This is a genomic window from Streptomyces sp. Root431 (assembly GCF_001426585.1).
GTDB lineage: Bacteria > Actinomycetota > Actinomycetes > Streptomycetales > Streptomycetaceae > Streptomyces > Streptomyces stackebrandtii.
This window is the reverse complement of sequence record NZ_LMEI01000011.1, coordinates 454,832-511,265: the sequence shown is the minus strand read 5'-3', so window position 1 is coordinate 511,265 and position 56,434 is coordinate 454,832. Positions and strand designations below refer to the sequence as shown.

The following is a 56,434-nucleotide window of genomic DNA, read 5'->3' as shown; positions in this document are numbered from 1 at the left end:
TCGCGACCCTCGTCCTGACCGTCTTCTCCGTCGGCTACGTCGCCATGGCCAAGCGCATCACGGCCGCGGGCGCCTTCTACGGCTACATCTCGCACGGCCTCGGCCGGATCGCCGGCATGGCCTCCGGCATGCTCGCGGTCCTCGCGTACATCGTCTTCGAGGCCTCGATCGTCGGCGTCTTCGCGTACTTCGCCGAGACGACCGTCGCCGACCAGCTCGGCGTCGACATCCCCTGGATCCTGTACGCGGCCGTCATGCTGGCGGTGACGGCCGTCCTCTCGTACTTCGACATCAACCTCACCGCCAAGGCGCTCGGCGTGATGCTCATCGCCGAGATCGCGGTCCTCTTCGCGGTCGCCACCGCCGTACTGATCGCCGGCGGCGGACCCGACGGCATCCCGGTCGAGCCGATCAACCCCATGAACGCCTTCACCGGCACCTCCGCGGGCCTCGGCCTCTTCTTCGCCTTCTGGTCCTGGGTCGGCTTCGAGTCCACGGCCATGTACGGCGAGGAGTCCCGCGACCCGAAGCGCGTCATCCCGCGCGCCACGCTGATCTCCGTCATCGGCGTCGGCCTCTTCTACATCTACGTGTCGTGGATGACGATCGCGGGCAACGGCCTCGCCGGATCCGTGAAGCTGTCCGCCTCCGCCAGCCCCCTCGACCTGTTCTTCGCCCCCACCCAGACCTTCATCGGCGCCTGGGCCGTCGACGCCTTCCAGTGGCTGCTGCTGACCGGCTCCTTCGCCTGCGGCATGGCCTTCCACCAATGCGCCTCGCGCTACCTGTACGCCATCGGCCGCGAGGGCTTCCTCCACCCGGCGCTCGGCCGCACCCACGCGCGGCACGGCTCGCCGTACATCGCCTCCTACGTGCAGAGCGCGATCGCCGTCGGCCTCGTCGTCGCCTTCTGGCTCACCGGCCAGGACCCCTACATCCACCTCTACACGCTGCTCGCGATCCTCGGCACGATGGCGATCCTCATCGTCCAGACCCTCTGTTCGTTCGCCGTCATCGGCTACTTCCGCAAGAACCACCCCGAGGACCGGCACTGGTTCAGGACCCTCACCGCCCCGCTCCTCGGCGGCATCGGCATGATCGCCGTCGTCGTCCTGCTGGTCGTCAACATGGAGACCGCGGCCGGTCTCGCCGCCGACTCCCTCTTCTTCAAGGCGATCCCCTGGATCGTCGGCGCGGTCTTCTTCGGCGGCCTCGGCCTCGGCTTCTACCTCAAGGCCAAGCGGCCCGAGCGCTACGAGATCATCGGCCGGATCGTCCTGGAGGACGCGACCGAGCGCCCCGACGCGGACGTCCCCGCCCCCGCCGTCGCGTCCCAGGGCTGATCCCCCGTCGTTCCGTCGTATCCCAGCAGGGCCCCTCTCTCCGTCGTATCCCAGCAGGGCCTATCTCTCCGTCGTACCGCAGAGCCGATTCCCCCTTTCCCCAAGGAGCGCTCCATGGCACGCACCAACCCGATGCACCTCCTGAAGCGCCTCGCCGCCGAGCACGCCGACGCCCGGCGGCTGGACATCCCCGTCGACGAGCTCAGAGGCATGAGAGCCGACGCCCTCGGGCGCCGCTCCCTGCTCAAGTACGCGGCCGCCGCCGGTGTCGCCGTCGGCGCCGCCGGGGCCGCCGGTCTCGGCGGGGCCGCCCCCGCCCGCGCCGCCGTCACCCCGGACCCGCCCGTCAAGAGCACCGCCAGGGTCGCCGTCGTCGGCGCCGGGATATCCGGTCTCACCGCCGCCCTCACCCTCCAGGACGCCGGCCTGAGCCCCGTGCTCTACGAGGCCAACCCCTCGCGGGTCGGCGGCCGCATGTGGACCCAGCGGACCCACTGGGCGTACGGCCAGACCTCCGAGATCGGCGGCGAGCTGATCGACACCAGCCACAAGAAGATCCTGGAGCTCTGCCGCCGCTTCGACCTCGACGTCGAGGACTTCCTCGGCGGCGGGCCCAACGGGGCCGAGGAGGTGCTCTGGTTCGGCGGCGGCTACTACCCGCGCCACCAGGCCGACGAGGACTTCAACGGCGTCTACCAGGCACTGCGCCGCGACCTCTCCGAGGCGGGCGAGGTCTTCTGGAACCAGACCACGCCCACCGGCACCGCCCTCGACAACATGTCCGTGTACGAATGGATCGAGACCCGGGTCCCCGGCGGGCACTCCTCGCCGCTCGGCAAGTTCATCGACGTCGCCTACAACGTGGAGTACGGCGCCGACACCACCGAACAGTCCTCGCTCGCCCTCGTCCTGCTCATGGGCTACCAGACCAATCCGGGCAACTTCAACATCTGGGGCCTGTCCAACGAGCGGTACCACATCGTCGGCGGCAACGATCAGCTCCCGAACGCCATCGCCGGGGCCCTCACCCCCGGCACCCTGCGCCGGGGCTGGTCCCTGACCGCCGTACGGGCCAACGCCGACGGCACCCAGACGCTGACCTTCACCGAGGCCGGCACCACCCGGACCGTCACAGCCGACCACACCGTCCTCTGTCTCCCGCTGCCGATCCTCCAGCAGCTCGACGTCTCCCAGGCCGGCTTCGACCCCCTCATGCGAAACCTGCTCCGGGACGCCCGCATGGGCTACTGCACCAAGCTCAACATGCAGTTCGGCACCCGTCCCTGGCGCGGCACCGGCCCCTGGCCCGGGGTCTCCGCCGGTGACTGCTTCACCGACAGCGAGGTGCAGCAGACCTGGGACACCACCAAGATCCAGGGCGGGACCGGCGGCATCCTCCTCCAGTACGGAGGCGGCAGCCTGGCCAGGAACCTGAACCCGGCCGGGCCGTTCTCCACCGAGTCCGACCCGTACGTGCGCGGCCTCGTCACCCGCTACCTCGCGGGCATCGACGCCTTCTTCCCCGGCACCTCCACGGCGTACACCGGCCGCGCCCAGCTCTCCGCCTGGCACAAGAACCCGTACGCCCTCGGCGCGTACTCCTGCTGGCCCGTGGGCTACCTCCACCGCTACGCGGGATACGAGGGCAAGGCCCAGGGCAACGTCCACATCGGCGGCGAGCACTGCAGCTACGACTTCCAGGGCTTCATGGAGGGCGGCGCCACGGAGGGCGAGCGCGCCGCCAAGGAGGTGATCGACGCGCTGCGCTGAGCCGGCTCAGCCGGCCGGCACGATGTTCTGGTTGAAGCGGAACACGTTGTCGGGGTCGTAGGCGGCCTTCACGGCGGCGAGCCGGCGGTAGTTCTCCTCACCGAAGGAGGAGACGATCCGCTGCTCGCCCTCGGCGCCGACGAAGTTCAGATACGTCGCGTCGATCGCCCACGGCCGCGCGTCCGCCCGCACGTCGTGGACCCACTGCTTCGCCTGCTCGTCGTACGCGGGGTCCTCCCAGGTCGCGAACGGGTGCACCGCCCATGGCGCGGTGCGCCACGGCTGCGGGTACTCGGAGGGCCCCGCGGCCACCGCCCCGCCCATCAGGAACAGCACGTGCTGGGTGGCGGTCGACGCCGGGATCCGGGCGCCGCGGTCGCAGAAGACGTCCACGGCCTCGTCGGGGAACTCCCGCAGGTACTCGGCCGACCAGTAGTTCCGCAGCCCCGGCGGGTCGTCGAGCATCGACTGCAGGTCGACGTACGGGATGTCCGTGACGATCTCGATCACGGGCTTCAGCGCGAACAGCGGCGCCGCGAAATCGCGGAGCTCGGCGACCGGCCCGGTGTAGGTGAACAGGGCCCCGCAGACCAGCTTGCCGACCAGCTCCTCGGGGACGAACGGCTCCGGGGGCGCGGGCAGGTAGATGGCGCCGCCGCCCATCGCGTCGGGCGCGCGGGCGCCGAGATCACGGAAGGTGCGCACCACCTCGGGCGCGTTCTCGGGCAGGAAGAACAGCATCGCGACGCTCATTCTGGGCAGCGGGTGCAGCCGCAGCGTCAGCGAGGTCGCCACCCCGAAGTTGCCGCCGCCGCCGTGCAGCGCCCAGAACAGCTCCGCGTTCTCCTCCGCGTCCGTGTGGACGTGCTTGCCCTCGGCGGTGATCAGGTCGGCGGCGAGCAGGTTGTCGCTGGCGAGGCCGAACTTCCGCTCCAGCCACCCCGAGCCGCCGCCCAGCGTGAATCCGCCGACGCCGGTGGTGGAGACCCGTCCGCCGGTGGTCGCCACGTGGAACGGCTGGCACGCGTGGTCCAGATGGGACATGGTCGCCCCGCCCTCGACCCGTACCGTCATGTCCTCGGGGTCCACGACCACGCCGTGCATCCGGCGGAGATCGATGATCAGCGCGCCGTCGATCATGGAGCTCCCGGCGACGCTGTGTCCGCCGCCGCGCACCGCGATCGGCAGGTCGGCCGCGCGGCCGAACAGGACCGCGTTCGACACGTCGGCCCGGGTGGCGCACTGGGCGATCACCGACGGACGCCGGTCGATCATCCCGTTGTGCAGGGCACGGGCCTCGTCGTAGCCCGGATCGCCGGGGATGATCACCTGTCCGGCCAGGTCCTCGACCAGTCCGGCCAGGGCGCTCTCGGAGATGTGGGGAGCCATCAGAGCCCCCCTTTCGTACGGGGGACAGGACCTTCTCATCGTAGGTCCGGGCACTGTCCCCCGCGCGGGGCCGCGTCAGCCGCCGTACGCCCCGCTGGCCGTCAGACGGAGCGCGGTGTCGATCAGCGGGACGTGGCTGAACGCCTGCGGGAAGTTCCCCACCTGGCGCTGGAGCCGCGGGTCCCACTCCTCGGCGAGCAGCCCGAGGTCGTTGCGGAGCGAGAGCAGCTTCTCGAAGAGCGTGCGGGCCTCGTCGACCCGGCCGATCATCGCCAGGTCGTCCGCGAGCCAGAAGGAGCAGGCGAGGAACGCGCCCTCGTCGCCCTCCAGGCCGTCGACGCCGGCCTCCTCGCCGGCCGTCGGGTAGCGCAGCACGAAGCCGTCCTCCGTGGACAGCTCCCGCTGGATCGCCTCGATCGTGCCGATGACCCGCTTGTCGTCCGGCGGCAGGAAGCCCATCTGCGGGATCAGCAGCAGCGAGGCGTCCAACTCCTTGGAGCCGTACGACTGCGTGAAGGTGTTCCGCTCCGGGTCGTAGCCCTTCTCGCAGACGTCCCGGTGGATCTCGTCGCGCAGGTCGCGCCAGCGCTCCAGCGGGCCGTCGGCGTCCCCGGACTCGATGAGCTTGATCGTGCGGTCGACGGCCACCCAGGCCATCACCTTGGAGTGGGTGAAGTGCCGGCGCGGGCCGCGGACCTCCCAGATGCCCTCGTCGGGCTGGTCCCAGTGGGTCTCCAGGTACCTGATCAGCTTCAGCTGGAGGAGCGAGGCGTAGTCGTTGCGGGAGAGCCCCGTCATGTGCGCGAGGTGGAGGGCCTCGGTGACCTCGCCGTAGACGTCGAGCTGGAGCTGGTTGGCGGCGCCGTTGCCGACCCGGACCGGGCCGGAGTTCTCGTACCCCGGGAGCCAGTCGAGCTCCGCCTCGCCGAGCTCCCGCTCGCCCGCGATGCCGTACATGATCTGGAGGTTCTCCGGGTCGCCCGCGACCGCGCGGAGCAGCCAGTCCCGCCAGGCGCGGGCCTCCTCGCGGTAGCCGGTGCGCAGCATCGAGGAGAGGGTGATCGCCGCGTCCCGCAGCCAGGTGTAGCGGTAGTCCCAGTTCCGGACGCCGCCGATCTCCTCGGGCAGCGAGGTGGTCGGCGCGGCCACGATCCCGCCGGTCGGCGCGTACGTCAGCGCCTTCAGCGTGATCAGGGAACGGACCACGGCCTCCCGGTAGGGGCCGTGGTACGTGCAGTGGTCGACCCACTCGCGCCAGAAGTCGGCGGTCGCCTCCAGGGAGCCCTCCGGGTCCGGCAGCGCGGGCGGCTCCTTGTGGGAGGGCTGCCAGGAGAGCGTGAAGGTGATCCGGTCACCGGGGGAGACGGTGAACTCGGAGTACGTGGTGAGGTCCTCGCCGTGCGTCTCCGCGTCCGTGTCCAGCCACACCGAGTCGGGCCCGGCGACCGCGACCGTGCGGTCGCCGACCTTGTGGACCCAGGGCACGATCCGGCCGTAGCTGAAGCGCATCCGCAGCGCGGAGCTCATCGGCACGCGGCCGGTAACGCCCTCCACGATCCGGATGATCTGCGGGGCGCCGTCGCGCGGGGGCATGAAGTCCGTCACCCGGACCGTGCCGCGCGGGGTGTCCCACTCGGACTCCAGGATCAGGGAGTCGCCCCGGTAGCGGCGCCGGTCGGCCGGGGGCGGTTCGGCGCCCTCGGACACGGCGGGTCCCACCCGCCAGAATCCGTGTTCCTCGGTACCGAGCAGTCCGGCGAAGACCGCGTGCGAGTCGAAGCGGGGGAGACACAGCCAGTCGACGCTGCCGTCCCGGCAGACCAGGGCGGCGGTCTGCATGTCTCCGATGAGTGCGTAATCCTCGATGCGCCCGGCCACGTGCTTCACTCCAGTCGAACGGCCATGTCCGCCCCGCGGGGCGCTTGCTCCAGATGCGCCGGCTGGGTGTCAGCCGGGTCTGCGTGTCTCAGCGGTCAAGGGATCGTCGACGAGCTTCGGTCCGGTGAAGAGGCGGGGTGGTGCCGCTGGCCGGCCGGCTCGGCGGGCTATGTCCGAGCAGGATACGTCGCACCCTAGTGACCCGGTGATCACCCAGGTAACGGCGCTGCTCCGATCGGGTGAACAGGCCCGTGACCCCTTCGATCACCCCACCGGACGGATCCCGCCCCACCCCTTCCGTAGCCGTCCGTGAACACCCGACTGCCGCGTGTGGCCGGAAGCGGTCTCCCGATGTCGCTGATACCCTGGTACCCCGTGGACCGGTGGGAAACGGCGACAGCCGAGGACCCCGAAACCGCAGCGACGGCACCCCCCGATTCTTCCGGAGGGGACGCCGGTACGCACCTCCAGAACGCGACCACGGGAGCCCCCTCTTGGCGATGCCGCCCAACACCACGACGACCAAGCACATCTTCGTCACCGGGGGTGTCGCCTCCAGCCTCGGCAAGGGCCTTACCGCCTCCAGCCTGGGTGCGCTCCTCAAGGCCCGAGGCCTGCGGGTCACGATGCAGAAGCTCGACCCGTACCTGAACGTCGACCCGGGCACGATGAACCCCTTCCAGCACGGTGAGGTGTTCGTCACCAACGACGGCGCCGAGACCGACCTGGACATCGGCCACTACGAGCGCTTCCTCGACGTCGACCTCGACGGCTCGGCCAACGTCACCACCGGCCAGGTCTACTCGCAGGTCATCGCCAAGGAGCGGCGCGGCGAGTACCTCGGTGACACCGTGCAGGTCATCCCGCACATCACGAACGAGATCAAGTCCCGCATCCGCCGCATGGCGACGGACGACGTGGACGTCGTCATCACCGAGGTCGGCGGCACCGTCGGCGACATCGAGTCCCTGCCGTTCCTGGAGACCGTCCGCCAGGTCCGCCACGAGGTCGGCCGCGACAACGTCTTCGTCGTGCACATCTCGCTGCTGCCCTACATCGGCCCCTCCGGCGAGCTGAAGACCAAGCCGACCCAGCACTCGGTCGCCGCCCTGCGCAACATCGGCATCCAGCCGGACGCGATCGTCCTGCGCGCCGACCGCGAGGTCCCGACCGCCATCAAGCGCAAGATCTCGCTGATGTGCGACGTCGACGAGGCCGCGGTCGTCGCCGCGATCGACGCCAAGTCGATCTACGACATCCCGAAGGTCCTGCACACCGAGGGCCTGGACGCCTACGTCGTCCGCAAGCTCGACCTGCCGTTCCGCGACGTGGACTGGTCCACCTGGGACGACCTGCTGGACCGCGTCCACAACCCCGACCACGAGGTCACGGTCGCGCTCGTCGGCAAGTACATCGACCTGCCCGACGCCTACCTCTCGATCACCGAGGCCATGCGCGCCGGCGGCTTCGCCAACAAGGCCCGCGTCAAGGTCAAGTGGGTCACCTCCGACGACTGCAAGACGCCGGCCGGCGCCAAGAAGCAGCTCGGCGACGTCGACGCGATCCTCATCCCCGGCGGCTTCGGCGACCGCGGTGTGAACGGCAAGATCGGCGCGATCCAGTACGCCCGTGAGAACAAGGTGCCGCTGCTCGGCATCTGCCTCGGCCTGCAGTGCATCGTCATCGAGGCCGCGCGGAACCTCGCGGACATCCCGGACGCCAACTCGACCGAGTTCGACCCGGCCACCGCGCACCCCGTCGTCTCCACGATGGAGGAGCAGCTCGCGTACGTCGAGGGCGCCGGCGACCTGGGCGGAACGATGCGCCTGGGCCTGTACCCGGCGAAGCTCGCCGAGGGTTCGATCGTCCGCGAGGTCTACGACGACCAGCCGTACGTGGACGAGCGCCACCGCCACCGCTACGAGGTGAACAACTCCTACCGCGCGGAGCTGGAGAAGAAGGCCGGCCTGGTCTTCTCGGGCACCTCCCCGGACAACAAGCTCGTCGAGTACGTCGAGTACCCGCGCGAGATCCACCCCTACCTGGTCGCCACGCAGGCGCACCCGGAGCTCCGCTCCCGCCCGACCCGCCCGCACCCGCTCTTCGCGGGCCTGGTCAAGGCGGCCGTCGAGCGCAAGACGGGCAAGCCGGTCAAGTAACCGCCGGGCGTTAACGTTGCCGGGGTACGCGTCCTTGACGACGCGTACCCCGGCTTTCGTATGTGGGAGGACAGCACATGGAGTTGCAGGACACCCCGGAGGAGTGGCGGGTCGTCGCCACGACGACCCCCTTCCAGGGCAAGAAGACGAGTGTCCGCACGGACGACGTGGAGATGCCCGACGGCACGGTCGCCCGCCGCGACTACCAGGTCCACCCCGGCTCGGTGGCCGTCCTGGCCCTCGACGAGCACGACCGGGTGCTGCTGCTCAAGCAGTACCGGCACCCGGTGCGGCAGAAGCTCTGGGAGATCCCCGCGGGGCTGCTCGACGTGCCGGGGGAGAACCCGCTGCACGCCGCCCAGCGCGAGCTGTACGAGGAGGCCCACGTCAAGGCCGAGGACTGGCGGGTCCTGACCGACGTCTACACGACCCCGGGCGGCTGCGACGAGGCCGTACGGATCTTCCTCGCCCGGGACATCGCGGAGGCGGAGGGCGAGCGCTACGAGGTCTCCGACGAGGAGGCGGACATGGAGGCGGCGCGGGTGCCGCTCGCGGAGCTCGTGCGCGGGATCCTCGCGGGCGAGCTGCACAACAACTGCCTGGTCGTGGGTGTCCTGGCGCTGGTCGCCGCGCGTGCGGGCGAGGGCGTCGAGGCGCTGCGCCCGGCGGACGCGCCCTGGCCGGCGCGCCCGTTCGAGGCGTAGCCCGGCCCTGGGGGGCTTGGCCCGTCCCTGGGGGGGCTTGGCCCGTCCCTGGGCGGCGAGGCCCGTCCCTGAGGCGTGGCCCGTCCCTGAGCGGTGTGGCCCCCGTCCCTGGGCGGCGTAGAGGCGTAGCCCGGTCGTTCGAGGCGTAGCCCGTCCGTTCGGGGTGTGGCCGGGTCCGGCGGTGTGACCATCGGCTGATCCGATCGGGGGACGTCACCGCCGCGCTCCACCGGGTCCGTGCCGCGCCCTGAACTACGCTCGGGATCGCCCGTGCGGAGACCCCTGCGGGATCGGCTCGTGCGCAGGTGGACGGGAGCGTGGCCCGTGACGGATCAGGCGGTGGCGGCGGCCGTGGGCCGGCGGTTCTTCGGCCGGCAGCGGGAGTTGAAGGCCCTGCGCGCCGACATCGAACGGACCGGCCTCGACACCCTCACGGGCCGCAAGGCACCCCGCGCCCGGGTCCTGCTCGTCGCCGGCAAGCCCGGCTCCGGGCGTACCGCCCTCGCCGAGGAGCTGGCCGGCGGGCTCGCCGACCGCTACCCCGACGGGGTGTTCCGCGCCCGGCTCACCGAGCCCGGCGGCGACCCCGTCCCCACCGCCCGCGTCGCTCAGGAACTCCTGGCCGCGCTCGGCGTGGCGGAGCCGCCCGGCGCCGGCGAGGACGAGCTGACCGAACTGGTCCGGCATGCCCTCGCCGAGCGCCGGGCCGTCCTGATCCTCGACGACGCCGTCGACGCCGAGCAGGCCGACCCGCTGATCCCCGACAACCCCGACAGCCTGGTCGTCGGCGTCTCGCGCGGACCGCTCACCGGCATCCCCGACGTACGGCCCTGCACCCTCGGCGGACTCGACCCCAAATCGGCCATCGAGCTGCTCACGGCCTTCACCGGCTCCGTCCGCATCACCGTCGACCCGCAGGCCGCCGAGACGCTCGTCGAGACGTGCGGGGGGATGCCCGGCGCGGTCGTCCTCGCCGGGGGCTGGCTCGCCGCCCGCCCCAAGGCCTCCGTCGCCGACCTCGCGAAGCAGCTCCGCGGGCTGAGCGGCGACCCGCTCACCCGGACCTTCCTGCTCGCCCACGAGGCGCTGCCCGCGACCGCCGCCCGGATACTGCGATTCCTCTCCCTGGCCCCGCTCGGCCGGGCCGACGCCCACACCGCCTCCGCCCTGGCCGGCTGCTCGGTCTCCGCGGCGGCCGCCACCCTCGCCGACTTCGCCGCCCTGGGGCTCGTCTCCGGCGGCGACGACGGGCAGTACGAGGTCCCCGCCCATCTCGTCCCCCTCCTTCGCGCTCAGCTGGAGGAGCGCGACCGGCCCGCCGAGGTGCAGCTCGCCCGGGCCCGGATGCTGGAGCGGACCGTACGGCTCCTCCAGTCGTGCCGTGCGGTCACCGAACCCGAGGGCTCGGCCGGCCGGCGGAAACTGGCCGGTCTGCCGCGCGCCCTGCGCTTCCCGACGCAGGCCGCCGGGGCCGACTGGCTGCGGTCCCGGCAGTCCGCGCTGCTCGCCTCCGCCCGCCTCGCCGTCGCCGACGGGGAGCTCGACACCCTGGCCCGCCGCCTGATCGCCTCCCTGGTCAGGGCGCTGGCCGCGCACCGGGGCGCCGAGGCCGCGGCGCCCGAGCTGTACGGCCTCCACCAGCTGGTCCTGGACGTGGCCGAGCGCCGCGGACTGCACCGCGAGCGGGCCGCCGCCCTGCTGAACCTGGCCGACCTCGATGCCAGGACCGGACGCACGAAGGACGCTCTGCTGCGATATCGGTTGGCATTGGATGCCGGAAGGGCAGCAAATGATCCGTACGCCACCGGTCGCGCAATGGAATCCGTAGGTGGCTCGTATCAGGAGCTGGGGGACTGGCAGCGCGCGGGCGACTGGTACGGGCGGGCGCTCGCCCAGCGCCTCGCCCGGGACGAGCGCGCCGACCAGGCCCGGCTGTACGGCCGCCTCGGCGCCGTACAGACCTACGCCGGGCGGTACGGCGAGGCCCTGCGGAACTGGCGGGCCGCCGCGGCCGGCTACCGCAGGCTCGACGATCTCCCGGGATACGCACGGGCGTTGAGCGAGGCGGCGCGGGTGCAGGAGTACGCGGGACGGCCGGAGGAGTCGCTGCGGACCTGCGAGGAGGCCGTGGAGTGGGCCCGGCGGGCGCGGGACACCCGGCTCCAGGCGGCGCTCCAGCTGCGGCTCGCCGACACGCTCGACCGGCTCGGCGACCCGGCCGCCGCCAGGCTGCACAGGGCCGCAGCCGAGCGATTGCTGGAAACGGAAGCCCCAGCCTACGAAATCCGCAGTGGGTTCGAGAAAGATTAGTACTTTGAAAGGCTAGACACCGGGAACTCCTTCATTAGACTGGGTCCGCCGCGTTCGAACGTGGTCTGCCCCGGTGCGCCGCAGTGCATCCGGGTATGTATCGCAGTACCCCAGTTGTCCCCCCTCAGATTCAAGGACCGTGATCGACGATGAAGGTCGGCATCCCCCGCGAGGTCAAGAACAACGAGTTCCGCGTGGCCATCACCCCTGCGGGTGTCCACGAGCTCGTCCGCAACGGCCACCAGGTCTTCGTCGAGCAGAACGCCGGTGTCGGCTCCTCGATCACGGACGAGGAGTACGTCGGCGCCGGCGCCGAGATCCTCGCCACCGCCGACGAGGTCTGGGCCACCGCCGACCTGCTGCTCAAGGTCAAGGAGCCCATCGCGGAGGAGTACCACCGCCTCCGCAAGGACCAGACCCTCTTCACGTACCTGCACCTCGCCGCCTCCCGCGAGTGCACGGACGCGCTGCTGGAGTCCGGCACCACGGCCATCGCCTACGAGACCGTCGAGACCGCGAACCGCGCCCTGCCGCTGCTCGCCCCGATGTCCGAGGTCGCGGGCCGCCTGGCCCCGCAGGTCGGCGCCTACCACCTGATGCGCTCGGTCGGCGGCCGCGGCGTCCTCCCCGGCGGCGTCCCCGGCACCCACGCCGGTGAGTGCGTCGTCATCGGCGGCGGCGTCTCCGGCTGGAACGCCACGCAGATCGCCGTCGGCATGGGCTTCCACGTGACCCTGCTCGACCGCGACATCAACAAGCTCCGCGAGGCCGACAAGATCTTCGGCACCAAGGTGAAGACGATCGTCTCCAACGCCTACGAGCTGGAGAAGGCCGTCGTCGAGGCCGACCTCGTCATCGGCGCCGTCCTCATCCCGGGCGCCAAGGCCCCGAAGCTGGTCACCAACGAGCTCGTCGCCAAGATGAAGCCCGGAAGTGTCCTTGTCGACATTGCGATCGACCAGGGCGGCTGCTTCGAGGACTCCCACGCGACCACCCACGCCGAGCCGACCTTCCAGGTCCACAACTCGGTCTTCTACTGCGTCGCCAACATGCCGGGCGCGGTCCCGAACACCTCCACCTACGCGCTCACCAACGCCACGCTGCCCTACATCGTGTCGCTGGCGAACAACGGCTGGGCCGAGGCCCTGCGCCGCGACTCCGCGCTCGCCCTGGGTCTCAACACCCATGACGGCAAGGTGGTTTACAAGGAGGTCGCGGAGGCGCACGGCCTCGAGCACGTCGAGCTGAGCACCCTCCTGGGCTGACCCCCGAGGCGCCGCCGTCAACGCGTGCCGTCAATGCCACACACCCGGCCGGACCTTGTTCGACAAGGTCCGGCCGGCTGTGCGTCCGGCCCCGTCCGGGGCCCGCGCAACTCGCCTCGAACGTAACCCTTTAACCGTTTCGCGCACCCCCGAAACGTGCGGATGCATGCCTGCGCACCCTTGACAGAGACGTGTTCGGTTGCCGACACATCCGGCCGGGTCCGGCGGATTGTGTTGCTGCGGAGCGGTGACACGCCATAGAGTCGCCAACCGTCGGCATGGTGCCACGCTGACCTATCGATAAATGTTCCTGGTGACATCCAAGGAGGTAAGACGACTTGTGAATGAGTCGACAATTACTCCCGGGAGCGGTGCGCCAGGTGCTCCGATCGGCTCCGTCGCGGTGCGGACCTTCGCGACGCACCAGCCCATGACGACAGCCCACACGATGAAGACGATGGACGGCCTACACGTGAACGCCACGGCCGGCAACGAGATGGGCCGAGAGTCCACCCACTTCGCCGCCTTTGACGAGGTGCCCGAGGGGCACTTCTACGACCCCGACGCCGAGTACGAGCCCGACCCGGAGTACGCGGCCACCCTCGCACCCGACGCTGCCCGTCAGCGCCGCGAGCGGATCGGCCCCACCGGACGGCCCCTGCCGTACTTCCCGATCCCGGGTCCCCTGACCGACCACGGACCCGCGAAGATCATCGCGATGTGCAACCAGAAGGGCGGCGTCGGCAAGACCACGTCGACCATCAACCTGGGTGCCGCGCTCGCCGAGTACGGACGACGGGTGCTGCTCGTCGACTTCGACCCGCAGGGAGCCCTGTCGGTCGGCCTCGGCGTGAACCCGATGGAGCTCGACCTCACCGTCTACAACCTGCTCATGGAGCGGGGCATGTCGGCGGACGAGGTCCTCCTCAAGACCGCCGTTCCCAACATGGACCTGCTGCCGAGCAACATCGACCTCTCGGCCGCCGAAGTCCAGTTGGTCAGCGAGGTCGCGCGCGAGTCGACGCTCCAGCGCGCCCTGAAGCCGCTGATGAACGACTACGACTACATCGTGATTGACTGTCAGCCCTCGCTCGGCCTGCTGACCGTGAACGCCCTGACGGCGGCTCACAAGGTCATCGTGCCGCTGGAATGCGAGTTCTTCGCCCTGCGCGGAGTGGCGCTGCTGACCGAGACGATCGAGAAGGTCCAGGAGCGGCTCAACCCCGAGCTGGAGCTCGACGGCATCCTCGCCACGATGTACGACTCGCGGACCGTGCACAGCCGTGAGGTCCTCGCGCGCGTCGTCGAGGCCTTCGACGACCACGTGTACCACACGGTCATCGGGCGGACCGTGCGCTTCCCGGAGACCACGGTCGCGGGCGAGCCCATCACCACGTACGCCTCGAACTCCGTGGGCGCCGCCGCCTACCGTCAGCTCGCCAGGGAGGTGCTCGCCCGGTGTCACGCCGAGTGAGTCTGCCCGGCGCCGACGAACTCTTCCGTACGACCGGGGGGACGGCGCTCCAGTCGTCCTCACCCCGCCGGGCCGTCCCGGCTCCGGCGGGCGAGAGCGACCCGACGGCGGCCGAGGGCTCCGCGGAGCATGCGGCGGCGGACTCCGAGGCGGCCGAACCGCGCGCCCGGACGGCGGAGCCGGAAGGCGCCGCCCCGAAGCAGGCGAACCCCGCCACGGTGCCGGCACCGGCGGCGCGGCGGCGCGGCGGCCGTACCCCGAACCGGCGGCCCAGCGGCCGCGAGCGCCACGACGAGAAGATCACGGTCTACGTCTCCGCCGAGGAGCTCATGGACCTGGAGCACGCCCGCCTCGTCCTCAGGGGCGAGCACGGTCTCGCTGTGGACCGGGGCAGGATCGTCCGTGAGGCCGTCGCCGTCGTCCTGGCGGACCTGGAGTCCCGCGGCGACGCGAGCATCCTCGTGCGCCGCCTGCGCGGCCGCTGACGGTAGCCTGCGGGCTGCCGAGCTCTCCGTTCCCCCTGGACCCCCATGCGCCACGCCTCTGACGAAACGTCCCGCCCGACGGGCCGCCGCCCCCTGGGCCGCGGCCCGGGCGAGACGCAGGGGGGTGCGGCGGCGGAGCCCGTATCCGTCGCTCCCGTCATGGAGGCGGTGCACGCGGTCGACGCGGTCGACGCCGTGGACGCCTTGGATGGCGTGGACGGCGTGGACGCCTTGGATGGCGTGGACACGGAGCCCGTCGAGGTCGCGGAGGCCGCCGAGGCCGGTGACGGGCGGTTCACCGTGCGGCTCGCGAACTTCGAGGGGCCTTTCGACCTGCTCCTCCAGCTGATCACCAAGCACAAGCTCGACGTCACCGAGGTCGCCCTCTCCCAGGTCACCGACGAGTTCATGGCGCACCTGCGCGCCCTGGGCCCCGACGGCGACCTCGACCAGACCACCGAGTTCCTCGTCGTCGCCGCCACCCTGCTCGACCTCAAGGCCGCCCGGCTGCTCCCCGCCGCCGAGGTGGAGGACGAGGCCGACCTCGCGCTCCTGGAGGCCCGCGACCTGCTCTTCGCCCGCCTCCTCCAGTACCGCGCGTACAAGCGGATCGCGGAGATCTTCCAGGACCGCTGGGAGACCGAGGGCCGCCGCCACCCCCGTACCGTCGGACTCGAACCGCACCACGCCGAGCTGCTCCCCGAGGTCGTCATCTCCATCGGGGCCGAGGGCTTCGCCAGGCTGGCGGTCAAGGCCATGCAGCCCAAGGCCGAGCCCCAGGTGTACGTCGACCACATCCACGCCCCGCTCGTCAGCGTCCAGGAGCAGGCCGCCGTGGTCGTCGCCCTGCTGCGCGAGCGCGGGACGGCCGCCTTCCGCGAGCTGATCGAGGACGCCGGGGACACCCTCACGGTCGTCGCCCGCTTCCTCGCCCTTCTCGAGCTCTACCGCGAGAAGGCCGTCGGCCTCGACCAGGAGACGGCCCTCGGGGAGCTCACCGTCACGTGGGCGGGCGGCGACGGGGAGACCCGCGTCACCGACGAGTTCGACCGGGAACCCGCCCAGGACCCGGAATCCGCCCCGGACCCGGAATCCGCCCGTGATGCGGAACCGGCCCCAGAAACGGAGGCCCAGGAGTGAGCGACCTCAAGCCCTCCCTCGAAGCCGTCCTGATGGTCGTCGACGAGCCCGCCACCGAGCAGCACCTCGCCAAGGTCCTGGACCGCGCCCCGCGCGAGGTGGCCGACGCCCTGCACGAGCTGGCCGACGAGTACACCGCCCAGGGCCGCGGCTTCGAGCTGCGGCGGGTGGCCGGCGGCTGGCGCTACTACACCCGCGCCGCCCACGCCGCGGCCGTCGAGGCCTTCGTGCTCGACGGGCAGCAGGCCCGGCTCACCCAGGCGGCCCTGGAGACCCTCGCGGTCGTCGCGTACCGCCAGCCGGTCAGCCGTTCCCGGGTCTCCGCGGTCCGCGGGGTCAACTGCGACGGGGTCATGAGGACCCTCCTCCAGCGGGGTCTGGTGGAGGAGGCGGGCGCGGAACCCGAAACAGGTGCGATCCTGTACAGGACGACGAACTACTTCCTGGAGCGGATGGGCCTGCGCGGCCTGGACGAACTCCCCGAGCTCGCGCCTTTCCTCCCCGAGGCCGAGGCGGTCGAGCCGGACTCGCTGGAAGGCGTCCCGTCGTTCGATCCGGACGCAGACGTAGACGACAAGACGGAAATTTGATGCGAAGCAGCAGCGGCAGGAACAGCAGCGGAAACAACGGCGGGAGCCGTGGTGGCAACAGCGGCGGCCGCGGCGGCAGCGGCGGTGGCCGCGGCGGCAGCAGCGGTGGCGGCGGAGGCCGTGGCGGCAGCAGCGGTGGCGGCGCCGGTCGTGGTGGCAGCGGTGGCGGTGGCGGCTACCGCGGCTCCGGTGGCAGCGGTGGCGGTGGCTACCGCGGCGCCGGCGGCGGCCGCGACGACAGGCAGGGCAGCGGCAGCAGCAGGCCGCGCAACCCGCGTCCCGAAGAGCGCCAGTACGACGTACCCGGCCTCGGCGGCTCCGCCGGCGGCCCCAAGAGCGGCCGCGGCTCCTCCGCGCGCGGCGGCGCCAAGGGTGGCCCCCGGCAGTCCCCGCAGCGCGGTGGCGGCCGTACCGAGCCGTCCCGCTCGCGCGAGTACGACGCCCGTACGGAGGAGCGCAACCGGGAGCGGTACGCCGGCAAGCCGGAGATCAAGACCCCGAAGACCTTCCCCGGCGCCGAGCAGGAGGGCGAGCGTCTGCAGAAGGTCCTCGCCCGCGCCGGCGTGGGCTCGCGGCGTGCCTGCGAGGAGCTCATCGAGCAGTCCCGCGTCGAGGTCAACGGCCAGATCGTGATCGAGCAGGGCATGCGCGTCGACCCGGAGAAGGACGAGATCAAGGTGGACGGCCTCACCGTCGCCACCCAGTCCTACCTGTTCTTCGCGCTGAACAAGCCCTCCGGCGTCGTCTCCACCATGGAGGACCCGGAAGGCCGCCAGTGCCTCGGCGACTACGTCAACAACCGTGAGACCCGGCTCTTCCACGTCGGCCGGCTCGACACGGAGACCGAGGGCATCATCCTGCTCACCAACCACGGCGAGCTGGCCCACCGCCTCACGCACCCCAAGTACGGCGTGAAGAAGACCTACCTCGCCGCCATCACCGGCCCGCTGCCCCGCGAGGTCGGCCGGATGCTCAAGGACGGCATCGAGCTGGAGGACGGGTACGCCCGCGCCGACCACTTCCGTGTCGTCGAGCAGACCGGAAAGAACTACCTCGTCGAGGTCACCCTGCACGAGGGCCGCAAGCACATCGTGCGCCGGATGCTGGCCGAGGCCGGTTTCCCGGTCGACAAGCTGGTCCGTACGGCCTTCGGCCCGATCTCCCTGGGCGACCAGAAGTCGGGCTGGCTGCGCCGTCTGACCAACACCGAGGTCGGCATGCTGATGAAGGAAGTCGGGATGTAATCCCCCTCCTCGCCGAGAGAGGCCCGTGACCGCAGGTCGGTCACGGGCCTTTCCCGTGCTTGTGGCCGGAGTGCGCCTTCATTTATAGTCAGGATGACTCTAAAGGAGGGAGGTGGCGTGAAGCGCTACGGTCACGGTCTCGTCGTCGGTGGCTTCTCTCCGCCGCACGCCGGTCACCACCACCTCGTCCGCACCGCGCGCGAGCGGTGCGAGCGCCTCACCGTGCTCGTCCGCGGCTCCTCGGACGAGAGCCCGTCCCTGGCGGACCGCGTCGCCTGGATGCGCGAGATCCACCCCGACGCCCTCGTCGTCTCGGCCGCCGACGACAGCCCCGCCGGCCTGCGGGCAGCCGTGCCCGAGCCCGTCGACGCCGTCTTCCCGGTGGGGCCGTACCCGGATTCGTACGGAGAGCCGTCCGCGGAGCCGTACGGAGAGCTGTACGGAGCGTCGTCCGCGGATTCGTACGGAGAGTCGTACGGAGCGGAGCTCGGCCGTCGCTTCGGTGCGGAGACCGTGCGCGTCGACCCCGACCCCACCCGCTTCCCCGTCACCGACGCCGCCGTCCGCGCCGACCCCGCCGGCTGCTGGGACTTCCTGGAGCCGCCGGTACGCTCCGCGCTCACCCGGCGCGTCGTCGTCCTCGGTGCCGAGTCCAGCGGCACCACCACCATGGCCCTCGCCCTCGCCGACCACTACCGGCGGCGCGGCGGCGTCTGGGCCCGCACGCGGTGCGTACCGGCGTACGAGCGGGAGTTCGGCGCACTCAAGCTCGCCGAGCTCCGCGCCGAGCGCCCCGGAGCCACCCGGTCCGACGTCACCCTCCGCTCCTCCGACTTCCCCGTCATCGCGCAGCACCAGGCCGAACGGGAGGAGGAGGCGGCCAGGGCCGGCTCGCCCGTCCTCTTCTGCGACACGGACGCCTTCGCCACCGCCATCCGGCACGAGCGGTACCTGGGCACCGCGAGCCCCGAGACCGGGGAGATCGCCGCCCACGGCCGACAGCACCTGTGGCTGCTCACCGACCACCGAGGCGTCGCCGCAGGCGAGAACGCCGAGGGCGACGAGGAGCTCCTGCGGCCCTGGATGACCGCGCGCCTCCTCACCCAGCTCGCCCACTCCGGCCGCCGGACGGCCGTCCTCAGCGGCCCGCACGAGGAGCGGCTCGCGGCGGCCGTCGCCGCCGTCGACGCGCTCCTCGCCGAGGGCCTGATCCCTGCCGATTCCCACCCGGAGCGCCGATGAGCACCCCTCCGGCGCCCGGGGGCTACGACCCGCACGCCTTCGAGCCCTTCGCCGTCACCGTCGACCTCGCCGTCCTCACCGTCCGCGAGGAACGCCTGCACGTCCTCCTCGTCCAGCGCGGCCAGGAGCCCTACACGGGGGAGTGGGCGCTGCCCGGCGGCTTCGTCCTGCCCCGCGAGTCCGCTGAGACGGCCGCCCGCCGCGAACTCGCCGAGGAGACCGGACTGCCCGGGGCCACCGTCGCGGGACTCCACCTCGAACAGCTCCGCACCTACAGCGAACCGGACCGGGACCCCCGGATGCGGGTCGTCTCCATCGCCTTCACCGCGCTCGTCCCCGGCCTGCCCGAACCGCGCGGCGGCGGCGACGCCGTCGAGGCGCGGTGGCTGCCCTACGGCTCGTACGGGCCCCTGGCCTTCGACCACGACCGGATCCTCGCCGACGCCCGCGAACGCGTCGGCGCCAAGCTCGAGTACACCTGCCTCGCCACCGCCTTCTGCCCGCCCGAGTTCACCCTCGGCGAGCTGCGGCAGGTGTACGAGACGGTCTGGGGCGTCGAACTCGACCGCCCCAACTTCCGGCGCAAGGTCCTCACTACGCCCGGCTTCGTCCGGGCCGTGGAGGGACCGCCGCGCCGCACCGGCGGACGGGGGAAACCGGCCGCTCTCTACCGGGCGGGCGAGGCCACGGCCCTGCACCCGCCACTCCTGCGACCGGAAGGACGACCCTCCTCATGACCCCGACCCGCACCGCGGTGAAGCAGGCCGCGACCGGATCCCTCGTCGGCCTCGCGCTCGGCGACGCCCTGGGCTTCCCGACCGAGTTCAAGGACGTGCCGGCGATCCTCGCCTCGGTCGGCCCCTGGCGGGAGATGCCGCTCCCGCTCGCCCGGGGGACGGCGTACGTCACCGACGACACCCAGATGACCCTCGCCCTCGCCCGGGGCATCCGCACGGCCATGGACCGGGGCGTGCTCGCCCCGCTGCGCCTCGTCCGGCCGGTCCGGGACGAGTTCGTCTCCTGGTACCACTCCCCGGAGAACAACCGGGCCCCCGGCAACACCTGCCTGCGCGCCTGCATGCTCCTCGACGGCGACCGGCCCTGGCAGGACGCCAGCCAGATCGGCTCCAAGGGCTGCGGCGCCAACATGCGGGTCGCGCCGATCGGCCTCGTCCCCGGGCTGAGCGAGGAGCAGCGCGCGGGCGCCGCCCAGCTCCAGTCGGCCCTCACCCACGGCCACCCCACGGCACTCGCCGCCTCCGACCTCACCGCCCGCGCCGTGTACCTCCTCGCCCAGGGCGTGGACCCGGCCGGCCTGGTCGGACAGCTGCGCTCGTACGCGTACGAGAACCGCGACCGCTACCACGAGCACTGGCTCGGCGACCTGTGGACCCGCTCCCAGGACCCCTCCGCGCTGTCCTTCGTCCGGCGCGGCTGGGACGAGTGCCTGGCCGTCCTGGAGCGTCTGGACGCCGTCCAGCGCACGGCGGACCCGGAGCTCGACCCCTGTGAGTACACCGGCGACGGCTGGATCGCCGAGGAGGCCTTCGCGACCGGCCTGCTCTGCTTCCTGCTCTTCCCCGGCGAGCCCGTCACGGCCCTGCGCCGGGCGGCCTGCACGCGCGGCGACTCCGACTCGATCGCCGCCCTCGCGGGCGCCTTCGCCGGGGCGCACCTGGGCGCGGACGCCTGGCCGAAGGAGTGGGCGGAGCGCGTCGAGTACCGGAGCGACCTGCTGACGTTCGGGGCGCTCTGGGACGTCTGAGCGGGGCGCGGGGCCCGGGGCGTCAGAGGGACGCGCGGCGGGCGCGGATCAGGAAGTCCTGGACGCGGGCGTGGTCCGGGGCGGCGGGGAGCGGGCTCGTGTCGTGGGCGCGGTCCGCCTCGTCCTGGAGGCGGTTCATCCAGGACTCGACCTCCTGCCACGGCACCTCGCCCCGCTTGACGGCGAGGAGGCGGTCGCGCTCCTCGCCGACGTCGACGCGGAGCTCGCCCGTGCGGAGCAGGTCGCGGCAGCTCGTCAGCAGCCGCACGAGGTGCATCGCGTGCTTCCAGCGCGGTTGCCCGACCTGGCGGACGTCCGCGTCCAGCTTCCGGCGCTGGCCGCCGGCGTAGCGGACGAAGGTCCGGTGGGACTGCCGGGACAGGAAGGCCCCGCGCAGGGCGAGGAGTTCGCGGCCCATGTCGTCGAGGTGCTCGACGACGGGGGAGTGCAGGCACTCCAGGACGTTCGGGTTGTTGCGCAGGGCCAGCTCGCAGAAGCGTTCCAGCTCCCAGCTGAACTGGTCCTCGCCGGGGCCCTCCACATGGGCCGGGGGCTTGTCGAACCGCCAGAAGAGCGGCGTCGGGGCGAGATAGACGCCCCGCACGTCGGTGTCGCTGCCCTCGGTCGCCAGTCCGAAGGCGCGCGAGCCCATCACGCAGGAGTAGATCGTGTGATCGCGCACCAGCTCGTCCGGAGTCATGGCGAGAGGTTACGCGAGGGTGATCGATCCCTCCGAGACATTAATCTGCTCGGCCGGGAGCGGGCGGGGAGCCGGGCCCGCCACCACCGAGCCGTCGGCGATGCGGTACTTGGAGCCGTGGCAGGGACAGTCGATGGTGCCGTCCGCGACCTTGTTCACCAGGCAGCCCTGGTGGGTGCAGATCGCGGAGAAGGCCTTGAACTCCCCGGCCGCGGGCTGGGTGACGACCACCTTCTGCTCCTTGAAGACCGTGCCGCCGCCGACCGGGATCTCGGAGGTCCTGGCCAGAGCGGGAGCACCGGTCGTCGTGGCCGACGCGGCGGGCGACTCGGGCGCGGCGGATGTCGCGGGGGTGCTGGGCGCGGCCGACGTGCCGGGAGTGGCCGGGGCGCTGGTGGTCGTACCGCCGTCACCCCCGCCGTCCGAGCCGCAGCCCGTCGTCAGGGCCGCGGCGGCGAACAGGACGGTACGGCGGTTCGTGGCGCGTGGAGTCATGGCGCCAGCTTGGCGGCGCCGCGGCCAGCGGTCCCGCAACACGCCTACGGACGGGGCGTCAGCTCCCTCGCACGGCCGTCCGCGTCCCGGCGGACCTCCAGGACCGCCGTCACCGCCGCCCGCTCGATCGGTCCGTAGACGTGCGGGAAGAGCCGGCCCGCCGAGCCCTCCCAGCGGACCTCGCCGCCGAGCAGGGACTCGTCGATCACGAGGACCAGGAGCGGGCCGGGCACGGCCCGGTAGGGGCCGTCGGCGATCGCGAGGGCCGCGGGCTCGTCGGCCGAGCAGTGGACGAAGCCCTCGGCGGCGAGCGACGCCGGGGCGTAGGGGGCGGTCGGATCGGCGGGGTCGGCGGACCAGTCGGCCAGCGGTACGACGTGCAGCAGCATGCCGACTGTTCTACCGCGTCCGGTGTGTACACCGAGTGGCGGAACAGGGTGCTATGGGTGAGATTGTTCGTGTTTCGAACCGGACGAAAGGCAGAACGATGGCGGGAAACGACCTCGGCAGTCTCCTCGGTAGCCTCCTCGGAGGCGGCGGCCAGGGCGGTAGCGGCGGCGCGGGCGGCATCCTCGGCTCCCTGCTCGGCGCCCTCGGCGGCGCCAAGAGCGGCGGCGCCGACGGCGCGAACCCGCTCGGCGGACTCCTCGACATGCTCACCAAGTCCGGTCTCGTCGACCAGGCCCAGTCCTGGGTCGGCACCGGCGAGAACAAGCCCGTCAGCGGCGCCCAGATCGCCGACGCCCTCCCGGACGACACCCTCCAGAAGGTCGCCCAGGACGCCGGCGTCAGCCCGCAGGAGGCCGCCGACCGGATCGCCCAGTCCCTGCCCCAGGCCGTCGACAAGCTCACCCCGGCCGGCTCGGTGCCCCAGGGCTCCCTGGAGGACATCATCCGCCGGCAGCAGCTGTAGGGCCCGTCCCGGCGCCCGCCCTCCGTCTCGGAAGGCGGGCGCCGCGACGCACCCGCCCCACCGCTGACTAGGCTGAACGGAGCACTTGACGCAGGCGAAGGAGCACGACGTGGCGGTACGAGCGGTCCGAGGCGCCGTCCAGCTGGAGCGGGACGAGGCCGGACACATGCGCGAGCAGGTCGAGGAGCTGCTCACCACCGTCCTCGCGCGCAACGACCTCACCGCCGACGACCTCATCAGCATCTGGTTCACGGCCACGCCGGACCTGCACAGCGACTTCCCCGCCGCCGCGGCCAGGGGGATCGGGATCGTCGACGTACCCCTCATCTGCGCCCAGGAGCTCGACATAGAGGGCGCGATGCCGAGGGTCGTCCGGCTCCTCGCCCACGTCGAGACCGATCTGCCCAAGTCCCGGATCGCGCACGTCTACCTCGGTGCCGCGGCCGCCCTGCGCAAGGACATCGCCCAGTGAGAACAGCGCTCGTGATCGGCACCGGACTGATCGGCACCTCCGCCGCGATCGCCCTGGCGGGCCGGGGCGTCACGGTCCACCTCCGCGACCACGACCCGGCGCGCGCCCGGACGGCCGCCGCGCTCGGCGCGGGCACCGACGAGGCGCCCGAGGGCCGCGTGGACCTCGCGATCGTCGCCGTACCCCCGGCGCACGTGGCCGCGACCCTCGCCGAGGCGATGTCCGCCGGACTCGCCCGCGGCTACCTCGACGTGGCGAGCGTCAAGGGCGGCCCGAAGCGGGAGCTGGAGGCGCTGGGCCTCGACCTCACCGCGTACATCGGTTCGCACCCGATGTCCGGCAAGGAGCGCTCGGGCCCCCTCGCGGCGACCGCCGACCTCTTCGAGGGGCGGCCGTGGGTCCTCACGCCGACCCGGGACACCGACACCGAGGTCCTGAACCTCGCCCTGGAGCTCGTCGCCCTCTGCCGCGCCGTGCCCGTCGTCATGGACGCCGACGCCCACGACCGGGCCGTCGCCCTCGTCTCCCACACCCCGCAGCTGGTGTCGTCGATGGTCGCCGCCCGCCTGGAGGAGGCCGACGAGTCGGCCGTACGCCTCTGCGGGCAGGGCATCCGCGACGTCACGCGGATCGCCGCCTCCGACCCGCGCATGTGGGTCGAGATCCTCTCCGCCAACCCGGGCCCCGTCGCCGACGTCCTCTCCGGCGTCGCCGCCGACCTCGACGAGACGGTCCGCGCCCTGCGCTCCCTGCAGTCCGCCGACGAGGACAAGCGCCGGGACGGCGCCTCGGGCGTCGAGGACGTCCTGCGCCGCGGGAACGCCGGCCGCTCCCGCGTCCCCGGCAAGCACGGCGCCGCCCCCACGGCCTACGAGACCGTCGCCGTCCTCATCAGCGACCAGCCGGGCGAGCTGGCCCGGATCTTCGCCGACGCGGGCCGCGCGGGCGTCAACATCGAGGACGTCCGCATCGAGCACGCGACCGGGCAGCAGGCCGGCCTGGTCCAGCTCATGGTCGACCCCGCGGCCGCCCCGGCCCTGGGCGCGGCCCTCCAGGAACGCGGCTGGGCGCTGCGGACCGGCTGACGGAGCCGACGGGGGCCGCGGACGAGCCGACGGGCGCCCGCCGAGCACCTCCTGCGGGGGCCTCGTCAGGGCCCCGCAGGAGGTCCGGCACGGGCTGGGCCGAACGGGTGCGTGGGACTCGGTAACCTTGTGGGGGCCCCTTGCATCTCCGCCGAGGCCCTATCGCTCCCCCAGGAAGGTGTTCCCACCGTGGAATCCGTGATCGTCGCCATCGACGGGCCGTCCGGCACGGGCAAGTCGAGCACCTCCAAGGCGGTCGCCGCCAAGCTGGGGCTGAGCTACCTCGACACCGGCGCCCAGTACCGGGCGATCACCTGGTGGATGATCAGCAACGGCGTCGACGTGACCGACGCCGAGGCCGTCGCCAACGCCGCCGCCAAGCCGGTCATCGTCTCCGGCACCGACCCGAGCCGCCCCACGATCACCGTCGACGGTGCCGACGCGGCCGGCCCCATCCGTACCGAAGAGGTCACCTCCAAGGTCAGCGCCGTCAGCGCCGTCCCGGAGGTGCGGGCGCTCATCACCGAGCTCCAGCGGTCCATCGCGAAGGGCGCCGAGCACGGCATCGTCGTCGAGGGCCGGGACATCGGTACCACCGTCCTGCCGGACGCCGACCTGAAGATCTTCCTCACCGCCTCGCCCGAGGCCCGTGCCGCCCGCCGCTCCGGCGAGCTCAAGGGCGCCGACGTGCACGCGACGAAGGAAGCCCTGATCAAGCGGGACGCGGCCGACTCCAGCCGCAAGACCTCCCCGCTCGCGAAGGCCGGCGACGCCGTCGAGGTCGACACCACCGACCTCACCCTGGACCAGGTCATCGAGTGCGTCGTCACCCTGGTGGAGGAGAAGAGGGCGGGCGCCAAGTGACCCTGCCCTCCGCGAAGGGCGCCGTCGTCGGTCGCCGCATCGGCATCGGCCTGATGTACGGCTTCTGGAAGCCGCGCGTCCTCGGCGCCTGGCGGGTGCCGGCCTCCGGCCCCGCCATCCTCGCCGTCAACCACGCGCACAACATCGACGGCCCCATGCTCATGGGCACCGCACCCCGCCCGGTGCACTTCCTCATCAAGAAGGAAGCCTTCGTCGGGCCCCTCGGGCCCTTCCTGGAGGGCATCGGGCAGGTCAAGGTCGACCGCGACAGCACCGACCGGAACGCGATAGGCAACGCCCTGGGCGTCCTGGAGCAGGGCGGCGTCCTCGGGATCTTCCCCGAGGGCACCCGCGGCGAGGGCGACTTCGCCTCGCTGCGCGCCGGCCTCGCCTACTTCGCCGTCCGCAGCGGCGCGCCGATCGTCCCGGTCGCCGTCCTGGGAAGCACCGAGCGCCGCGGACGGTTGATCAAGGCGCTGCCGCCGCTGCGCGGCCGTGTCGACGTCGTCTTCGGCGACGCCTTCGAAGCGGGGGACGGCTCCGGCCGGCGCACCCGCAAGGCGCTCGACGAGGCCACCGTACGGATCCAGGGGCAGCTCACCGCTCACCTGGAAAACGCCAGGCGCCTCACCGGGCGCTGAGCGAGACTTTCAGTAGTGGGCCCCGCGGCTCGGGGACCCACCGACCACGAATGATCAAGGAACGGACTTCATGAACGACCAGCACGACCACGGGGCACTTGGCGACGCCGAGTACGCGGAGTTCATGGAGCTCGCCTCGGAAGAAGGCTTCGACGCCGAAGAGGTCGAGGGCGCGATCGAGGAGGCCGGCCACGGCCCCCTCCCCGTCCTCGCCGTCGTCGGCCGCCCGAACGTCGGCAAGTCGACCCTGGTGAACCGCATCATCGGTCGCCGCGAGGCCGTCGTCGAGGACAAGCCGGGCGTCACCCGCGACCGCGTCACGTACGAGGCCGAATGGGCCGGCCGCCGCTTCAAGGTCGTCGACACCGGCGGCTGGGAGCAGGACGTCCTCGGCATCGACGCCTCCGTCGCCGCCCAGGCCGAGTTCGCCATCGAGGCCGCCGACGCCTGCCTCTTCGTCGTGGACGCCACCGTCGGCGCCACCGACACCGACGAAGCCGTCGTCAAGCTGCTCCGCCGCGCCGGCAAGCCGGTCGTCCTCGCCGCCAACAAGGTCGACGGCCAGTCCGGCGAGGCCGACGCCGCCACGCTCTGGTCCCTGGGCCTCGGCGAGCCGTTCCCCGTCTCCTCGCTGCACGGCCGCGGCACCGGCGACCTCCTCGACGAGGTCCTGAAGAAGCTGCCCGAGGCCCCCGAGCAGCGCTTCGGCAACGCCGTCGGCGGCCCGCGCCGCATCGCCCTCATCGGCCGTCCGAACGTCGGCAAGTCCTCGCTGCTCAACAAGGTGGCGAACGAGGACCGCGTGGTCGTCAACGAGCTGGCCGGCACCACCCGCGACCCGGTCGACGAGCTCATCGAGCTCGGCGGCGTGACGTGGAAGTTCGTCGACACCGCGGGCATCCGCAAGAAGGTCCACCTCCAGTCGGGCGCGGACTACTACGCCTCCCTGCGGACCGCCGCCGCCATCGAGAAGGCGGAGGTGGCCGTCATCCTCATCGACACCACCGACAAGATCTCGGTCCAGGACCAGCGCATCATCACGATGGCGGTCGAGTCGGGCCGCGCCATCGTCATCGCCTACAACAAGTGGGACGAGCTCGACGAGGAGCGCCGCTACTACCTCGAGCGCGAGATCGAGACCGAGATGCAGCAGGTCGAGTGGGCGCCGCGGGTCAACGTCTCCGCCAAGACCGGCCGCCACATGGAGAAGCTGGTCCCGGCCATCGAGACCGCCCTCGCCGGCTGGGAGACCCGCGTCCCCACCGGCCGGCTCAACGCCTTCCTCGGTGAGATCGTCGCGGCCCACCCGCACCCGATCCGCGGCGGCAAGCAGCCCCGCATCCTCTTCGGCACGCAGGCCGGCACCAAGCCGCCGCGCTTCGTGCTCTTCGCCTCGGGCTTCCTGGAGGCCGGCTACCGGCGCTTCATCGAGCGCCGTCTGCGCGAGGAGTTCGGCTTCGACGGCACCCCGATCCACATCTCGGTGCGCGTGCGCGAGAAGCGCGGCCGCAAGAAGTAGTCGGCAGCGCGGTACGACACGGCCGAGGGCCGGGGCGACGAGCCCCGGCCCTCGGCCGTGTCACAGGTGTCCGCTGCGGTGTCCGCCGTCCTCAGAAGCCCCGGCGGGGACCCGGCGGGAGCGCCGCCGGGGTGTGGTGCTGCTGCGCGGGCCACACCGGGGGATACGCGGAGGTGTACCGCTGCCCGCCGCCGTATCCCTGGCCGGCCCCGTATCCCTGGCCGTTTCCGTACAGACCCGTGCTCGCGGTCGTGCCGAAGGCCCGGAAGACCACGTCCTCCTCGCCGCTGCGGTCACCCGGCAGCGTGCGGAACGACCGGCGGAACTCCGAGAACAGGGCGTCGTAGATCGGCGTGGCCGACTGGCCCGCCGATCCGTCCTGCGCCGGGCGCATGGCGGGGATCTGGCTCGGATGCGGCTGGAGGAAAGGGTCGTATGGGTGCACGTACGTGCCAACGACCCCGCCGCCGGTCGGATGCGGGCGGCTCTCCGAAAGAGACGCCCGCCGCGGGCGCGGCACGGTGGGGACTTCCGGTCCCGCCGTGCCTCCCACGACCCGCGCGGCGGCCGTCCCCGGCCGGGCGCCCGGCGACGGCGGACCGACGGGCGCCGCCGGTCCGCCGTGCTCCGCCGGTCCGCTCAGGCCGCCGGGCTCGCCCGGTCCCGCGGGCGCGGGACGTCCCGCCCGTACCCCCGGGGTCCGCGCGGGCCCTATGCCTGGCCGGCCGTCGTCCATCAGGTGCCGGCCAGCGGCATCGCGGCCGCCACCAGGCGTCCGTTCGCCGCGGCCTTCTCCAGGGCGTCGCGCAGCAAGTCCTCTCGCGGCTGCTGGCCGATGGAGCCCACCGGCGCGGCGAAGACCAGGACCGTGTGCGACTTGTTGGCCGCCGCACGCCAGCCCTCGGTGACCTGGAGCGGCTGGTGCGCCTGCCACCAGGCGGCCTGGCCGGCGCCGTTCGGCCCCGGCTGGAGGACGGAGTGCAGCTGGCCCATGGCGACCAGGACCGACCAGCCCGGCAGCACCGCGGGCTTCTCGCCGAGGTCGTTGACGGGCCGGAAGCCCTGCTCCGCGAGGAGCGGCAGGAACTCGTCGACGAGGCCGTCCGTGCCCGGGCGGGCCACGGGGGCGGTCGGCTCCACGACCAGCGCCGGGTGCAGCTCGCCCTCGATCAGGACGAGACCGCTGGTGACGCCGAGCACGGCTTGCTCGGGGTGGGCGGCGGACAGCGCGTCGGCGGCGTCCGACGCCGTGATCGAGGCGACGGCGCCCTGGAGCTGCGCCTCGGCGACCTTGACGACCTGCGACGGGATGCAGCTGGCGTGGGCGAACGCGAGAACCGCGGTCTCCTCACCGACGAACAGCACCGTGCTGGTGCGCTCCTGCTCGGAGTCCCCCGGCGTGCGGCAGGAGGTGCAGTCGTAGCTGCCCGGGGCGTTGTCGCCGGCAAGCAGCCGGTCGGCTTCTTCGTCGCCGATCTCGGCGCGTACGTCCTCGCTGACGTCGAGCATGCGCGGCACGGGGGGCTCCCTGGACTCGGTACGGGGGGACGCCGGGCCGATCCCGGGCGTCTCATGCCGAGTTCAACGGGTCAGGATCGGCCGGGGTCACGCGTGGAAGCGAGGCAACTTGCCAGTGGTGTGTGCGGCGGGGCCCGTGCCTCCGACCGGGTGGGGTGTGAACAGTGTTCCGCGCGGCACGGGCCGGGGGTGCCGCGAGGCTGCCTAGCCTGCCCCGATGTCGAAGATCCGATTTTGGACGGCCGGCTCCGTGGCGGCCGCGGCGGCGGCGCTGATCACCCTGACGCCGGTGTCCGCGCAGGCGCGTGACGCGTCCGAGGGACCGTGGGAGACCGCCGTCGCGCCGGTGGCCGGGGCGACGGCGGGGGCGATGTCCGGGGTGGCGGCGGGAGCGGCGGCCGGAGCGGCGGCCGGGACGGGTGCCGGAGTGGGGGTCCCGGGGACGGTTTCCGGGGCGGGTGTCCCGGAGACGGTTTCCGGGGCGCTGGCCGCCTCCGCCGACGCCGTGCGCGCGGCGGCCGCGGTGCCCGGATACGCCTGCGCCGTCGACCAATGGCCGTGGGGATGCGTCGCCGAGTGCGAGAGCAGCGGCCGCTGGCACATCAACACCGGCAACGGCTTCTACGGCGGGCTCCAGTTCTGGCAGCCCACCTGGGTCGAGCACGGCGGAACGAAGTTCGCCCCGCGCGCCGACCTGGCCACCCGCCCGCAGCAGATCACCATCGCCGAGGAGGTCCTCCGCACCCAGGGCTGGGGCGCCTGGCCCGTCTGCTCCAAGCGGTACGGGCTGAGCGGTCGCGTCCACACCGTCCAGCCCGGCGACTCGCTCGGCTCGATCGCCCGCCGCTTCGCCGTCAAGGGCGGCTGGCAGGCGCTCTACGCGGCGAACCGGAGCCTCATCGGGCCCGACCCGAACCGGATCGTCGTCGGCACGATGCTGCGGATCGCGCCGCTCTGACGTCACGCCGTGGGGCCCGGGGCGAACTCGGACAGCTCTCCGCAGGCCGCGCGGGAGCCGCGCCGCAGCTCGTGGACGAGCGAGCCGCGCGGCAGCCCGTCCGGCACCCGCTGCTCGGCGAGGACCACGGCCGCCCCGTGCTCCACGGCGAGCGCCGCGAGGAGCCCGTACGTACGGGCCGCGACCGGCGGGGCCATGCCGAGCGACGGCTCGTCGACCAGCACCACCCGCGCGGGCCCCAGCAGGGCACGGGACAGGGCCAGCATCCGGCGCTCCCCGCCGGAGAGGGTCCCGGCGGCCCGGGACAGCAGCGGTACGAGCTCGGGGTACGGGGCGGGGGCGCCCGGCGCGGTGAGCGCGAGGTTCTCCGCGACGGTCAGCCCCTCGTACACCGCGCGCAGATCCGGTACGAAGCACAGCCCGCGGCGCGCCCGCTCGTGCGGCGGCAGCCGGGTCACGTCGGCGCCGCGCCACAGCACCCGGCCGGAGGAGAGCCGCACCGTGCCGGCGAGGGCCCGCAGGGCCGTGGTGCGGCCCGCGCCGTTCCGCCCCAGGAGCACGGTGACGGTGCCGGCCGGCACGGGCAGGTCGAGGCCGTGCAGGGCCTCCAGGGGGCCGTAGCGGACCCGGCCCGCGCGCAGCTCCATCTCGACGCTCATGGCAGGATCCGGCCGCCTTCCATCGTGTGCACGGTGTGGGCGATCCCGGCGACGAGATCCGGGTCGTGCTCGACGACGAGGACCGTCAGGCCGTCGGCGGCGAGCGCGGCGAGGATCCGGGCGAGCGCGGCGGTCTCGTCGGCGTCCAGGCCGGCGGCGGGTTCGTCGAGGAGGAGCGTGTGCGGCCGCCCCGCGAGCGCGCGGGCCAGCTCGACGCGGCGCAGCGTCCCGGTGGGCAGGTCGGCGGCGGCGCGGTGCCGTACGGGGCCGGCGAGGCCGAAGAGGCGCAGGCTCCGCTCGACGGCTGCCGGGTCGCCCCGGACCCGGCCCTGCTCCGCGCCGAGGCGGACGTTCTCCTCGACGGAGAGCGACGGGAACACGGCGAGCCGCTGGAAGGTCCGCGCGATCCCGAGCCGCGTCCGGGCGTGCGCCGGGCGGGACGTGATGTCGGTGCCGCCGAGCGTGATCAGGCCCTGGTGCCGGCGGGGGTGGAGGGTCCCGGCGAGACAGTCGAAGAGGGTGCTCTTGCCGGCGCCGTTGGGACCGACGAGGGCGGTGATGCGGGCGGGGGCGAGGGTGATCGTGACGTGGGAGAGGGCGGTGATCCCTCCGGGGTAGGTGAGGGTGAGGTCGTCCGCGCGGAGTTCCGGGGCGGGGGGCGTGGGGGGCGCGGGTGCGTGGCCCGGTGCGGGCCGGTGGGGGTGCGCCCGACCTCCGGTCGGCCTGGGGTTCCCACTCGCACCGCCCGTGCGGGTGGTCGACAGAGGTGCGGGTTTGCCCGTGGGCGGTGGGGCGCCGTCGGCGGGCGGCGGGCCGTGGGGGTGCGTCCGGCTTGCGGTCGGGTTGGGGTTTCGAGCCGCACCGCCGGTGCGGGTGGGTGGGAGAGGTGCGGGCCTGCCCGTGGGATGTTGCGGGCCGTCGGCGGCTGTGGGGCCGTGGGGGTGTGGCTCGCCCGGCGGGGTGGGGGGCTTGGGGCTTGGGGTCAGCCAGGTCGTCAGTGGGGGGAGGTGGCCTGTTTGGGTGGCCAGTAGGCCTATCAGGGCTGCTGCCGTGCCTGCTTGGGGGCCTGCGTCCAGGGTGATCAGGAGGGCGGCGGCCGCCAGGGGCGTGAGGAGGCTGTCGGCGCCCAGGACCAGGACGGCGGCGAACCAGAGCAGGCCGCGTATCGGGTCGTACGCCTCCGGGTCGAAGGCGCGCAGGCCCATGCCCAGGAGGCCGCCGCCCAGGGCCGCCAGGGCCGCGCCCAGGACGAAGGCGAGGAGCTTGAGGCCGGGGACCGGGACGCCCGACGCCTCCGCGCCCGGTTCGTGGTCCCGCAGCGCGGCGAGCGCGCGGCCCGTGCGGCCCCGGCGCAGCGCCGCGACCAGGGCCAGGCAGCCGGCCAGGAGCAGCAGTTCGAGGGCGTAGTAGGCGCGGTCGTCGGTGAAGCCCGCGGGGCGGCCCAGGGACAGGCCGGCCGTCGCGTACGGCTGGGTGAGGACGAAGCGGCTCACCGCCACCCCGGTGGCCAGGGTGGCCAGGGCGAGGGCCAGGCCGTGGCGCCGGATCGCCGGCCAGGCCGTCACCAGGCCCACCACCGCCACCATCGGGACCGCGAGTCCCAGGGCCAGGAGGGTGGGGACGCCTGCCGTCGCCAGGAGAGCGGTCAGCAGGGCGCCCAGGCCCGCGTACGCCGCCTGGCCCAGGGCGATCTGGCCGCCCCGGCCCGCCACCACGACGAGGGACAGCAGGATCACGGCCAGCGCCGGGACCTGCACCGCCGTGTGCAGGTCCGAGCCCGCGAAGCCGAGGGGGAGGAGGAGCAGGATGCCGGTGACCAGCCAGACGGGGGTGGGGACGCGGGAGGCGCGGGGCGGCGGGGGCAGGGCGTCGCGGCCCTTGCCGCCCACGCCCGGCAGGACCAGCGCCGCCACCAGGAGCGCCACCACGAACAGGTTCGCCCCGAGCGCCTGCACCAGCGGCCCCGCCCAGCCCTCCGGGTGCAGCCGGGTCAGCTGTGCCTGGGCCACCCCGATCGCGATCGCGGCCGCCACCGCGACCGGCAGCGAGCGCATCCGGGCGATCACCGCGACCGCGATCACCTCGATGACGAGCAGCGGCATCCCGTAGGGGTCGAGCCGTACGTACGGGGCGAGGAGCACGCCCGTGAGCCCGGCGGTGAACGAGCCGAACGCCCACCCCGCCGCCGCCACCCGGTCCGCGTCGACCCCCGACAGGACGGCGAGCGGACGGTTGTCCACCACCGCCCGCAGCTCCCGGCCGAACCGGGTCCAGCGGGTCACCGCCGCCACCAGGCAGGCCAGCGCCACCACCGCCGCCAGCTGCGTCCACGGGTCGTCCCCGAGCAGCACCGGCGCGTCGTCCCGCGCCCCGCCGCCCCACAGCAGCGCCGCCCCGCCGACGAGCAGCACGAAGACGCCGATCGAGGCCACCAGGGTCTGGGCGGGGTTCGAGCCGAGGAGGGCGAGGGGACGGAAGACGCCGCGGTCGAGGATCAGGCCGAGGCCGGGGGCGACGACCAGGAGCGTGACGAGGGCGCCCAGGGGCAGCGGCCAGCCCCACACGACGACCAGCTGCCGCAGGACGTACGCGCAGATCATGGCGACGGCGCCGTGCGCCAGGTTCAGCACCCCCGTCGCCCGGTAGGTGACGATCAGGCCGATCCCGGTGAGCGCGGCGGCGCTGCCGACCGCGAGGCCGGCGAGGGTCAGCTCGTACGTCAGGGAGGCCATGGCTCACATACCGGGCAGGGCTCCAGGGGCGCGTCCCCCGCCTCCGTGGCCTCCGGCTTTCCCGCCACCAGCGGGCAGTCCGGGCGGTGGGCCAGGGTCCCGCCGGGGACCCGGAGGGGCGGGCCGTCCGAGGAGGGCGGGGGAGTCTCCTCCTGCTCCGGCGGGCTCGCCTCCGGAGGGCGTACGGGCACCAGCAGCGCCGCCGCGACGAGCACCGCGCCCGCCACGATCAGCGCCGCCCCCGGCACCGTGCACGAGGCCAGATACGGCAGCTGCCGCTCGGCGAAGCGCTCGCCGGAGATCCCGTACCAGCCGAGGACGCACAGCACCGCGCCCGCGGCGGCCGCCGCGACACCGCCCCAGAGCAGGATCCGGGATCTCGGCACGGGCCTCCTTCGATTCGCTTCCCCTTCGGCTCTTCCTTTCCTTGCACTATGCCCCGGTTCGCCCCACCCTGGAAGCAGCAGACCGTCCGGTCTGGAGAGACACCCGGTGGTGAGCCACATGGTCCTCGCACGACTCGGCGGACGCCCCCGGCTCGCCGCCCTCGCGGCCGTCGCCGTCCTGGCCTTCGTGCCCGCCGTCGCGGGCTGCTCGGACGACGGGACGAGCGGCAACCAGGGCTACGAGACACCCCCGCCCGCGACGACCGCCCAGCCGCCGGGGGACGGCGAACCCGCCGACCCGGCCGCAGCCGAGGCGGAGATCACCAAGAACTGGACGACGTTCTTCGATCCGAAGGCCACCGCGGCCGAGAAGGTGAAGGTCCTGGAGAACGGCGCCGCGATGCAGCCGGTCCTCGCCGCCTTCGCCGGCAACGAGAACGCGGCCGCGACCTCGGCGAAGGTCACGGGCGTGGAGTTCACCTCGGCCACCGAAGCCAACGTCACCTACGACCTGCTCGTCGGCGGGGCCCCCGCCCTGCCCGACTCCCAGGGCACCTCGATCCTCCAGGACGGCACCTGGAAGGTCTCCGTGAAGACCCTCTGCGGCCTGGTCGAGCTGAGCGGTGTCACCGTTCCGGGCTGCTGAAGCGGTCGCGGCGCTGCTCCTGGCCGTGTTGCTCACGCTCCTCGTGGGATGCGGCAGCCGGCTCCCGGAGCGCGCCTTCGAGACGCGGCCCACCGCCAACCCCTCCGGCGGTGAGCCGCTCCGCGTCGGGATCATCACCAGCGCCACGAGCCCCGTCGGCGGGCAGGCCTTCACCGGGCCGCGCGACGGCGCCCGCGCCTACTTCGACGCGCTCAACGCCCGCGGCGGCCTCGACGGGCGCCGGGTCGAGGTCGAGACCTGCGACGACGGCGGCAGCGGCGTCGGCAACAACACCTGCGTGCACCGGCTGATCGACGAGCGCCACGTCTTCGCCCTCGTCGCGACCACCGCCCTGAACTACGCGGGTGCGCCCCTCGTCGCCAAGGCGGGCGTCCCCGACATCGGCGGCCAGCCCCTCACCCCCGCCTACGACACCTACCCCCACCTCTACGGCATCTACGGCAGCTCCGCCCCGCGCACCGGCGGGAAGCCCGGCTGGGACGGGACGCTGTACGGCGGGACCGAGGTCTACCGCTGGTTCGAGCGGGAGAAGGGGGCGCGGACCGCCGCCGTCGTCTCGTACAACCAGGCCGCGTCCGCCGCGTACGCCCGGCTGGTCTCCGACGGGCTCCGCGCCGAGGGCTACGAGGTCGTCGACGAGCAGGTCGACTTCGCCCTGCCCAACTTCCGCGCGGTCGCGGCCGATCTGCGGGACCGGAAGGTCGACCTCCTCTTCGACGCGATGGACACCCACGGGAACGTGCGGCTGTGCGAGGCGATGGAGGCGCTCGGGGTCCGCGTCGACGCCAAGGTCACCAACGTGCAGAACTGGTCCTCCTCCGTCGCCCGCGACTACGCCCGCGCCCCCGGCTGCCTGAACTCCCTGTGGGTGACCGGGTCCAGCCGCAACCACCAGGACACCGGCGATCCCGCGGTCCGCGAGTTCCGCGCGGCCATGGGGCAACGGCCGCTGTCCCAGTGGCAGTTGGAGGGGTGGGCGGCGGCGATGTGGTTCACCGACGCGGCCCGCTCCTGCCTCGCGGGGGCCGGGCTCACCCGTGGGTGCGTCGAGGAGTTCCTGAACCGTCCGGAGCCGTACACCGCGCGCGGACTGCTGCTGCCCGTCCGCTTCGAGCGCCTCGCGCGGCCGCCCGAGACCCGTCACACCTGTCTGTCCGTGGCCCGTTGGGAGGACGGCCGGGGCTGGGTGGGCCAGGGCGACATGACGGAGAACTGCGCCACCGTGCCCCAACTCGGCTATCGCCCGTGAACCGCCGCCCGTGCCCCTGGCCCGCGAGGCCTCGCCCGTGGGGCCTCGCTCTCGGGACATTGCCGGTCAAACGGGCGTCCGTCCCGGCAGTACAGTCGGCGCGACCGACCGACCGACAGCCTGACTGACCGGGGGGAACCGGCAGCCCGATGCGCATCTCCTTTCTGCTTCACAACGGTTACCACTACGGCGGCACGATCCGGGCGACGTTCACGCTCGCCGAGGAACTGGCCAGGCGCCACGAGGTCGAGATCGTCTCGGTGTTCCGCCACCGCGACCGGCCGGTCCTCGGACTCCCCGCGGACGTGACGCTGCGTCACCTCGTCGACCTGCGGGAGGACAGCCCCGGATACGACGGGGACCACCCCGACCTCCACCGGCCCGCCGAGGTCTTCCCGCGCGGCGACGGCCGCTGGAAGCAGTACAGCGCGCTCACCGACGCCCGGATCGGGGAGTACCTGCGCGGGGTCGCGGCCGACGTCCTCGTCGGCACCCGCCCGGGGCTCAACGTGCACCTCGCCCGGCAGGCCCGGCGGGGGCCGGTCCTCGTCGGCCAGGAGCACCTGGTCCTCGCCGGTCACAGCCGCCGGCTCCGGTGGGACATCGGCCACGAGTACCGCCTCCTCGACGCCGTCACGACGGTCACCGAGGCCGACGCCCGCGCCTACCGGCGGATGGGGCTGCCCGGCGTACGGATCGAGGCCGTGCCCAACGGCGTGCCCGCGCCCGCGCTGCCGCCCGCCGACCCGGCGGCGAGGACCGTCGTGGCGGCGGGCCGGCTCACCCGTGTGAAGCGGTACGACGTGCTCGTCGACGCCTTCGCGGAGGTGGCCACCGACCACCCGGACTGGACGCTGCGGATCTACGGCACCGGGGACGCGGCCGAGGACCTCACGGCCCCGCTGGCCCGGCGGATCGCCGACCACGGGCTCGGCGGGCAGGTCTTCCTCATGGGCGCCGTCGAGGCGATGGAACCGGAGTGGGTCAAGGGCTCGATCGCGGCGGTGACCTCGCAGCGGGAGTCCTTCGGGCTGACGATCGTGGAGGCGATGCGCTGCGGGCTGCCGGTGGTGGCGACCGACTGCCCGAACGGACCGCGCGAGATCATCCAGGACGGGGTCGACGGGCGGCTCGTGCCGGTCGACGACGTGGCCGCGGTGGCGGCGGCGCTGCGCGGGCTCGTCGAGGACGACGAACTGCGCGCGAAGACCGCGCGGGCGGCGCTCGCCTCCTCGGAACGCTTCGACCCCGTCCGGATCGCCGCCCGGCACGAGGCGCTCTGGACGGAGCTCGTCGACCGGGGCGCGAGCCGGCGCGTCCACTCGGCGGGGCGCGCCCGGCGGCACCACGAGATCGGCCGGGCCGTCGACGCGGTCTACGTCCTGAAGGCGAAGGCGGGCCGGCTGGTCCGCGGCCTGCTCGGCCGTTTCCGCTGACGTCTTCATCCCGACGTCTTCATCTGAGGTCTTCATCGCGTCGGACCGCGGTGGCATCGAGGACCGTAGGTGTCCGCGATGGCTGGCAGACTCGGGGCATGTTGGAGACCTCCGCACGGCTGCTGCGTCTGCTCTCGCTGCTCCAGGCCCACCGGGAGTGGTCCGGTGCCGATCTCGCCGACCGGCTCGGGGTGACCTCGCGCACGGTACGACGGGACGTCGACCGGCTGCGCGAGCTCGGCTACCCCGTGCACGCCAGCCCCGGCACCGGCGGCGGCTATCAGCTCGGGGCCGGGGCCGAGCTGCCGCCGCTGCTCCTCGACGACGAGGAGGCCGTGGCGGTCGCGGTCGGCCTGCGCACCGCCGCGGGCCAGGGCGTCGAGGGCATCGGCGAGACGTCCGTACGCGCCCTCGCCAAGCTGGAGCAGGTCCTGCCGGCGCGGCTGCGGCGGCGGGTGGGCGCGCTCACCGACTTCACGGTGCCCATGCTCCGTACGCCCCGGGAACGGGTCGACCCGGAGGTGCTCACCGAGCTGGCCAACGCCTGCCGGGACAGCGAGCGGCTCCGCTTCGCCTACCGCGACCACGGCGGCACCGCCACCCGCAGGACCGTCGAACCGCACCGGCTCGTCTGCACCGAGCGGCGCTGGTACCTGGTCGCCTGGGACGTGGACCGCGGCGACTGGCGGACCTTCCGGGCCGACCGCATCGAGCCCAAGCCGCCGCACGGGCCGCGCTTCCCGCCCCGCGAGCCGCCGGCCGAGGACCTCGCCGCGTACGTGTCGAAGGGGGTGTCCGGTTCGGCGTACGCGACGGAGGTCACCGTCCGGCTGTTCGTGCCGCCGGCCGAGGCCGCCGCGATCGTCGGTCCGATGGACGGGGTCCTGGAGCCCGAGGGCGAGGCGAGCTGTCTGCTGCGGGCGGGGGCGCACAACCTCCAGGTCGCGGTGGTGCACGTGGTGCTCATGGGGATCGATTTCGAGGTGGTCGATCCGCCGGAGCTGACGGAACGGGTCCGCGACCTCAGGGACCGGTTGTCCCGCGCTCTCGATCGGACGACGGGGGAGAGGGCAGGGGAGACGGCGGCGGGCTCGTGATCCGCATCCGCTCGTAGGCCGCGTACTCGGGGTGGCGCAGGTCGAAGGCGGGCGACTCGGAGCGGATCTTCGGCACGGCGTCGAAGTTGTGCCGGGGCGGCGGGCACGAGGTCGCCCACTCCAGCGAGCGGCCGAAGCCCCACGGGTCGTCCACGTCGACCTTCGCGCCGTACCGGTGGGTCCACCAGACGTTGTAGAGGAACGGCAGCGTGGACGCACCGAGCAGGAAGGCGCCGATCGTCGACACCGTGTTGAGGGCGGTGAAGCCGTCCGCGGCCAGGTAGTCGGCGTACCGCCGGGGCATGCCCTCCGCGCCGAGCCAGTGCTGCACCAGGAACGTCAGGTGGAAGCCGACGAAGAGGGTCCAGAAGTGCATCTTCCCGAGCCGCTCGTCGAGCATCCGGCCGGTGAACTTGGGCCACCAGAAGTAGAAGCCGGCGAAGGTCGCGAAGACGACGGTGCCGAAGACCGTGTAGTGGAAGTGGGCCACGACGAAGTACGAGTCGGTGACCTGGAAGTCCATCGGCGGCGAGGCCAGGATCACCCCGGTGAGCCCGCCGAAGAGGAACGACACCAGGAAGCCGACCGACCACAGCATGGGCGTCTCGAAGGAGAGCGAGCCCCGCAGCATCGTCCCGGTCCAGTTGAAGAACTTCACCCCGGTCGGCACCGCGATCAGGAACGACAGGAGCGAGAAGAACGGCAGCAGCACCGCGCCCGTGGCGAACATGTGGTGGGCCCAGACCACCACCGACAGGCCGGTGATCGCCATGGTGGCGGCGACGAGCGTCGCGTAGCCGAAGATCGGCTTGCGGGCGAAGACCGGGATGATCTCGCTGACGATCCCGAAGAACGGCAGCGCGATGATGTAGACCTCGGGGTGGCCGAAGAACCAGAAGAGGTGCTGCCACAGCAGCGCCCCGCCGTTCTCGGGCTGGAAGACCACGGAGCCCAGGCGCCGGTCCGCCTCCAGGACGAGCAGCGCCGCCGCGAGCACCGGGAAGGCGACGATCACCAGGACCGCGGTGAAGAGGATGTTCCAGGTGAAGATCGGCATCCGGAACATGGTCATGCCGGGCGCCCGCATCCCGACGATGGTCGCGAGGAAGTTCACCGAGGTGAGGATCGTGCCGAAGCCCGAGAGCGCGAGCCCCATGATCCACAGGTCGACGCCGACGCCCGGCGACCGCTCCAGGCTGTTGAGCGGGGCGTAGCCGGTCCAGCCGAAGGCGGCGGGGCCGCTCGGGGTGAGCAGCGAGCCGATCACCATCAGGCCGCCGAAGAGGAACAGCCAGTACGAGAACATGTTCAGCCGCGGGAAGGCGACGTCGGGGGCGCCGATCTGCAACGGCACCAGCTCGTTGGCGAAGCCGGCGAAGGTGGGCGTGGCGAAGAGCAGCAGCATGATCGTGCCGTGCAGCGTGAAGGCCTGGTTGAACTCCATGTTCGACACGAGCTGGAGCCCCGGGCGGGCCAGCTCGGCCCGCATCAGCATCGCCATGAGCCCGGCCAGCAGGAAGAAGACGAACGAGGTGACCAGGTAGAGGTGACCGATCTTCTTGTGGTCGGTCGTGGTGATCCAGTCGATCAGGATGCGGCCCTGCCGCTGCCGGGCCGATTCGACGGTCGCGGTCGCTGTCTCGGTGCCCATCGTGCCTCCGCCTCGCCCCCGGGGCGTGTCCTGCTCGCCGGGCGTCCGGACATGATGCGCGCGGCGGGGCGGCGGGAGAGGGAGGCGGAGGGACCACTGCTCCGGTCGGCCGACACTTCCCCGGCGCGGTCGGCGTAAGCATTGTGTAAGGGAAGCGTGAGGGCGGCGCGTGTACGGCCGGGGGTAATTCACCGTGCCACGCGTGGGGAACAGGGAATTCCGCGGGACTTACGAGTGTGGTGAAACCCTTCGTGCGAACTGCTGGAAGCCGCGGGGAATTGCTGGAGAATCGACCCGAAACTGTCCCTTCGAGTGACGGAGGGCGTGTCAAACATATGTCGAGAACTTGTGACACAAGCGTGACCGCAAAGAGGCTAACGTGAGGCCTATGTCACCCACATCGCGCACTCCCGAACCGCCCCGCGACGCTCCCGAGTCCTATGTGGGACTCGACGGCGACGGTGCCGAGCAGCTCGCCAGGGCACGGGGCTGGAAGGTCGTCAGGTCCTTGCCGCCCGGTTCGATCATCACCATGGAATACCTGTCGGGGCGTATCAACTTCGAGGTCGAGGACGGCGCCGTCACCCGCTGCTGGATCGGTTGAGACCAGGGCTGTGAACAGGGGAAAGGCCCCGGCCGAGGACGGTCGGGGCCTTTCCTTTCACGCAGGGGGTGAGGTCAGCCGCGCGTCGCCGGGGCGCGGCCGCGGGCCACTCCCACGGTCTCGCGGACGGGCTCCTCGGCTCCGGTCGGGCGCTGCGGGAAGAACCCGGGGCGCGGTCCGCCGGAGGCCACGGGCAGGGAGGGCACCAGCCGGCGGCGGTCGCGCAGCCGGTCCAGGAGCCGGTCGCGCAGCGCGAGGATCCAGGACTCCGCCACCGCGAGGACCGGCTCGCACCAGGGCAGGGCGAGCAGGACCAGGAGCCCGGCGGCCCAGCCGAGCAGGACGTCGCTCAGCCAGTGCGTGCCCAGATAGACGGTGGTGAGGCCGACGCCGAGCGCGACCACGGCGGAGAGGGCCGACAGGTAGCGCCTGGCCCTCGGTGTGGTCGCCAGATAGGCGAGGATGCCCCAGGTCACGACCGCGTTGGCGGTGTGACCGGAGGGGAATATATCGCCGCCCGCGAAGAGCTCGGCGGAGCCGACCTGCGTCGCGTAGTGGGGGCCGAGGCGGCCGAGCCCGAGCTTGACCGCGCCGACCGAGACGTTGAGCAGCAGCAGCGCCGCGCCGAGACACAGCAATGGCCGCAGGGTGTGCTGACGCCAGGAGCGCCAGCCCAGCCATGCGGCCACCATGACGGCCGTGGGGCCGCGCTGACCGAGGACGACGTAGTAGTCGAGGAAGCCATGGATCTCCGGCCACTGCTGATAGGGCCGGAACAACATGATCTTCCAGTCGAGGGTCACCAGCCACGTCGACAGCAGCACCGCGACGACAATGGCCAGATAGAACGCCGACGTCCCGCCGAAGAGCGCGAGACGCGTGCGGGTCATCCGAGGGACCTCTATCTTCGGCGGTTCCGGCTCCCGGTCCAGCCGGGCAAAGATGTCGGTACGCACCCAATCGACGTTACAGGGAGTGAGAAGCCGTCCCGGTCGATCCGGTGCCTTCGTGATGACCATGTGATGTGGAGTAGGTCTCAGTCGCCGTTTCATTCCCGGCGTCCGTCGGTAAATCCGATGACCTTCAGCCCTATTGCCGGAGAGTCTCTTTTCGGAAGAGTGTTTGAACGCAGGGGAATTGCTTCAAACAGGTATACGTACGGAATTCCATGCGACGCGCGGGCCGCGCCGAGTGGCGTACGCCACAGGCGGAGGCCCGCCGGGGTGAGAGCTGCACCACGCGCTCGGGGGGTGAACTCGCGTACGCTGACGGCTCACTCGCCCGTCGATGTCGGGCCGCCCCAGGGGGCAAACGCCCTGGTCGGCGCCTGCCGAGCGCGAGAGCTTCACTGGGAGGTACGTACATGTCGCGGACGATCACGGCCCGAGCACGAGAGCGTGCCGCCGACGGCGGAACCAATCGCTGGGTCGTCCTGGTCGTCCTCTGCGTCAGCCTTCTCCTGGTCGCCCTCGACGCGACCATCCTCCACGTCGCCGTCCCCTCGCTCACCGAGGACCTGCGCCCCAGTTCGACCGCGCTGCTCTGGATCGTCGACGCCTACCCACTGATCTGCGCCTCGCTGCTGATCCTCTTCGGCACCCTCGGCGACCGGGTCGGCAGACGGCGGGTCCTCCTCCTCGGCTACGCGCTGTTCGGCGTCGCCTCGGCGATCGCCGCCCTCGCCACCGAGCCGGGGGTCCTCATCGCGGCCCGCGCGCTCCTCGGCGTCGGCGGCGCCATGATCATGCCCGCGACGCTCTCCATCCTCCGGACGGTCTTCCCCGACCGGAGGGAGCGCGCCACCGCCATCGGCATCTGGACCGCGGTCGCCGCGGTCGGGGCCGCGACCGGACCGGTGCTCGGCGGCTTCCTCGTCGAGCACTACTGGTGGGGCTCCGTCTTCCTCATCAACATCCCGCTGATGGCACTGATCCTGCCGCTGGGCCGCCGTCTCCTCCCCGAATCCCGGGGAGACTCCGACGGCCCCTGGGACGTCCTCGGCGCCCTCATGGCCGCCGCCGGAGTCCTCGGCTGCGTCCTCGGGGTCAAGCGCGCCGGAGCCGGCGAGCCGCTGCTCGCCCTCCCGACCGCGGGACCGCTGCTCGTCGGCGCCGCGCTCCTCGTCCTCTTCGTCCGCCGGCAGAAGCGGCGCCCGCACCCGCTGATCGACATGCGGCTCTTCTCCCGGGCGGCCTTCACCACCTCGGTCGGCTGCATCGTCATCGGCATGCTGGCCCTGGTCGGCCTGGAGCTCATCGCCGTCCAGTACCTTCAGCTCGTCCTCGGACTGAGCCCCCTGGAGACCGGGCTCCGGCTCCTGCCGCTCACCTTCGCCGCCATGGCGGCCGGTGCCACCGGCTCGTACACCCTGCGCAGGATCGGCCCGCGACGGATGGTCGGCTGGGGCTTCGTGCTCACCGCCGCCGCGGTGCTGCTGCTCACCTTCATGGGGCAGCACGACCGGCCGCTGCTGCTCACGGTGGGCTTCGTGCTGCTCGGCTTCGGCCTGCAGACCACGCTCTTCTCGGCGTACGAGTCGATGCTCAGCGAGGCACCGCAGCGGAGCGCGGGCGGCGCCGCCGCGATCGGCGAGACCTCGTACCAGCTCGGCGCCGGCATGGGCATCGCGCTGCTCGGCAGCGTGATGAACGCCGCGTACGCCCCCGGGCTCGCCTCGGTCCCCGGGGTGCCGGCGGAGGCGAGCAGCGCCGCTTCGAACTCCCTCGGCGAGGCCTACAAGGTCGCCGACCAGCTCGGCGGCACGGCGGGCACGGCCCTGCACCAGGCCGCCCGGCACGCCTTCGTGGACGGGCTGCACATCACGCTCTGCGTGAGCGCCGTCCTGCTGCTCGTCGGCGCGCTGATGGCCCGGCGACTGCCCCGGGTCATGGAGTGTCCGGCGGAAGCGGGGGAGTCGTACGAGGTGTACGCGTCGCCGGAGGTGGGCGAGCCGCCGACGGTGGACGGGGCGCACGCGGCGAGCCCCTCGGACGCTCCGGGCAAGCCGGCCGAGCCGCGGGTGCCCGCGACCCGGGAAGCGATCGAGCCCGCCGGCTCGGGACGTCCGGCGCACTGACCCGATTCCTCGGGTGGTGCCCGGTCGGGCCGGCGGACCCGCTCAGCTCTGGTTGAAGAAACCGTCCTGCGGACGCCGACGGGACTCTCCGCCGACGATCTGGGTGTCGGCGGGAGTGAGCAGGAAGACCCGCGTCGCCACGCGCTCGATCGAGCCGCGCAGACCGAAGGCGAGGCCTGCGGCGAAGTCGACCACGCGCTTGGCGTCGTGCGGCTCCATCCCGGTCAGGTTCACGATCACCGGAACACCGTCCCGGAAGAGCTCTCCGATGCCCCGGGCGTCCCGGAAGCCGTCGGGGGAGACGGTGGCGATCCGGCGGCCCTGATCCTGGGCGGTGTCCGTGGCCACCCGGACACGGGGGTCCGTCACCCAGGCGTCGCCGTTCTCGGCACCGTCGGCGTACTCGTCGTCGTAGTAACGCTCGTCGTTGTCCTCGACGAGTCCCAGCCAGGCACTTGCCTTGCGCACCGATCCCATGGACGCCTCCTTTCAGCGCGGTCACTTGTGGTTCCGCAATCCCTATCGTCGTCCATGATGCGGATCGCGCGCCAAGTGGATACACGGCGCGCAGGGGATTCGTGACGGTACTGGTGCAGAACGTGAGCGTCGATTTCTGGCGATACGTCAGGAATCTTGCGGTATGCGGGGCCTGACGGAGGGGTGTGCAACTTAAAATATGAAAGTCGGGCCAGAAGGGTGACGATGGGCGCGTACGGGTGAACGACGCGGCTCGCTACGATGCCGCGAAGCCGCTCGACGGCACTTCGTACGGCTCACGGGGGCACCTCATGTTCGGAATCGTCAGACCCTGCACGCACCGGCTCACCGACGGACTCAAAGTCGACTGGATGGCCCACCTCTGCGGCCTCTGCCTGGCGCTTCGGGCGGACCACGGGCAGTTCGCCCGGGTCGTCACCAACTATGACGGGCTCATCGTCTCGGTTCTGACGGAGGCTCAGACCGGCACGGTGGCGACCGGGCGGCGCACCGCGGGACCCTGCCCGCTGCGCGGGATGCGGACCGCGCCGGTGGCCCAGGGGGAGGGCGCGCGCCTCGCCGCCGCCGTCTCGCTCGTCCTCGCCTCCGCGAAGGTACGGGACCACGTCGCCGACCGGGACGGCCTGTTGGCGCGCAAGCCGGTCGCCCTGGCGGCCCGCCGTGTCGCCCGCTCTTGGGACCGGGCCGGGGCCAGGACCGGCCGCGCCCTCGGCTTCGACACCGCCGTCCTCGTCGACGCCGTCGACCGGCAGGCCGGGCTCGAGTCCCTCGCCGGCATCGGTACGCCGCTGCTCGCCGTCACCGAGCCGACCGAGACCGCGACCGCGGCCGCCTTCGCGCACACCGCCGTCCTCGCCGGGCGCCCGGGGAACGCCGCGCCGCTCGCCGAGGCGGGCCGGCTCTTCGGCCGCCTCGCCCACCTCCTCGACGCCGTCGAGGACCAGCCGGCCGACGCGGCGGCGGGCGCCTGGAACCCGCTCACCGCGACCGGCACCTCCCGGGAGGAGGCCCGCCGGCTCGCCGACGACGCCCTGCACGGCATCCGCCTCGCCCTGCGGGACGCCGAGTTCACCGACGGCAGGCTGGTCCACGTCCTGCTCGCCCACGAGCTCCGTACCTCGGTGGACCGCGCTTTCGGCACGACGAGCTGCTCGCACGGAGCGCCGGGGCAGGGGCCGGTGCACGGGCAGGGTCCGGTGCCGGGGAACCCGTACGCGCCCCACGGGCCGGGACCCGTCCCCGGCAACCCGTACGCCCCCGGCCCCGGCGGCCCGGGTGGACCCGGCGGGCCCTACGCCCCCGGCCCCGGTGGCCCCGGAGGTCCCGGCGGGCCGTTCCCGCCCGGGCCGCCGAACCGGCGCGGACTGATAGCCGGATGCGCCCTCTGGGTCGGCCTGGCCTGCACCTGCCAGATGTGCTGCGGGACCTTCGAGGACCCCTGGAGCCGGCAGCGGCGCGAGGGGCTCTGCCAGCAGTGCGACCCCGGCAGCTGCTGCGACTGCTGTGACTGCTGCAGCAACTGCTCCTCCTGCTGCGAGGGCGACGGCTGCTGCGGGGACTGCAGCTGCGGCTGCGACTGCTGACACCCCGTCGGCCCGGCGGGGACGCCCCACAGGCCCGGCGGGACGCCCGTCGGCCCGGCGGGACGCCCACCGGCCCGGCGGACACCCCGCCGGGCCGACGCACCCGCTACTTCGTCGGCGCCGGGATCTCCGGCGGGGTGATCTGCGACCGCTCGATGCCCGACTCCGTCACGCCCCACTTCTTCAGGATCCGGTCGTACGTCCCGTCGGCCTTCAGGCCGTTCACCGCCGCCTGGAAGGCCGGGGCGAGCGGGGTGCCCTTCTTGAAGGCGAAGCCGACGTCGAGCCGCCGGTACTCGTTGAGGAACTTCACGTTCTTCTGCTGCGTCACCGCGTACCGCACGCCGTTGATCGTGCTCATCACGACATCGCTGCGGCCCTGCTGGAGCGCCATCCAGACCGCTCCCGTCTCGTTGAAGACGTTCACCTCGTACGCCGGCTTCCCGGCCTCCGCGCACCGGCCCTTGTTCTGCTCCAGGGTCCGTTCGAAGGTGGTGCCGGCGCCGGTCGCGACCTTCAGGCCGCACAGCTGCGTGAGGTCGGTGACCGCCTTCAGCGGACTGTCGGCCCGGGTGGCGAAGCCCTGCCCGTCGTTGACGTACGTGACGAAGTCGATGGTCTTGCGCCGCTCCTCCGTCACCCCGAAGTTCCCGGTGCCCACGTCGTACTTGCCGCTGCCGAGCGCCGGCAGGATCGCCTCGAAGCCGACCGCCTCGCGCTTCACCTCCAGGCCGAGGGCCTTCGCCACGGCGCCCGTGAAGTCGGCGTCCACCCCGACCACGGTCCTGCCGTCGGGCAGGTAGGCCGAACTGGGCGGGGTCCCGACCGAGGCGGCGACCGTGAAACTGCCCCGCTGCCGGACGTCGGCCGGGAGCAGCTTCGCCGCGGCCTCGTTCTTCTTGACCGCCGAGACCACGTCCTCGGTGGGAAGCGTGCCCTTCGCGGCGCCCGGCGCTCCCGAGGCCCCGGCCGGAGCCGTCGTGGGCTCGCCCCCGGCGCAGGCGGTGAGCGTGAGCGCGGCCGCGGTGATCAGCGCGAAGCCGAGGGTCGTGCGGGCGGTGCCGGAACTCGTACGCGTGCTCATGGTTTCGGGTTCTCCAGGAATTTCTCGAACGGCAGGGGGCCGAGCGACTCGGGTGCGGCGGACACGTCGAAGAGCGGCCGGTAGCCGGTCGCCAGATAGAGGCCCCTGGCCTCCGGCTGGCGCCCGCCGGTCGTCAGATAGATGCGGGAGTAGCCGCGGGCGGCGGCCTCGCGTTCGAGCACGGTGAGGACGCGGCGGGCGAGCCCGCGCCTGCGGTGTGCCGAGTGGGTCCAGATCCTCTTCAGCTCGGCGGTGTGGTCGTCGTAGCGGCGGTACGCGCCTCCGGCCACGGGCCGGCCCTGCTCCATGAGGAGCAGGAAGGCGCCGTCGGGAGGGGCGAACTCGGTGGCCGGATAGAGGCTCAGATCGTGCGCGGAGCCGTACCGGGTCGTGTATTCGTACGCCAGCTCGTCGAGGAGCGGGCGGGCCAGGGGGTCGGTGGTCGTGGTCCGGTACACGGACAGCGCGAAGGTCATGACGGTCCTTCAGGGCGAAGGAGGACAAGCGGGGCAGAGCGAGGGGAGGGGAGAGCTCAGGCACTCACGAGGGGCCTGTGTGTGAAGGCGCCGCGGAAAACAGCACGCGGGCAGAGCAGGGCAGAGCGGAGGTCAGCTCAACAGGAAGAGGACCACACGCGACCGAAGTCGATGTGGGAGCGGGTGACCAGCTGCTGCGGATGCATGGCCCCAGTGGAACAGGCATCCGTTTCCGCGTCAACCACGATGAGACGCACGGCTCACCCTGTGGACACCCTTGACAGCAGGGCATGTTGACCGCATAGCCTCGAAGGGCGGATCGGGCTGAGGGGCCCGGATCCGTGCTCCGCCGCGTGTGAAGGCGCACTCCCGTGTTCGATCCGCCCTCTGGCATCCACGGAGCCTTCGCATGTCCGCGACCCTCGTCAAGATCCCCTCCACGGCCCCGCCGGCCGAGCCGCCTCCCCGAGTCGTCCCCACCCGCCGCGCCGGCCAGTGGACAGCGGCGGCCGCCGTCCTCGTCCTCCTCGGCCTCGGACTCCTCTCGGTCGTCCGCAACAAGGCCTTCCAGTGGGACGTCGTCGCCGAGTACTTCACCTCCGCGTCCGTCCTGCGCGGCCTCGGTCTCACCCTGTGGCTGACCGCCCTCGTCATGGCCCTCGGCTTCGTCCTCGGCACGCTGCTCGCCGTCCTCCGGATGTCCGCCAACCCCGTTCTGCGCGCGGTCAGTTGGGGGTACGTCTGGTTCTTCCGGTCCACCCCGATCCTGGTCCAGCTGCTCTTCTGGTTCAACATCGGCGCGCTCTACCCGACCGTCCTCGGCGTGCACACGGTCAACCTCCTCGGCCCCGTCTCCGTCGCCGTCATCGGCCTCACCCTGCACGAGGCCGCCTACGCCGCCGAGGTCGTGCGCGGCGGCATCCTCTCCGTCGACCGCGGCCAGATCGAGGCCGCCCAGTCCCTCGGCCTCGGCCGGTGGCGCAGGCTCACCCGGATCGTGCTCCCCCAGGCGATGCGCTCGATCGTCCCGCCCGCCGGAAACATGCTGATCGGCACCCTCAAGGGCACCTCGATCGTCTCCGTCATCGCCGTTCAGGACCTGCTCTACTCGACCCAGCTCGTCTACCACCGCACGTACGAGGTCATCCCGCTGCTCCTCGTCGCCACCCTCTGGTACGTGGCGGTGACCTCGGTCCTCAGCCTCGGCCAGCACTACGTCGAGCGGTACTACGCCCGCGGCACGGGCGGTGCCCGATGAGCCCCGCCCCCTCGGCATCCCCGACGCCCTCGATCGTCATCGTGGGCGCGGGGCCGCGCGGGACCGGCTTCCTCGAACGGCTCGCCGCCAACCTGCCCGAGCTGTACGGCGACGGCCCCCTCGACCTCCACCTCGTCGACCCGCACCCGCCGGGCCCGGGACGGATCTGGCGCACCGAACAGTCCCCGCTGCTCTGGATGAACTCCCAGGCCGAGGACGTCACCATGTTCACCGACGAGACCGTGCGGCTCGACGGGCCCGTCCTGCCCGGACCCACCCTCGCCGACTGGGCCGGCATCGAGGGCCGCACCTTCCCCACCCGCCCCCAGCAGGGCGCCTACCTGCGCTGGGTGTACGAGCGGGCCCTCGCCGCCCTGCCCGTCTCCGTCACCGTCCACGAGCACCGCACCTCCGCGCTGCGGATCGGCGGCCCCCGCGACGGACGCCAGCGGGTCTGGCTCGAGGCCGGCGCCGAGCCGCTCCTCGCCGACCTCGTCGTCCTCACCGTCGGCCACCTCGACGCCGAACCCGACCCGGAGCAGCGGGCGCTCGCCGGCTTCGCCGCCCGCCACCGGCTCGTCCACCTCCCGCCCGACTTCACCGCCGACAGCGACCTCTCCGCCCTGCCCGCCGGCGAGCCCGTCCTGGTCCGCGGCTTCGGCCTCGCCTTCGTCGACCTGATGGTGCTCCTCACCGAGGGCCGCGGCGGACGGTACGAGGGCGAGGGCGACGACCTCGTCTACGTACCCTCCGGCCGGGAGCCCGTGCTGCACGTCGGCTCGCGGCGGGGCGTCCCGTACCACTCGAAGATCGGGTACGCGCTCGACGGCGAACGGCCCCCGCTGCCCCGGTTCTTCGGGACCGAGCAGACCGACGCCCTCCTGGAACGGGACGGGCCGCTCGACTTCCGGCGCGACGTGTGGCCGCTCATCGACAAGGAGCTCGGCTGGGCCCACTACCACCGGCTCTTCTCCACCCACCCCGAGCGGACCTCCCTCGACCGGACCTCCTTCGAGGAGGCGTACGCGCAGGCGCCGCCGCGCAGTGCGGAGATCGCCGCGCTCGTCGCCGCGGCCGTCCCCGACCCCGCCGACCGGTTCGACCCGGACGCCCTCGACCACCCCCTCGACGGGGTCCGCTTCGTCTCCGCCGAGGCGCTCCAGCACGGCCTGCGCGACTACGTCACCGACGACCTGGCCCGCCGCCACGACCCCGCCCACAGCCCCGACGCCGCCGTCTTCGCGGCCCTCCTCTCCGTCTACGCCCAGCTCCTGAGCCTCGGCGGCCGCGTCGACCTGGGCGGCTGGTGGCACGGCTTCTTCAGCTACCTCGCCTCCGGCCCGCCCGGCCCCCGGCTGCGGCAGCTCCTCGCGCTCTCCCGCGCCGGCGTGGTCCGCTTCCTCGGACCCCAGGTCACCGTCGAGACCGACGAGGAGCGCGGGGTCTTCCGCGCCGCGTCCGCCGCCGTGCCGGGGGAGTGGACCGAGGCGCGCGCCCTCGTCGAGGCCCGGCTGCCCGACCCCACCCTGGAGCTCACCGGCAGCCCGCTGCTGCGCGCGCTGTACGAGGACGGGGCCCGGGCCACCGCCAGCGGACTCCTCGTCGTCGACCCCGCCGACGGCCGGATCCTGGAGCGCGACGGGCGCCCGCACCCGCGCCGCTTCGCGCTCGGCCCGCACACCACCGCCCGGGCGGGCGGGGCCTTCACCCGGCCCCGTACCGGCGGGATCGCCTTCGGGCAGAACGACATCGCCGCACGGGCCGCGCTGACCTTCCTGAGCGAGCAGGACGTCCGGAGCGACCGGAGTGACCGGGGCGACCGGAGCGACGACCGGGGCGTCCAGAGCGACCGGGCCGACCTGGCCGACCGGGGCGTCCTGAGCGACCAGGGCGGCCGGAGCTGTCGTCGTCCGGCCCCGCTGAGCGCCTGATCCGCGCTCCCCCTTCAGCCTCCCGACCCGTTCCCGAGGAACCGCCATGGCTCTCACCAGCGATCCACCCTCCACCGCCACCCTCACGAAGGACCCGACCGCCACCGCCACGCCCCCGGCACCCGCCGAGCTCGTGGTCGTCCCCGTGCGCCACCCCTGGCGCTGGGTGGCCGTCGCCGCCACCGCCGTCCTGCTCGTGCAGTTCGCCCACGGCCTCGTCACCAACCCCGGCTGGGAGTGGGACGTCTTCGCCGCCTTCTTCACCACCGAGACGATCCTCCAGGCCGTCTGGGTCACCCTCCAGCTCACCTTCTACGGCACGGCCCTCGGCTTCGCCATCGGCATCGTGCTGGCCTTCATGCGCCTCTCGGCCAACCCGTTCCTGCGCTCGGTCGCCTTCGGCTACATCTGGGCCTTCCGCTCCATCCCGCTCATCGTCCAGCTGCTCTTCTGGTTCAACCTCGCCTACCTCTACAAGGAGTTGAGCATCGGCATCCCCTTCGGGCCGAGCTTCCTCTCCTTCGACACGATGGGCCTCGTCGGCGAGATGAGCGCCGCCGTCCTCGGGCTCGCCCTCCACCAGGCGGCCTACGCGGCGGAGATCGTCCGGGGCGGCGTACTCGCCGTGGACGAGGGCCAGTCGGAGGCGGCGGCCTCCCTCGGCATCCCGAAATTCCGGCAGCTGCGGCGGATCGTGCTGCCGCAGGCGATGCGCTCGATCCTGCCCAACGCCGCCAACGAGATCATCTCGCTCTTCAAGGGCACCTCGATCGTCTCGGTCATGGCGATCGGCGAACTCTTCTACCAGGTGCAGGTCGTCTACGGCCGCAACGGACGGGTCGTCCCGCTCCTCATGGTCGCCACCGCCTGGTACGTCCTGCTCACCACCGCGCTCTCCGTCGTCCAGCACTACGTCGAACGCCACTACGCGAAGGGGAGCGCCCGATGAGCTCCGCGACCACCACCGTCCCCGAGGCCACCACCGCCAAGGTCGAGATCCGCTCCGTCCACAAGAACTTCGGCGCGCTCCACGTCCTGCGCGGCATCGACCTCGACGTCCGGGCGGGTGAGGTCACCGTCGTCCTCGGCCCCTCGGGCTCCGGCAAGTCGACCCTCCTGCGGACCATCAACCACCTGGAGAAGGTCGACAGCGGCACGGTCAGCGTCGACGGCACCCTCGTCGGCTACCGCCGCTCCGGGAACAAGCTCTACGAGCTGCGGGAGCGCGACATCCTCAAGCAGCGCACCCGGATCGGCTTCGTCTTCCAGAACTTCCACCTCTTCCCGCACCTGACCGTCCTGGAGAACATCGTCGAGGCCCCCGTCTCGGCCCTGAAGCGCCCCCGCAAGGAGGCCGAGGCCGCGGCCCGGAAGCTGCTCGACCGCGTCGGACTCGCCGACAAGGCGGAGGCGTACCCCAAGCAGCTCTCCGGCGGACAGCAGCAGCGGGTCGCCATCGCCCGCGCGCTCGCCCTGGAACCGGGGCTGCTCCTCTTCGACGAGCCGACCTCCGCGCTCGACCCCGAACTGGTCGGCGAGGTCCTCGACGTCATCAAGGACCTGGCCGCCACCGGCACGACCATGATCGTCGTCACGCACGAGATCGGCTTCGCCCGCGAGGTCGCCGACACCGTGGTCTTCATGGACGAGGGCCGGATCGTCGAGCAGGGTCCGCCGGCCGAGGTGCTCGACAGCCCACGCCACGAGCGCACCCGCGCCTTCCTCTCCAAGGTCCTCTGACCGCCCGTCTCCTTCTTCTCCCCTTCCCTTCTCTTCCGCACCAGGAGTCCCGTCATGAAGTCCCGTCGCGCCGTCCTCACCGCCCTCGCCTCGCTCACCGCCCTCGGGGTCCTCACCGCCTGCGGCGCGGGGGACGCCGCCACCGCCGACATCAAGCCCGAGGGGCAGAAGGGGAGCGGCATCAACGTGGGCCCGGACCAGAAGCGCGTCCACACCGCCAAGGTCGAGGCCATCGCCGCCCAGGTGCCCGAGGCCGTCCGCAAGAGAGGCACGCTCGTCATCGGAGTCTCCGCGAACAGCAGTCCGCCGCTCGCCTTCCGCGCCACCGACGACAAGACGCTGATCGGCACCGAGCTCGACCTCGCGACGCTGGTGGCCGACACCCTCGGCCTGAAGCCCCAGTTCGAGCCGGTCTCCTGGGAGAACCTCTTCGTCGGCCTCGACAGCGGCAAGTACGACGCCGTCTTCTCCAACGTCACCGTGACCGAGGAGCGCAAGGACAAGTACGACTTCGCCACCTACCGCCTCGACGACCTCGCCTTCGAGGCGAAGAAGGGCTCCGGCTGGACGGTGAAGGGCCCCGAGGACGTGGCGGGGAAGAAGATCGCCGTCGGCTCCGGCACCAACCAGGAGAAGATCCTCGTCGACTGGTCCGCGCAGAACGAGAAGGCGGGCCGCAAGGGCGTCGAGATCTCGTACTTCCAGAACACCAGCGACTACTACCTGGCCCTCCAGTCCGGCCGGATCGACGGCTACCTCGGCCCCAACCCCGTCGTCGCCTACCACGTGGCCTCGGCCGGACAGACCGAGGTCGCCGGGAAGTTCTCCGGCGCGGGCGCCGGGCTCCAGGGCAAGATCGCGGCCACCACGAAGAAGGGCAGCGGCCTCGTCGCCGCCTACGGGGCCGCGATCGACCACATCGTCGGGAACGGCACCTACGCCGAGGTGCTCAAGCGCTGGGGTCTGGGCAGCGAGGCCGTGGAGAAGTCGGAGATCAACCCGCCCGGCCTGCCCCGCACCAAGAACTGACCCACGGCGCGCCCCGGGCTTCCGCAGCCCGTATGAAAAGGTGGAACACCATGAGCACGGATCCGCAGCAGGACTGGCAGCACTGGCACGAGCAGCGCGAGGCGGCGGTCGCCTCCTCGTACGGCCCGCTCTCCCTCACGGGCACGCACTGGCTCTCGGATCACCCGGAGGGTCGAATTCCGGCCGTTCCCGGCGAGTGGCGGGAGGACGGCGACGAGGTGGTCCTGACGGCGGACGCGGAGGACGCGATCACCGTCGACGGGAAGCCCTTCACCGGCACCGTACGCCTCACCGCCGACCACGCCCCGATCCACGAGTCCCGGGTCGAGTCGGCCGGCCGGCGGCTCGTCGTCCTGCGGCGCGAAGGGCTCTGGGCCGTACGGGACTTCGACCCCGGCTCCGAGGCCCGCACCGCCTTCCGGGGCATCGAGGCCACCCCGTACGACGAGCGCTGGGTCGTGCCCGGCGTCTTCCGTCCGTACGAGGAGACGCGCAGCGTGCGGGTCGAGAACGCCGACGGCCGGGAGCGCGGCCTCGGGCTCGCCGGCGAGCTGGCCTTCGAGCTGCACGGCGGCGAGCACACCCTCCAGGTGGCCGTCGAGGACGACGGCTCGCTGTGGACGGTCTTCGCGGACGCCACCAGCGGCCGGGACAGCTACCGCTTCCGCTTCCTGCGGCCGGCGGCCCCGGCGGCGGACGGCTCGGTGACGGTGGACTTCAACCGCGCGCTGCTCCCGCCGTGCGCCTTCGCCGACCACTTCATCTGCCCCTTCCCGCCGCCGGGCAACACGCTCGACACCGCGGTGCCGGCGGGGGAGCGGCGGCTGAACCCCGCCTGAGCAGGGGCTTCTGCAGGACGTACGGAGCGAAAGGGCGCCCCCGGCCACGACGGCCGGGGGCGCCCGTGCGTCCGGCGGTCTTGTGCGTCCGCTCCACGGGGGTCACTATCGCTCACGGTGCATGTCAGGAACACGTCATCTGACGGCGCCTCACGGGCCCGCTACCCACGGGCCACTCCGCTTTTCCCAGAAGGAGAACTGTGAGGAGCAAAGTGAGGAACACCACCACCCGAATGCTCGCGCTCGCCGCGGGGCTCGCCGCCGTGACGGCCCTCGGACTCCCGGGTGCCCAGGCGGCCCCCGTCCCCGCCCCGGCCGGAGCGGCCCAGCTCGCCCGCGCCGACGCCGCCGTCGACGCCGCCGGGGTCGGCGGCACCGCCTGGTACGTGGACAGAGCCGCGGGCCGGGTCGTCGTCACCGCCGACTCCACCGTCACCGACGCGGGGATCGCGAAGATCCGCGCGGCGGCCGGCACCGACGCCGGAGCCCTGCGCGTCCAGCGCACCGCCGGCGTCTTCAAGCCCCTGCTCGGGGCGGGCGACGCCATCTACGGCAGCGGCTACCGCTGCTCGCTCGGCTTCAACGTGCGCAGCGGCAGCACGTACTACTTCCTCACCGCCGGCCACTGCGGCAACGTCGCCAACACGTGGTACGCCAACTCGGCGCAGTCCACCCTGATCGGCGCCACCGTGGGCTCCAGCTTCCCCGGCAACGACTACGCGCTCGTCCGCTACGACAACACCTCGCTCAGCCACACCGGTGGCTTCACCGCCGCAGACGCCTACGTGGGCGAGTCGGTCAAGCGCTCCGGCTCCACCACGGGAACCCGCAGCGGTACGGTCACGGGCCTCGACGCCACCGTCCACTACTCCGGCGGCGGCACCGTCCGCGGCATGATCCAGACCAACGTCTGCGCCGAGCCCGGCGACTCCGGGGGCGCGCTCTACGACGGCACCAAGGCGCTCGGCATCACCTCGGGCGGCAGCGGCAACTGCTCCACCGGCGGCACGACCTTCTACCAGCCGGTGCCGGAGGCCCTCGCCAAGTACAAGGTCAGCCTCTACTAGACCGCTGCAACTCCCGTTCCGGCAAGGCCTGTCGAAGGCCGTGCGACCGAAACGCGCCCTTGCGGCCGGAAGTCGTACGGCCCGAGACTCCCCCACAGCGCAGGCCCCCCGGGCCGCGCCTCACGGGCCCGGCACCCCACGGCGGGCCCCCGATTCCCCTCTGGAGGAACGAGAAGTGAGGACCACGCGCACCACCCCCACGAGAACCGTCCGGCTGCTCGCCGTCGTCGCCGGTCTCGCCGCCGCCGCGGCACTCGCCGTCCCCACCGCGAGCGCCGACTCCGCGCAGACCTTCGGCGCCGAGCGGCTCTCGGCCGCGAGCGACGCCGTGCTCGCCGCCGACGTGGCCGGCACCGCCTGGCACATCGACACCGCCACCGGGAAGGTCGTCGTCACCGCCGACTCCACCGTCTCCCCGGCCGAGATCGCCGCGATCAAGCGGCAGGCCGGCGCCGACGCCGGTGCCATCAAGGTCGAGCGGACCCCCGGCAGGTTCACCAAGCTGATCTCCGGCGGCGACGCGATCTACGCCGACGGCGGCTGGCGCTGCTCCCTGGGCTTCAACGTCCGGGACAGCGCGGGCGCCTACTACTTCCTCACCGCCGGTCACTGCACCGACGGCGCGGGAACCTGGTACTCCAACTCCTCGCGGTCGACCGTCCTCGGCACCACGGCCGGGTCGAGCTTCCCGACCAACGACTACGGCATCGTCCGCTACACCAACTCCACGGTCACCAAGTCCGGCACCGTCGGCAGCGTGGACATCACCAGCGCCGCCAACGCGACCGTCGGCATGTCGGTCACCCGCAGGGGCTCCACCACCGGCACCCACAGCGGCTCGGTGACCGGCCTCAACGCCACCGTCAACTACGGCGGCGGGGACATCGTCTACGGCATGATCCGCACGAACGTCTGCGCCGAGCCGGGCGACTCCGGCGGCCCGCTGTACTCCGGCAGCCGGGCCATCGGCCTCACCTCGGGCGGCAGCGGCAACTGCTCCTCGGGCGGCACGACCTTCTTCCAGCCGGTGACGGAGGCGCTGAGCGCGTACGGGGTCAGCGTCTTCTAGGCGCCCCCTGGCCTTCGCGGGCCCGTGCGGAGCACCATGGTCACAGTCGAGGCACCCGGCCGCACTCCGGCCGGGTGCCTTCCGCGACCATGGGGGGAGTCGTACGTGAGCGTCGTCAGGAACGGTGGGCCGATACCCGCCTCCGATGCCCAACGACGGGTGCGCCGAAGCCCGTTGCTCTTCACGGCGCCGATCGTGCTCCTCGTGCTGCTGACGCTGGTGCTGGGCTGGGAGATCGTCCGGGCCAACATGTCGGCGGAGGCGCGGACCGATTGGCCCTGGCGGCTCCAGGTGCTCGACATGGAGCCGCTGGGCAGCCTCCTCGCGGTGGCGGCCGGCGCGGTCCTCGCCCGGGCCCAGTACGCCCGTACCGTACGGCC

Annotated in this window: 52 protein-coding genes (2 of these 52 cut by a window edge); 37 read left to right on the top strand and 15 right to left on the bottom strand. The window is 72.6% G+C overall.

Annotation, left to right across the window (positions count from 1 at the left end; translation table 11 throughout):
• Positions 1 to 1,343 carry the 3' portion of an APC family permease gene (locus ASC82_RS21985; protein ID WP_056650712.1) on the top strand. The gene continues 172 nt to the left of window position 1, outside the view, so only the last 1,343 of its 1,515 coding nucleotides appear in the window; its start codon lies off the left edge, out of view; it ends in the stop codon at positions 1,341 to 1,343.
• Between the two features lie 114 nt (positions 1,344 to 1,457).
• Positions 1,458 to 3,113 carry an NAD(P)/FAD-dependent oxidoreductase gene (locus ASC82_RS21980; protein WP_056650708.1) on the top strand — a complete coding sequence of 552 codons (1,656 nt, stop codon included), beginning with the start codon at positions 1,458 to 1,460 and terminating at the stop codon, positions 3,111 to 3,113.
• A gap of 6 nt (positions 3,114 to 3,119) precedes the next feature.
• Here the strand turns inward: ASC82_RS21980 and ASC82_RS21975 are convergent, their stop codons facing one another.
• Together ASC82_RS21975 and ASC82_RS21970 are read right to left on the bottom strand one after the other, a co-directional pair.
• Positions 3,120 to 4,502, bottom strand: coding sequence for an FAD-binding oxidoreductase (locus tag ASC82_RS21975; RefSeq protein WP_056650705.1), 1,383 nt, complete (start codon positions 4,500 to 4,502; stop codon positions 3,120 to 3,122).
• Between the two features lie 75 nt (positions 4,503 to 4,577).
• Complete coding sequence (locus ASC82_RS21970; protein ID WP_056650702.1) at positions 4,578 to 6,380, bottom strand: glycoside hydrolase family 15 protein; 1,803 nt, start codon at positions 6,378 to 6,380, stop codon at positions 4,578 to 4,580.
• A 500-nt stretch (positions 6,381 to 6,880) separates the two neighbouring features.
• Between ASC82_RS21970 and ASC82_RS21965 the strand changes: the two genes are divergently transcribed.
• From ASC82_RS21965 to ASC82_RS21910, 12 genes are all read left to right on the top strand, one after another.
• A complete protein-coding gene (locus tag ASC82_RS21965; protein WP_056650699.1) occupies positions 6,881 to 8,539 on the top strand; it encodes a CTP synthase in 1,659 nt (552 codons plus the stop codon).
• 77 nt (positions 8,540 to 8,616) lie between these two features.
• Positions 8,617 to 9,243, top strand: coding sequence for an NUDIX hydrolase (locus ASC82_RS21960; RefSeq protein ID WP_056650696.1), 627 nt, complete (start codon positions 8,617 to 8,619; stop codon positions 9,241 to 9,243).
• A 324-nt stretch (positions 9,244 to 9,567) separates the two neighbouring features.
• Positions 9,568 to 11,553: a tetratricopeptide repeat protein gene (locus ASC82_RS21955; RefSeq protein WP_107105938.1), complete on the top strand. Its 1,986-nt coding sequence runs from the start codon at positions 9,568 to 9,570 to the stop codon at positions 11,551 to 11,553.
• 149 nt (positions 11,554 to 11,702) lie between these two features.
• Positions 11,703 to 12,818: an alanine dehydrogenase gene (gene ald / locus ASC82_RS21950; protein WP_056650689.1), complete on the top strand. Its 1,116-nt coding sequence runs from the start codon at positions 11,703 to 11,705 to the stop codon at positions 12,816 to 12,818.
• 448 nt (positions 12,819 to 13,266) lie between these two features.
• The gene (locus tag ASC82_RS21945) at positions 13,267 to 14,292 is read left to right on the top strand and encodes a ParA family protein (RefSeq protein WP_037637819.1); all 1,026 of its coding nucleotides are present in this window, start codon (positions 13,267 to 13,269) and stop codon (positions 14,290 to 14,292) included.
• Positions 14,289 to 14,777 carry a hypothetical protein gene (locus tag ASC82_RS21940; RefSeq protein WP_056650685.1) on the top strand — a complete coding sequence of 163 codons (489 nt, stop codon included), beginning with the start codon at positions 14,289 to 14,291 and terminating at the stop codon, positions 14,775 to 14,777. Before ASC82_RS21945 ends, ASC82_RS21940 begins: the two co-directional genes overlap by 4 nt.
• Positions 14,778 to 14,822: 45 nt before the next feature.
• Positions 14,823 to 15,917, top strand: a complete 1,095-nt coding sequence (locus ASC82_RS21935) for a segregation/condensation protein A (protein ID WP_079039404.1) — start codon at positions 14,823 to 14,825, stop codon at positions 15,915 to 15,917.
• Positions 15,914 to 16,507, top strand: a complete 594-nt coding sequence (scpB, locus tag ASC82_RS21930) for an SMC-Scp complex subunit ScpB (protein WP_079039403.1) — start codon at positions 15,914 to 15,916, stop codon at positions 16,505 to 16,507. The genes ASC82_RS21935 and scpB overlap by 4 nt, the downstream gene beginning before the upstream one ends.
• A complete protein-coding gene (locus ASC82_RS21925; protein ID WP_056650683.1) occupies positions 16,507 to 17,751 on the top strand; it encodes a pseudouridine synthase in 1,245 nt (414 codons plus the stop codon). The genes scpB and ASC82_RS21925 overlap by 1 nt, the downstream gene beginning before the upstream one ends.
• A 117-nt stretch (positions 17,752 to 17,868) precedes the next feature.
• A complete protein-coding gene (locus tag ASC82_RS21920) occupies positions 17,869 to 18,993 on the top strand; it encodes an AAA family ATPase (protein WP_056650680.1) in 1,125 nt (374 codons plus the stop codon).
• Entirely contained in the window at positions 18,990 to 19,730 is a 741-nt protein-coding gene (locus ASC82_RS21915; RefSeq protein WP_056650676.1) for an NUDIX domain-containing protein, read from the top strand. The genes ASC82_RS21920 and ASC82_RS21915 overlap by 4 nt, the downstream gene beginning before the upstream one ends.
• Positions 19,727 to 20,758: an ADP-ribosylglycohydrolase family protein gene (locus ASC82_RS21910; RefSeq protein ID WP_056650673.1), complete on the top strand. Its 1,032-nt coding sequence runs from the start codon at positions 19,727 to 19,729 to the stop codon at positions 20,756 to 20,758. The genes ASC82_RS21915 and ASC82_RS21910 overlap by 4 nt, the downstream gene beginning before the upstream one ends.
• Before the next feature lie 22 nt (positions 20,759 to 20,780).
• Here ASC82_RS21910 and ASC82_RS21905 read toward each other — a convergent pair whose 3' ends face one another.
• From ASC82_RS21905 to ASC82_RS21895, 3 genes are read right to left on the bottom strand one after another with little or no spacing between them, the layout of a single operon-like run.
• Positions 20,781 to 21,458, bottom strand: coding sequence for a nucleotidyltransferase domain-containing protein (locus tag ASC82_RS21905; RefSeq protein ID WP_056650670.1), 678 nt, complete (start codon positions 21,456 to 21,458; stop codon positions 20,781 to 20,783).
• 9 nt (positions 21,459 to 21,467) lie between these two features.
• On the bottom strand, positions 21,468 to 21,953 hold the full coding sequence (locus ASC82_RS21900; protein ID WP_056650669.1) for a Rieske (2Fe-2S) protein: 486 nt from the start codon (positions 21,951 to 21,953) through the stop codon (positions 21,468 to 21,470).
• A gap of 44 nt (positions 21,954 to 21,997) precedes the next feature.
• On the bottom strand, positions 21,998 to 22,342 hold the full coding sequence (locus ASC82_RS21895; RefSeq protein ID WP_056650667.1) for a DUF952 domain-containing protein: 345 nt from the start codon (positions 22,340 to 22,342) through the stop codon (positions 21,998 to 22,000).
• A 98-nt stretch (positions 22,343 to 22,440) separates the two neighbouring features.
• On the opposite strand from ASC82_RS21895, the gene ASC82_RS21890 reads away from it, so the two are divergent.
• The 6 genes from ASC82_RS21890 to der all read left to right on the top strand — a co-directional run bounded on the left by ASC82_RS21890 (position 22,441) and on the right by der (position 27,447).
• On the top strand, positions 22,441 to 22,866 hold the full coding sequence (locus ASC82_RS21890) for a YidB family protein (protein WP_056650663.1): 426 nt from the start codon (positions 22,441 to 22,443) through the stop codon (positions 22,864 to 22,866).
• Positions 22,867 to 22,975: 109 nt separating this feature from the next.
• Entirely contained in the window at positions 22,976 to 23,338 is a 363-nt protein-coding gene (aroH, locus tag ASC82_RS21885; RefSeq protein WP_056650870.1) for a chorismate mutase, read from the top strand.
• Positions 23,335 to 24,423 (top strand): prephenate dehydrogenase, encoded by a 1,089-nt coding sequence (locus ASC82_RS21880; RefSeq protein ID WP_024761716.1) that lies wholly within the window; start codon positions 23,335 to 23,337, stop codon positions 24,421 to 24,423. Before aroH ends, ASC82_RS21880 begins: the two co-directional genes overlap by 4 nt.
• 189 nt (positions 24,424 to 24,612) lie before the next feature.
• On the top strand, positions 24,613 to 25,287 hold the full coding sequence (gene cmk / locus ASC82_RS21875) for a (d)CMP kinase (protein ID WP_107105937.1): 675 nt from the start codon (positions 24,613 to 24,615) through the stop codon (positions 25,285 to 25,287).
• Positions 25,288 to 25,340: 53 nt separating this feature from the next.
• Positions 25,341 to 25,928: a lysophospholipid acyltransferase family protein gene (locus ASC82_RS21870; RefSeq protein ID WP_056650864.1), complete on the top strand. Its 588-nt coding sequence runs from the start codon at positions 25,341 to 25,343 to the stop codon at positions 25,926 to 25,928.
• Positions 25,929 to 25,998: 70 nt separating this feature from the next.
• Positions 25,999 to 27,447, top strand: coding sequence for a ribosome biogenesis GTPase Der (gene der, locus ASC82_RS21865; protein ID WP_056650661.1), 1,449 nt, complete (start codon positions 25,999 to 26,001; stop codon positions 27,445 to 27,447).
• Between the two features lie 91 nt (positions 27,448 to 27,538).
• On the opposite strand, the gene ASC82_RS21860 is transcribed toward der, so the two are convergent.
• Both ASC82_RS21860 and ASC82_RS21855 read right to left on the bottom strand, forming a co-directional pair.
• Positions 27,539 to 27,841: a hypothetical protein gene (locus ASC82_RS21860; protein WP_314617228.1), complete on the bottom strand. Its 303-nt coding sequence runs from the start codon at positions 27,839 to 27,841 to the stop codon at positions 27,539 to 27,541.
• A 341-nt stretch (positions 27,842 to 28,182) separates the two neighbouring features.
• On the bottom strand, positions 28,183 to 28,965 hold the full coding sequence (locus ASC82_RS21855; RefSeq protein WP_056650657.1) for a hypothetical protein: 783 nt from the start codon (positions 28,963 to 28,965) through the stop codon (positions 28,183 to 28,185).
• Positions 28,966 to 29,182: 217 nt separating this feature from the next.
• Between ASC82_RS21855 and ASC82_RS21850 the strand changes: the two genes are divergently transcribed.
• A complete protein-coding gene (locus ASC82_RS21850) occupies positions 29,183 to 29,923 on the top strand; it encodes a transglycosylase family protein (RefSeq protein WP_056650654.1) in 741 nt (246 codons plus the stop codon).
• 2 nt (positions 29,924 to 29,925) lie between these two features.
• Here the strand turns inward: ASC82_RS21850 and ASC82_RS21845 are convergent, their stop codons facing one another.
• From ASC82_RS21845 to ASC82_RS21835, 3 genes are read right to left on the bottom strand one after another with little or no spacing between them, the layout of a single operon-like run.
• The gene (locus tag ASC82_RS21845) at positions 29,926 to 30,582 is read right to left on the bottom strand and encodes an ATP-binding cassette domain-containing protein (RefSeq protein ID WP_056650649.1); all 657 of its coding nucleotides are present in this window, start codon (positions 30,580 to 30,582) and stop codon (positions 29,926 to 29,928) included.
• Complete coding sequence (locus tag ASC82_RS21840; protein ID WP_056650646.1) at positions 30,579 to 33,314, bottom strand: ATP-binding cassette domain-containing protein; 2,736 nt, start codon at positions 33,312 to 33,314, stop codon at positions 30,579 to 30,581. Before ASC82_RS21840 ends, ASC82_RS21845 begins: the two co-directional genes overlap by 4 nt.
• Positions 33,302 to 33,700, bottom strand: coding sequence for a hypothetical protein (locus tag ASC82_RS21835; RefSeq protein WP_056650643.1), 399 nt, complete (start codon positions 33,698 to 33,700; stop codon positions 33,302 to 33,304). Before ASC82_RS21835 ends, ASC82_RS21840 begins: the two co-directional genes overlap by 13 nt.
• Positions 33,701 to 33,818: 118 nt before the next feature.
• Between ASC82_RS21835 and ASC82_RS21830 the strand changes: the two genes are divergently transcribed.
• The 4 genes from ASC82_RS21830 (at position 33,819) to ASC82_RS21815 (ending at position 38,149) form a co-directional block, all read left to right on the top strand.
• Positions 33,819 to 34,346: a hypothetical protein gene (locus ASC82_RS21830; RefSeq protein ID WP_056650640.1), complete on the top strand. Its 528-nt coding sequence runs from the start codon at positions 33,819 to 33,821 to the stop codon at positions 34,344 to 34,346.
• Positions 34,324 to 35,616, top strand: coding sequence for an ABC transporter substrate-binding protein (locus tag ASC82_RS21825; protein ID WP_056650637.1), 1,293 nt, complete (start codon positions 34,324 to 34,326; stop codon positions 35,614 to 35,616). The genes ASC82_RS21830 and ASC82_RS21825 overlap by 23 nt, the downstream gene beginning before the upstream one ends.
• Before the next feature lie 149 nt (positions 35,617 to 35,765).
• Positions 35,766 to 37,052 carry a glycosyltransferase gene (locus ASC82_RS21820; protein WP_056650634.1) on the top strand — a complete coding sequence of 429 codons (1,287 nt, stop codon included), beginning with the start codon at positions 35,766 to 35,768 and terminating at the stop codon, positions 37,050 to 37,052.
• Between the two features lie 98 nt (positions 37,053 to 37,150).
• Positions 37,151 to 38,149, top strand: coding sequence for a YafY family protein (locus tag ASC82_RS21815; protein WP_056650632.1), 999 nt, complete (start codon positions 37,151 to 37,153; stop codon positions 38,147 to 38,149).
• Here the strand turns inward: ASC82_RS21815 and ctaD are convergent.
• The gene (ctaD, locus tag ASC82_RS21810; RefSeq protein WP_056650627.1) at positions 38,076 to 39,800 is read right to left on the bottom strand and encodes a cytochrome c oxidase subunit I; all 1,725 of its coding nucleotides are present in this window, start codon (positions 39,798 to 39,800) and stop codon (positions 38,076 to 38,078) included. The genes ASC82_RS21815 and ctaD overlap by 74 nt on opposite strands.
• Before the next feature lie 388 nt (positions 39,801 to 40,188).
• Here ctaD and ASC82_RS21805 point away from each other — a divergent pair, with 388 nt between their 5' ends.
• Positions 40,189 to 40,404, top strand: coding sequence for an I78 family peptidase inhibitor (locus tag ASC82_RS21805; RefSeq protein ID WP_056650623.1), 216 nt, complete (start codon positions 40,189 to 40,191; stop codon positions 40,402 to 40,404).
• A gap of 74 nt (positions 40,405 to 40,478) precedes the next feature.
• On the opposite strand, the gene ASC82_RS21800 is transcribed toward ASC82_RS21805, so the two are convergent.
• Positions 40,479 to 41,360, bottom strand: coding sequence for a phosphatase PAP2 family protein (locus tag ASC82_RS21800; RefSeq protein ID WP_056650621.1), 882 nt, complete (start codon positions 41,358 to 41,360; stop codon positions 40,479 to 40,481).
• 407 nt (positions 41,361 to 41,767) lie between these two features.
• Here ASC82_RS21800 and ASC82_RS21795 point away from each other — a divergent pair, with 407 nt between their 5' ends.
• Positions 41,768 to 43,480, top strand: a complete 1,713-nt coding sequence (locus ASC82_RS21795) for an MFS transporter (RefSeq protein ID WP_056650618.1) — start codon at positions 41,768 to 41,770, stop codon at positions 43,478 to 43,480.
• Positions 43,481 to 43,522: 42 nt separating this feature from the next.
• Here ASC82_RS21795 and sepF read toward each other — a convergent pair whose 3' ends face one another.
• Complete coding sequence (gene sepF / locus ASC82_RS21790) at positions 43,523 to 43,957, bottom strand: cell division protein SepF (RefSeq protein WP_024761734.1); 435 nt, start codon at positions 43,955 to 43,957, stop codon at positions 43,523 to 43,525.
• Positions 43,958 to 44,268: 311 nt separating this feature from the next.
• Here sepF and ASC82_RS21785 point away from each other — a divergent pair, with 311 nt between their 5' ends.
• Positions 44,269 to 45,561, top strand: a complete 1,293-nt coding sequence (locus ASC82_RS21785) for a DUF5685 family protein (RefSeq protein WP_056650862.1) — start codon at positions 44,269 to 44,271, stop codon at positions 45,559 to 45,561.
• A gap of 106 nt (positions 45,562 to 45,667) precedes the next feature.
• Here the strand turns inward: ASC82_RS21785 and ASC82_RS21780 are convergent, their stop codons facing one another.
• On the bottom strand, positions 45,668 to 46,645 hold the full coding sequence (locus ASC82_RS21780) for an ABC transporter substrate-binding protein (RefSeq protein WP_056650616.1): 978 nt from the start codon (positions 46,643 to 46,645) through the stop codon (positions 45,668 to 45,670).
• Positions 46,642 to 47,121, bottom strand: coding sequence for a GNAT family N-acetyltransferase (locus ASC82_RS21775; RefSeq protein WP_056650613.1), 480 nt, complete (start codon positions 47,119 to 47,121; stop codon positions 46,642 to 46,644). The genes ASC82_RS21780 and ASC82_RS21775 overlap by 4 nt, the downstream gene beginning before the upstream one ends.
• A 409-nt stretch (positions 47,122 to 47,530) precedes the next feature.
• Here ASC82_RS21775 and ASC82_RS21770 point away from each other — a divergent pair, with 409 nt between their 5' ends.
• The 9 genes from ASC82_RS21770 to ASC82_RS21730 all read left to right on the top strand — a co-directional run.
• Entirely contained in the window at positions 47,531 to 48,379 is an 849-nt protein-coding gene (locus ASC82_RS21770; RefSeq protein WP_056650610.1) for an amino acid ABC transporter permease, read from the top strand.
• The gene (locus ASC82_RS21765) at positions 48,376 to 50,310 is read left to right on the top strand and encodes an FAD/NAD(P)-binding protein (protein ID WP_079039401.1); all 1,935 of its coding nucleotides are present in this window, start codon (positions 48,376 to 48,378) and stop codon (positions 50,308 to 50,310) included. Before ASC82_RS21770 ends, ASC82_RS21765 begins: the two co-directional genes overlap by 4 nt.
• A gap of 46 nt (positions 50,311 to 50,356) precedes the next feature.
• Entirely contained in the window at positions 50,357 to 51,259 is a 903-nt protein-coding gene (locus ASC82_RS21760) for an amino acid ABC transporter permease (RefSeq protein WP_056650607.1), read from the top strand.
• Positions 51,256 to 52,050, top strand: a complete 795-nt coding sequence (locus tag ASC82_RS21755) for an amino acid ABC transporter ATP-binding protein (RefSeq protein WP_056650604.1) — start codon at positions 51,256 to 51,258, stop codon at positions 52,048 to 52,050. Before ASC82_RS21760 ends, ASC82_RS21755 begins: the two co-directional genes overlap by 4 nt.
• A 54-nt stretch (positions 52,051 to 52,104) precedes the next feature.
• Positions 52,105 to 53,079: an ABC transporter substrate-binding protein gene (locus ASC82_RS21750; protein WP_056650601.1), complete on the top strand. Its 975-nt coding sequence runs from the start codon at positions 52,105 to 52,107 to the stop codon at positions 53,077 to 53,079.
• A 50-nt stretch (positions 53,080 to 53,129) separates the two neighbouring features.
• Complete coding sequence (locus ASC82_RS21745) at positions 53,130 to 53,918, top strand: DUF1684 domain-containing protein (protein ID WP_056650598.1); 789 nt, start codon at positions 53,130 to 53,132, stop codon at positions 53,916 to 53,918.
• A gap of 233 nt (positions 53,919 to 54,151) precedes the next feature.
• Positions 54,152 to 54,985, top strand: coding sequence for a S1 family peptidase (locus ASC82_RS21740; RefSeq protein WP_056650596.1), 834 nt, complete (start codon positions 54,152 to 54,154; stop codon positions 54,983 to 54,985).
• A gap of 175 nt (positions 54,986 to 55,160) precedes the next feature.
• A complete protein-coding gene (locus ASC82_RS21735; RefSeq protein ID WP_024761744.1) occupies positions 55,161 to 56,054 on the top strand; it encodes a S1 family peptidase in 894 nt (297 codons plus the stop codon).
• Positions 56,055 to 56,159: 105 nt separating this feature from the next.
• Positions 56,160 to 56,434, top strand: partial view of a hypothetical protein gene (locus ASC82_RS21730; RefSeq protein ID WP_056650578.1) — the 5' portion only. Its footprint extends 436 nt past the window's final position; only the first 275 of its 711 coding nucleotides appear in the window; the start codon lies at positions 56,160 to 56,162; its stop codon lies beyond the right edge, outside the window.

Excerpts from the sequence above, each read along its gene's own strand:
- ASC82_RS21980 (WP_056650708.1), top strand. The coding sequence starts at position 1,458 with ATGGCACGCACCAACCCGATGCACCTCCTGAAGCGCCTCGCCGCCGAG.
- ASC82_RS21975 (WP_056650705.1), bottom strand. The coding sequence starts at position 4,502 with ATGGCTCCCCACATCTCCGAGAGCGCCCTGGCCGGACTGGTCGAGGAC.
- ASC82_RS21965 (WP_056650699.1), top strand. The coding sequence starts at position 6,881 with ATGCCGCCCAACACCACGACGACCAAGCACATCTTCGTCACCGGGGGT.
- ASC82_RS21960 (WP_056650696.1), top strand. The coding sequence starts at position 8,617 with ATGGAGTTGCAGGACACCCCGGAGGAGTGGCGGGTCGTCGCCACGACG.
- ald (WP_056650689.1), top strand. The coding sequence starts at position 11,703 with ATGAAGGTCGGCATCCCCCGCGAGGTCAAGAACAACGAGTTCCGCGTG.
- ASC82_RS21945 (WP_037637819.1), top strand. The coding sequence starts at position 13,267 with ATGAAGACGATGGACGGCCTACACGTGAACGCCACGGCCGGCAACGAG.
- ASC82_RS21935 (WP_079039404.1), top strand. The coding sequence starts at position 14,823 with ATGCGCCACGCCTCTGACGAAACGTCCCGCCCGACGGGCCGCCGCCCC.
- ASC82_RS21925 (WP_056650683.1), top strand. The coding sequence starts at position 16,507 with ATGCGAAGCAGCAGCGGCAGGAACAGCAGCGGAAACAACGGCGGGAGC.
- ASC82_RS21915 (WP_056650676.1), top strand. The coding sequence starts at position 18,990 with ATGAGCACCCCTCCGGCGCCCGGGGGCTACGACCCGCACGCCTTCGAG.
- ASC82_RS21910 (WP_056650673.1), top strand. The coding sequence starts at position 19,727 with ATGACCCCGACCCGCACCGCGGTGAAGCAGGCCGCGACCGGATCCCTC.
- ASC82_RS21905 (WP_056650670.1), bottom strand. The coding sequence starts at position 21,458 with ATGACTCCGGACGAGCTGGTGCGCGATCACACGATCTACTCCTGCGTG.
- ASC82_RS21900 (WP_056650669.1), bottom strand. The coding sequence starts at position 21,953 with ATGACTCCACGCGCCACGAACCGCCGTACCGTCCTGTTCGCCGCCGCG.
- ASC82_RS21895 (WP_056650667.1), bottom strand. The coding sequence starts at position 22,342 with ATGCTGCTGCACGTCGTACCGCTGGCCGACTGGTCCGCCGACCCCGCC.
- ASC82_RS21890 (WP_056650663.1), top strand. The coding sequence starts at position 22,441 with ATGGCGGGAAACGACCTCGGCAGTCTCCTCGGTAGCCTCCTCGGAGGC.
- ASC82_RS21870 (WP_056650864.1), top strand. The coding sequence starts at position 25,341 with ATGTACGGCTTCTGGAAGCCGCGCGTCCTCGGCGCCTGGCGGGTGCCG.
- der (WP_056650661.1), top strand. The coding sequence starts at position 25,999 with ATGAACGACCAGCACGACCACGGGGCACTTGGCGACGCCGAGTACGCG.
- ASC82_RS21860 (WP_314617228.1), bottom strand. The coding sequence starts at position 27,841 with ATGCGCCCGGCGCAGGACGGATCGGCGGGCCAGTCGGCCACGCCGATC.
- ASC82_RS21850 (WP_056650654.1), top strand. The coding sequence starts at position 29,183 with ATGTCGAAGATCCGATTTTGGACGGCCGGCTCCGTGGCGGCCGCGGCG.
- ASC82_RS21845 (WP_056650649.1), bottom strand. The coding sequence starts at position 30,582 with ATGAGCGTCGAGATGGAGCTGCGCGCGGGCCGGGTCCGCTACGGCCCC.
- ASC82_RS21840 (WP_056650646.1), bottom strand. The coding sequence starts at position 33,314 with ATGGCCTCCCTGACGTACGAGCTGACCCTCGCCGGCCTCGCGGTCGGC.
- ASC82_RS21830 (WP_056650640.1), top strand. The coding sequence starts at position 33,819 with ATGGTCCTCGCACGACTCGGCGGACGCCCCCGGCTCGCCGCCCTCGCG.
- ASC82_RS21820 (WP_056650634.1), top strand. The coding sequence starts at position 35,766 with ATGCGCATCTCCTTTCTGCTTCACAACGGTTACCACTACGGCGGCACG.
- ASC82_RS21815 (WP_056650632.1), top strand. The coding sequence starts at position 37,151 with ATGTTGGAGACCTCCGCACGGCTGCTGCGTCTGCTCTCGCTGCTCCAG.
- ctaD (WP_056650627.1), bottom strand. The coding sequence starts at position 39,800 with ATGGGCACCGAGACAGCGACCGCGACCGTCGAATCGGCCCGGCAGCGG.
- ASC82_RS21805 (WP_056650623.1), top strand. The coding sequence starts at position 40,189 with ATGTCACCCACATCGCGCACTCCCGAACCGCCCCGCGACGCTCCCGAG.
- ASC82_RS21795 (WP_056650618.1), top strand. The coding sequence starts at position 41,768 with ATGTCGCGGACGATCACGGCCCGAGCACGAGAGCGTGCCGCCGACGGC.
- sepF (WP_024761734.1), bottom strand. The coding sequence starts at position 43,957 with ATGGGATCGGTGCGCAAGGCAAGTGCCTGGCTGGGACTCGTCGAGGAC.
- ASC82_RS21785 (WP_056650862.1), top strand. The coding sequence starts at position 44,269 with ATGTTCGGAATCGTCAGACCCTGCACGCACCGGCTCACCGACGGACTC.
- ASC82_RS21780 (WP_056650616.1), bottom strand. The coding sequence starts at position 46,645 with ATGAGCACGCGTACGAGTTCCGGCACCGCCCGCACGACCCTCGGCTTC.
- ASC82_RS21775 (WP_056650613.1), bottom strand. The coding sequence starts at position 47,121 with ATGACCTTCGCGCTGTCCGTGTACCGGACCACGACCACCGACCCCCTG.
- ASC82_RS21770 (WP_056650610.1), top strand. The coding sequence starts at position 47,531 with ATGTCCGCGACCCTCGTCAAGATCCCCTCCACGGCCCCGCCGGCCGAG.
- ASC82_RS21765 (WP_079039401.1), top strand. The coding sequence starts at position 48,376 with ATGAGCCCCGCCCCCTCGGCATCCCCGACGCCCTCGATCGTCATCGTG.
- ASC82_RS21760 (WP_056650607.1), top strand. The coding sequence starts at position 50,357 with ATGGCTCTCACCAGCGATCCACCCTCCACCGCCACCCTCACGAAGGAC.
- ASC82_RS21755 (WP_056650604.1), top strand. The coding sequence starts at position 51,256 with ATGAGCTCCGCGACCACCACCGTCCCCGAGGCCACCACCGCCAAGGTC.
- ASC82_RS21750 (WP_056650601.1), top strand. The coding sequence starts at position 52,105 with ATGAAGTCCCGTCGCGCCGTCCTCACCGCCCTCGCCTCGCTCACCGCC.
- ASC82_RS21745 (WP_056650598.1), top strand. The coding sequence starts at position 53,130 with ATGAGCACGGATCCGCAGCAGGACTGGCAGCACTGGCACGAGCAGCGC.
- ASC82_RS21740 (WP_056650596.1), top strand. The coding sequence starts at position 54,152 with ATGCTCGCGCTCGCCGCGGGGCTCGCCGCCGTGACGGCCCTCGGACTC.